The organism is Ensifer sp. VA4 (assembly GCF_055710065.1).
Genome location: NZ_JBVQPO010000027.1, coordinates 1 through 45,101 on the forward strand (window position 1 = coordinate 1; position 45,101 = coordinate 45,101).

Consider the following 45,101-nt stretch of genomic DNA (forward strand, 5'->3'; position numbering starts at 1 on the left):
TGCATGTGCTGGTTGCTGGTGCCGGCGCCAAGACGGCGGCCGAACAGGCCGCCAAGCTTGCCGGCGTCTCGAAGGTGCTCGTCGCCGACGACGCCTCGCTTGCCAACAACCTCGCCGAGCCCTTAGCGGCGCTGATCGTCTCGCTCGCCGGCAGTTACGACACGATCGTTGCCGCCGCGACCTCGGTCGGCAAGAACGTCATGCCGCGCGTTGCCGCGCTGCTCGACGTCGCCCAGGTCTCGGAAATCATCGAGGTCGTCTCTTCCGACACCTTCAAGCGCCCGATCTATGCCGGCAACGCCATCCAGACGGTGCAGACGACGGAAGCCAAGCGCGTCATCACCGTGCGCACCGCCGCCTTCGCCTCCGCTGCCGAAGACGGTTCGGCTGCGATCGAAACTGTTTCGGCGGCTGCCAACCCGGGTGTTTCCTCGTTCGTCGCCGACGCGCTGTCGTCGTCCGACCGTCCGGAACTGACCTCGGCGAAGATCATCATCTCCGGTGGCCGCGCGCTCGGCTCCTCGGAGAAGTTCCAGGAAGTGATCCTGCCGGTGGCCGACAAGCTCGGTGCCGCCGTCGGTGCTTCGCGCGCCGCCGTCGATGCCGGTTATGCCCCGAACGACTGGCAGGTCGGCCAGACCGGCAAGGTGGTCGCGCCCGATCTCTACATCGCCTGCGGCATCTCCGGGGCGATCCAGCATCTCGCCGGCATGAAGGACTCCAAGGTCATCGTCGCGATCAACAAGGACGAGGAGGCGCCGATCTTCCAGGTCGCCGACTACGGCCTCGTCGCCGATCTCTTCGACGCTCTGCCAGAGTTGCAGAAGGCGATTTGAAACGCCTGCGATTGTATAAGCCATAGACAGGGGCTTATGAGCATGCTTGATATCTCCACCCCAGGGGCGAACACAAACTGCGACCCGTCACCGGAAGGCAGGGCGCCGATTGCAATATGGGGACAACGTCCTCTCCCCCTGCAGCAGGTTATCAACATTGCCGGGAATGTATTGCTCGGCCATGACGTCAGCTCGATGGCACGTTATACGGCCGGCAAGATCTTCCATGCCCTGTCTAAGCCGAGTTCCATGTTCAGCATCGGTGGACACACCCTGCCGGCATCCGGATACCTCACTGACGCCCTGCACACCGCGGATCGAGGTGGCGGCCCAATGGCCGATCTGGCGAGGGCGATTGGTGTCATCGCACCGGACCTTCGTTGGTATCGATCGAGAACCGGTCCGTTCGCCAGCATCAACTTTGTTCGCGGTCACGCCCACGCCTTGATGGTCGGACCAGGAGGCATGGAGGAGCGGGACGATGTCCACATCGGTGCGACAATTATGGCGCCCTATAGCCGCTTCCCCGATCATCGCCGTAAACACCCAACGGTGTTCCTGGCATTGTCGCGGGCGGAAGTTCGATTGAACGACGACGATTGGATTGTCCGGTCGCCTGGGGGCATCTTCTTCAGCGATGAGGGCAACGAACTGGCTTTGCGTTGCACCGGCAATCCTCTTCTTTTGGTCTGGTGCCAGCGCGTGCCCAACCGCGCCCAGAACAGATAAGATCAAGGATCTGACTTTATGACCGAGCAAGATCTGCCCGAACGCGAGAGCATGGAGTTCGACGTCGTGATCGTCGGCGCGGGGCCGGCCGGTCTCGCGGCGGCGATCCGGCTGAAGCAGGTCAATCCGGAGCTTTCGGTGGTGGTGCTCGAGAAGGGCGCCGAGGTCGGCGCGCACATCCTGTCGGGTGCGGTCGTCGATCCGATCGGCATCGACCGGCTGCTGCCGGGCTGGCGCGAGGACGCCGATCATCCGTTCAAGACCGAAGTCAAGGACGACCATTTCCTGTTCCTGGGCCCGGCGGGCTCGGTCCGCCTGCCGAATTTCCTGATGCCGCCGCTGATGAACAATCACGGCAACTACATCGTCTCGCTCGGCAATGTCTGTCGCTGGCTGGCCGCCAAGGCGGAGGAACTCGGCGTCGAGATCTATCCGGGCTTTGCCGCGACCGAAGTGCTCTACAACGACGAAGGCGCCGTCATCGGTGTCGCCACCGGCGACATGGGCATCGAGCGCAATGGCGAGCCGGGCCCGAACTTCGCCCGCGGCATGGCGCTCTTGGGCAAATACACGCTGATCGGCGAGGGCGTGCGCGGCTCGCTCGCCAAGCAGCTGATCGCCAAGTTCAAGCTCGACGAAGGTCGTGACGTCCAGAAATTCGGCATCGGATTGAAGGAGCTCTGGCAGGTGAAGCCCGAGAACCATCGGCCGGGCCTGGTGCAGCACTCCTTCGGCTGGCCGCTCGGCATGAAGACCGGCGGCGGTTCGTTCCTCTACCATCTCGAAGACAACCTGGTGGCCGTCGGCTTCGTCGTGCACTTGAACTACAAGAACCCCTATCTCTACCCGTTCGAGGAGTTCCAGCGCTTCAAGACCCATCCGGCGATCCGCGGCACCTTCGAGGGCGGCAAGCGGCTCTCCTATGGGGCGCGCGCGATCACCGAGGGCGGCTACCAGTCGGTGCCGAAGCTTTCCTTCCCGGGTGGCGCACTGATCGGCTGTTCGGCTGGCTTCGTCAACGTGCCACGCATCAAGGGCAGCCACAACGCCGTCCTGTCGGGCATTCTCGCGGCCGAGAAGCTGGCGGCGGCGATCGCCAACGGTCGCGCCAATGACGAGCCGATCGAGATCGAACGTGGCTGGCGCGACAGCGCCATCGGCCAGGACCTGAAACGGGTGAGGAACGTCAAGCCGCTGTGGTCGAAGTTCGGCACGGCGGTGGGCGTCGCACTCGGCGGCTTGGACATGTGGACCAACCAGCTCTTCGGCTTCTCCTTCTTCGGCACGTTGAAGCACGGCAAGACCGATGCGCAGTCGCTCGAGCCGGCATCGCAGCATCAGAAGATCGACTATCCGAAGCCGGATGGCGTCTTGACCTTCGACCGGCTGTCCTCGGTGTTCCTGTCGAACACCAACCACGAGGAGGACCAGCCGATCCACCTGCAGGTCAAGGACATGGAGCTGCAGAAGCGCTCCGAGTACGACATCTATGCCGGTCCGTCGACGCGCTACTGTCCAGCCGGGGTTTACGAGTGGGTGGAGAAGGACGGCAAGCCGACCTTCGTCATCAACGCGCAGAATTGCGTGCATTGCAAGACCTGCGACATCAAGGACCCGAACCAGAACATCAACTGGGTGCCGCCGCAGGGTGGCGAAGGTCCGGTCTATCCGAACATGTGAGGAGCGGGGGGCGGGCCGAACGGACCTCCGTGAGAAATGTTGGCGAAGGCCCGGTCTATTCCGAATGGTACCGCTCACCGTCAGCGTCTGACCAAACTCAAAGGAAGAGCCCAGAAACAACGGCCGCATCGGCTTCTCGATGACGGCATTTTCTCGGAACATAGACCGGGTGCAACTTTACACTTCGCTTTTGAGGGTCTCCTTTTGCGTAATTAGCCGCGCCGAATGGTGGCCGGAAATGAACACCCAAAGCCAGCTCAGGGCGACCGCCATACGGCTGCGGGTTCCGATAAGAAAGTAGATATGCGCAAGTCCCCAAATCCACCAGGCAAGCCAGCCCTTCAACCGCAGGAAACCGAAGTCGATTACGGCCGCGCTGGGCCCAATCGTCGCCAAGTCACCTAGATGTTTGTAGCGGAACGCGGGCAACGCTTTCTTCTGCGACAGCCGGGCCGCGATTACCGCGGCGACGTATTTCCCCTGTTGCTTCGCCGCCGGTGCTATCCCGGGAACCGGCTTACCATCTTCCGAACGTACAGCTGCCGTATCGCCTATCACGAAAACCTCAGGTCGTCCGGGTACCGTCAGGTTCGGGTTGACCAGAACTCGACCGGCGCGATCGCTCGGAGCCCCGAGCCATTGGGCAGCCTTTGACGCTTCAACACCGGCAGCCCAGACAACAGTGTTGCAGGGAATCTGCTCGTTCCCGATCCTCACGCCGTGCTCATCGCATGCAACGACTGGACTGTTGGTCAATACAGTCACTCCCATCTTGGTGAGGGCGTCCGTTGCGTATGAGGACAATTCAGGCGGAAACACTGGCAAAATACGCGGCCCCGCTTCGATCAGCAGGATTCGCGCGCTCTTTGTGTCTATGCTGCGAAACTCTTTGGCCAAGGTAGTCCGCGCAAGCTGCGCGATGATTCCAGCGAGCTCAACTCCCGTTGGTCCAGCCCCTATGATGCTAAATGTGAGCAGAGCCTGACGGGCAGCCTGCGATTGCTCGAGCTCGGCTCGTTCAAAGGCAAGGAGGAGACGTCGCCGGATCGTTGTCGCGTCTTCCAGAGCTTTGAGGCCGGGCGCAAACGGTTCCCACTCGTCGTGTCCGAAATAGGCATGTCGAGCTCCGGTCGCGACGACGAGCGTGTCATAGGGGATAGGCGGGCCGTTCTTGAGCAGAACAAGCTTCTGGCCAGCGTCGATTCCGACGACGTCGCCCAGCAGTGTTTGGACATTTTGGCGACCCCGAAAGAGAGCCCTTATGGGCCATGCGATGTCGGAGGTCGCAAGGACGGTCGTAGCAACCTGGTACAAGAGCGGTTGAAATAGATGATGGTTCCTACGATCGACGATGGTGATTGAGACGGCTGGATGCGTCAGATCCCTCGCAAGCTGCAGTCCGGCAAAGCCAGCGCCAACAATCACGACCCGGTGTTTACTCATCGCGAGTGCTCCTGTTTCCTGAAAGAAGCCAGTTGCCTTCTCGGTCTGGGACTGTCCCGGGGCAACGTTGGCGTTGCGTTCAGCAGTCGCACTGCTTCATACGCGTCTCCAAATTGTTGCCAGAAATCAAATCCAGGAAAGCAAGCAATGCTTTTATTAGGCAAGGATAAGTGATTCTGCGGGGCAGCCCCTTTACCTCCTATCGTGCGGCCGCGAGCAGGCTACGATAGCGGCTTAGACTGTCGCTCAGATGTGTCGACAGAGCTTGTTGCGCAGCTTTTTCATCGCCCTGTGTGATCGCAGACAGGATCATCGCATGATCTTTCTTGATCTTGGCGACGAAACTCGCGCGCGAGGGACCAGACTGCCTGAACTTCATTAGGAGTTCAGAGCTGATTTCTCCCATGAGGGCTTCCAGTAGACGAGGAAAGTGCGGATTTCGGGTAGCGCGTGCGATAGCCATGTGGAAGGCGAAATCCGCCTCTGCTTCGGCTTCGATATCGTCGGTTTCAAGTCCGTTCAAGATGTCGTAGGCGCGCGCAATGTCGGCAAGCGCCTCAGGGGTCCGCCGCGCTGCGGCGAGGGCAACCGACTGCATTTCCACGCCGAGACGCAGCTCAAGGATCTCAAGGGCCGACCGAATGTCGTCAATACGGCCCGCCTCGAATTGAATGGGGCGACTGTCGCGCTCTGTCACGAAGACACCGGAGCCTTGGCGGGCCACGACACGGCCAGCGCTCTTCAGGGAGGCAAGAGCCTCTCTCATGACTGTACGAGAAACACCGAACTCTTTACAGAGTTCGGCACTCGACGGCATCCTCTCACCGGGCAGATAGGTGCCGTTCTCAAGTCGGTCCGTCAGCTTTTCGACGACGAGCTGCGCGAGATTGCCGCGCCGGGGGATAATGGACATGTAACGTTACGCCTCAGGTATCTGATGCCAGTTATCATATATGTGGATCCATCGCCCTCGCCAAATTGGTTTCAGATCTCATCGCTGCCCATTATGGCATTGAGTACAGAAATTGGATGGGGCACAGCCTTCCTGTCGATCTCTTTCACTTGAGAGCGACAGGAATAGCCCGTCGCCATAACGACTCGGCCTTCTGTCTGGTCTATGTGGTCTTTCCAGCTCATTCCGTAAAGCTTTTCGGAGATTGCCCGGTTGCGTACTTCATGGCCGAACGTCCCCGCCATCCCGCAACAGCCCACATCGGCTATTTCAAGGTCAGCACCAGCCGCGCTGAAGACCATACGCCAATCAGCAAGGCTTGCCGTGGCATTCGTGCGTTCTGTGCAGTGGGGCAAGAGTATCAAGCGCTCCGGGATGAGAGGATTGTCGATTTTTAGAGAATGGAGGTGATTGCGAAGCCACTCCTGAGGCAGGAGAACTCGCGCCTTCGTCCGGGTTTCGGGCGAGGCAGCATATTCGCTTCGAAAGGTCAGAGTCATCGACGGGTCGAGACCGACAAGGGCCACCCCCAGTTCTGAAAGGTTGTCAAAATAGCTTGAAGTCCGCGAAGCCCTCCTTCTAAAGGCTCGCAGGTATCCGTGGACGTGGAGCGCCTTGCCGTTGTGGTGGGAGGCCGCGAGGTAGGGTGTAAGGCCCAACTTCTTAGCAAGCCGTAATGCTGAAACGATGACCGCCGGATCGAAATTGGCGGTGAAGGCGTCTGGCACAAATATGACGGACTTTGCCCGTGCCTCGACCGACAGTTCGGCAATACGCTCGACCGAGGCAACCATTACCCCCATCGCCTTTGCCTGCTTTTCTAGAGAGAGTGGAGGCATGGCGGGGAGGGCAGTTAGGCCGACAAGGCGCGAGATAGTGCGACCTGTTCCTGACCCGACAAAGGTGTTGTACAGCGGCCTCGCCTTCGCCATCAGTGGCAGGAGCGTTTCGATCATCGCTACGATCGGGTCCTTAATCGGCCGTAGATATCGGGTGTGGTAGAGTTCAAGAAACTTCGAACGGAAAGCCGGGACGCTGACCTTCACGGGGCATTGACCGGTGCAGGCCTTGCAGGCGAGGCAGGTATCCATCGCGGCACGCACTTCGTGGGAAAAATCCTTGCGATTTGCGGGATTGATGGTGTTCCAGGCGCGAATAGGGAGCTTTAGAAGGCTGCCGATCTGGTTCTGTCGCTCGGCTTGCTCGCGAGGATCGATCTTTTTCTCCGACAGGAGGCGCAACCATTCGCGTACCAATGACGCCCGTCCCTTAGGGGAGTAGCGACGGTCGCGCGTCGCCTTGTAGGACGGACACATGGGGCTGGTTGCCTCGAAATCGAAGCACGCGCCGTTACCGTTGCAATATGCGGCGTTGTCAAAAGCGGCGCGAATGTCATCGCCTATCGATCGGTCAAACGTGCCACGCAGGGGCACATCATCAATCTTCAGCAGCTTGGCATGGCTTGGCGTCGCGATCTTTCCCGAATTGAGGCGGTTATCCGGATCGAAGGCGGCCTTGATTGCTTGTAAAGCTGGATACAGAGGGCCGAAATATTCCGGCACATATTCCGACCGCACACCCTTCCCATGCTCTCCCCATAACACTCCGCCATATTTTTTAGTCAACGCAACCACGGCATCGCTGATCCTGCGGACCTTATGCTGGTGATCGGTGCGAGTGAGATCGAGAGCAGGCCGGACATGCAAGACCCCCGCGTCCACATGACCGAACATCCCATAGGAGAGATCTTCGTTGTCTAGAAGAGACCGGAATTCGCGAATGTAGGCGGCAAGGTTTTCTGGCGGAACTGCCGTATCCTCGACAAAGGCGACGGGCCTCACTGAGCCCTCGACATTTCCAAGCAAGCCGACCGCGCGCTTTCGCATCAACCATATCGCTTCCACATCGCGCTTTTCCGTCGCAATGCTGTAGCCCATATGGCGCAAGGCGGCATTGCCCAGGGCCTTCTCAATAATGGCTATCTTGCCTTTCAAATCGGCGTCGTCGTCGCCGAGGACTTCAACGATGTTGATGCCGTTGGAGGAAGAAGCGGCGTCATCGGGGAAGAAGCGGGCGATTTCGTTCCAAATGATGTCCCCTTTGGCAAGGCCGAGCACCTTTTCGTCGACCGTTTCGACCGAGGCCACTCCAAGTGTGGCCAGTTCGCGAGCATCTTCGAGCGCACTGTTGAAGTTGTCGTATCGGATGTTGAAAAGTGCCGAGCGCGCGGGGATCGGCAGAAGGTTGAGTTCCGCTTCGGCGATTATCGCAAGCGTCCCCTCGGATCCACAAAGAATGGCGTTGAGATCGAAGCTCCCATCCGCCCGCCTGACGTGCGCAAGATCGTAGCCCGTCATATAGCGGTTCAGTTCAGGGAATACTCTTTCAATCTCCGCACGTTGTTCACGAGTGATCCGGTCAACGGTGCGGTAGATTTCACCGAGGCGATCGGTGCGTGCACAAACTTCGGAAAGGGCCGAATTTCCAAGGGGCCTGGTCCACACGTCCGTGCCGTCCATCAGGATTACGCGTAGCCCGAGAACGTGGTTGCTTGTCTTGCCGTAGAGGCAGGATCCCTGGCCGCATGCATCGGTTGATATCATGCCGCCGATAGTCGCTCGATTGGATGTTGACAGCTCGGGCGCGAAGAAAAGACCGTGCTTCTCCAGCTCGCGATTGAGTTGGTCCTTGACCACGCCAGCCTCTACACGCGCCACGCGGCGGACGGGATCGATCTCGAGGATACGGTTCATGTGCCGAGAACAATCGACGGCGACCCCCGAGGTTAGCGACTGCCCGTTGGTGCCGGTACCGCCTCCTCGCGGTGCGATAGTGATCTCTCGAAAACGAGGCAGAACTTTCGAAAGCGCGCGAAGATCACTTGCGCCCTTGGGAAAGACCACCGCCCGTGGGGCTAGCTGATAAATCGAGTTGTCAGTTGCCGATACGATCCGCGCGGCGGCGGACGCATCAATATCGCCCGTAAATCCGGCTTCAATCAGACTTTCAAAGAAAGTCGGTTCCGCATCGTCGAAGGCAAGAGGCGATGTAAGGCGGGGGATCATGCAGCAACCACCGAAAGTCCAAAGTTAGCGCGCCACGCACCGCCTGGCGCGAGCGATGTGCTTCGTGCCGGGCGACAAGCGGTACATTTTTCTTCCAACAAGGCGATTGCGCTCTAAAGTTTGGCGATCGAACGTGAGGCTTTGAAATCGTCTTGTTCAGATAGAAGTTATCATATAACTTATAGCATACATATTCCAAAAAACGAGGGTGAGCATGAACAACCAATCTGTTGTGATCGTGGGTGGGGCCGCAGGGCTCGGGCTTACGACGGCGAAATTGATGATCGCGCACGGTGCATCCAAGATCGGCCTGATCGATCGCAATGAGGCGCAACTCGCCTCTTCCGCCGCCGAACTGACTGCACTTGGCGCCGAGGTCGCGACGGCTGTTGCGGACATTTCGCGCTCCGAGACCGCTCACCGTGGTTTCGAAACGATTGTCGACAAGCTCGGTCGGATCCATGCGCTGGTTAACAGCGCAGCGATTTATCCGCGCAAACCTATCTTGGAAATTACAGACGAGGATTGGGATCTGGAAAACGCTGTCAATGTGAAAGGTACTTATCACATGATGGTTGCGGCCGTTCGTCATATGCGACAGTTCGTTAACGCACCGGAGGTGACCGGCCGCATAGTCAACGTCACGTCAGTCGATGCCTTTAAGGCGCATCCTCAAAACGCGCACTATGCTGCTACCAAGGCTGCCGTGGTAAGCCTGACGAAGTCGTTCGCCCAGGAGTGTGCAAAAGACCAGATCCTTGTGAACTCGGTGGCTCCCGCAGGTTTTGCAACGGATCGAGCCAAGGAACTTGGTTTCCTGCCGGAGCTTGCCAAGGCGAGCGCACTTGGACGCGCAGCTGAGCCCTCAGAAATGGCGGAATGGATCGTGATGATGGCTTCTAGTCGAAACACGTATGCCACCGGCGAAAACGTCGTGGTCAGTGGGGGCTACATCTATGTCTAAGGCTTACCGTGTAGCCGTCGTCACGGGTGCCACCAGTGGCATCGGTAAGGCGATTGTGCCCAAGTTGCGAGCCCAAGGGCTTACGGTCTACGCCGTGGGCCGAAATGAAGGGCAACTTGCAGCGCTGTCTGCGGCAAGTGGTGCTATTCCAGTGCACGCTGACGTGCGCGACACGGCGCGGATCGCAAAAGCGCTTGCAGGCGTCGAGGTTGACATTCTCATCAACAACGCTGGGATCCTGTCTACCCGAGCCTCGTTCCAGGACATCGACCCAAGCGAGATCGATGCGATGATCGATGTCAACCTCAAGGCGCCTCTTCATTTGACGAGAGCCTTCCTCCCCGGCATGGTGGCGCGAAAGCGCGGTCACCTCATCTACATAGGTTCAAGCGGCGGGCAGGCACCATATCCGAACATGGGTGCCTATGGTGCTTCCAAAGCTGGACTCAGCCTGTTCTGCGATAATCTGCGCTGCGACTTGCTTGGGACGTCCGTCAGGGTCAGCGAAATTGTCCCAGGCCGAGTACAAACGGATCTCTACCGGTCCTCAATTCCCGATAATCAGGCAAACGCGGTGCTCTATGAAGGCTACCGACCGATCCAGCCGGAACACATTGCTCGCATTGTCGACGACGTGATCTCGCTCCCCGTGTACGTCGATGTTGCGCGTGTAGAAGTCTTTCCGACGGACCAGGCAACGGGTGGCGGTACGATGGTGAAGTTCGAACCGGGAAAGGACGCGTAGTTGTCGAGTGACCGGCCAAAGAAAAACATCATAGACGCATCTGATCTTATCCAATTCTATCGACCGATTGCGACCCGATCGGTTATAGCTGCTCAAGCCATGATGCCCCGCCCGTGCTCTCAATCGAGCCGAGAACGCTCGGCGACCGTACCCACGGATCTCCCAATCGATTTCCGTTCGGTGTCTGAGGATTGAGCGCTTCTGGGCGGTCCGGCCGTATTTGACGCTTGACCCATTACAGCCGTGATGCGAGGTTCGGCGCTCTCATCCGGAACCGTTTGTTTGTCGACATGAGGGCGGCGGGTTCCATCCTTGGGACGTTCATTGGCGAACGTCTGTAAGGCCACGATCTCCATATGTTCCGGTTTTGTGCGTTTAAGATCGCATAATGTATCGTTGGGAACTGGGAGGCCCTGTTCGCGCGCTTCTGGTCGGTCAGAAGTAGTTGCGCGGTGAATGGGGGCGCGGCTCGGTTGCCTCACCATCACTCGTCACTGATCTCGCCCGACCGTCAGGCGTTTAGGACAATCGCTTCCATGGTGGCTGCAAGTAGCATGCGCGCGCCTGTTACGGAGTGCTCAGGCTCGACATATTCGGCCTCGTTGTGGCTAAGCCCATCGCGGCAAGGCACGAAGATCATGGCGGCCGGCGCAACACGACTGACGAACAAGGCATCGTGGAAGGCGCCGGAAAGCATGCGCTTTGTCTTCAATCCGAGTGTCGCGGCGGCGCGATCGAGGCAGGCCAGCAGGTCTTCCGAAAAGACAGCCGGTGGCATGTCGAAGATCTGTGTCAATTCGCTCCGGCAGCCGGCGGCTGCGGCAGCGTTATCGCAGGCGCGCCGGATCTGGTTTTCCAACGCGTCGATGACCGTAGTTTCCGGATGCCTGAGGTCTATGGTGAACGTCACCAAGCCCGGGATGGCATTCACCGAACCCGGCTCGACCGCAAACCGGCCGACAGTGAAACGGACGCCCGGATCGCGCGGCATCATGCTGCTGTAGAGCGGTTCGAGCGCGGCTATGGCGGCCGCCATGGGATCGCGACGGAACTCGAGTGCCGTCGTGCCGGCATGCGCTGCCTGGCCCCTGATCGTTACCTCCAGCCACCGCGTACCCTGGATGCCGTAGACGATGCCGATCGGGGTGTTTTCCTGTTCGAGCGACGGACCCTGCTCGATATGAAGCTCGATATAGCCGGAGATCGGGAAACCGAGGGGGCGCATTTCGGCCGCTGGCAAGGCTTCGAGCGTCGCTTTCAGTTCCTCGAGGAATGGTGCGCCGTCGCGACCACGAAGATCTGACCACGCATCAGGGATCGCGCCCGCGGCAAAGGCCATGGACCCCATTGTGCCCGGGGCAAACCGGCTACCCTCTTCGTTGGTCCAGGCGACGACTTCAAGTGGCACATCGGCCTTGATCCCGACGTCCTCGAGGCTTTCCATGACCTCGAAGGCGGCGAGCGTGCCCAGCGCGCCATCGAAGCGCCCGCCGGTCGGCTGGCTGTCGAGGTGGCTGCCGATCATAAACGGCGCCCTTCGAGGAAAACGACCCTCCCGCCGAATGAACAGGTTTGCCATCGGATCCTGAAAGATCCGAAAACCGCGAGCAAGCGCGAGTTCCGCCAGCAGGCGGCGCGAGGCCTGATCTTCAGCCGACAAGGCCTGCCGGTTGACTCCGCCGGCCGGCGTCGCTCCGATCTTTGCGAAATCATCGAGACGCTGCAGCAGGCGCTTGCCGTCAATATTGATGCGAGGGGTCATGGTCGTTCCCACACGTCGCCTTGATCAGCCATAGGCTGCATCATGAAAGGCGATTTCCAGTTGCTGTGCTTGCCCGAAAATGGTGCTCAGACGCTTGCGCTCGGAAGCGTCGAGCGTTTCGCCGGCGGCGTCGAGCTCTTGTTTCAGCCACTTCGCCTGCGCCGCAAAATCGTCGTGGGCATGCATTTCGACCCATTCTTTCAGATGCGGATCGGCAATGTTTGCTTGCGCAGCCCTTTTCGACCAGGTCCAGTACATCCATTCCGCGGCGAACATAGCGGCGATGGTTTCGAGGAACCCGCCGTTGCGGGCGATGTCCAGCATGCCGGCTCGAAAAGCCTCGACCTCGACAACATCGAGATCGTAAGCGCCGGGATCGATGCTGCGCTCGGCAAAAATCCTATCGAAATAGGCGATCTGCTGGTTGGCGAGCGCATCGAGAACGGCAATCAGCCAGCGCTTCTGTTCGATCGTCTCGGCCTTTGCCGTCGCAAAGGCGAAGATCGAGATCGCGGTTTCCACGAAGGCGCCCTCATAGACGAGATAGCGTTCGAAAACCTTGGGGGACAGGCGCCCCATCACGATGTCCTCGATGAAGCGATGGTTCACCATCGCTTCGAAGACAGCAGCGTTTTCCCGCAGCATCTGTTCCGACAGCGTTTCGGTCGGCATCGTCACGCCTCCAGCGCGGGCGCTGCAGCGGCGCGGAAGGCTTTGACGCGCTCGATATCGACCGGGTTCCACCAGACCCCGCCCTGCTTCAGCGACGAGGCAACGATTACGCCGTTGGTGCGCTTGAGGATTTCGACGATGTTGTCCTTGGTCGCGCCCGAGCCGACGAGCAGCGGCAGGTGCGTCGCCGAACCGATCTCCTCGATTTCCTCGATGGTTGCCGTGTTGCCGGTGCGCTGACCGGTGGCGATCACGCCGTCGGCATCGAAGAAGGCGAGGTCGCGCGTCAGTTCCTGGATCGACCGGTCGGCGACGATCGCGTGAGCCCCATGCTTCACGTGGCTGTCGGCAAAGACCTTGATGTGCTCGGCGCGCAGCAGCGAACGATATCGCATTGCTTCTGCCGCACGGCCCTCCATGAAGCCTTCATTGGCGACATAGGCATTGGCCCACTGGTTCACGCGGATGAACCTGGCGCCGCCGGCCATGGCGATCGCAAAGGCCGGGATCGGCGCATTGGCAAGGACGTTGATGCCGAGCGGCACACCGGTGGCCCGCGCGATCCGGTCGGTGACGACGGACATGAAGGCTGCCGTTTCATGGCCGATATCTTCCGGTTTGGAGAACGGCACGTCGCCGTGGTTTTCGATCATCAGGCCATGAAGGCCACCCTCGACCAGCGCCTCTGCGTCGCGCATGCAGGCATCGTAGATGGTCGACATATCGGCGCCACGATAGCGCGGCGCGCCTGGGAAGGCGGGGCAATGGATCATGCCGATCAGAACCTTGTCAGTCCCGAATATTTCCCTTATGGCGCTTGAGGACTTGTCAGAAATTTCCTGCATTTCTCTCCCTTTCGAAGGTATGTTCATGCACGCTTACGTAATCGGTAATGTGACGGTGGACGAGACCATCGCCGTGTCGGAAATGCCGGCCGCGGGCGCCTCGATCCATGGCAGACAGCGCTCGCGCGACCTCGGGGGCAAGGGCGCGAACCAGGCTGTCGTCATGGCCCGCACGGGCCTCCCGACAAGCCTCGTAGCTGCCTTTGGCGGCGGCTTTCGCGCCGACATGATCCGCCAGCATCTGGCGAGCGAACCGGTGGTGAGTCAGCTTGTGCTGGTACCCGGCAAGTCCACCGACTTCTCGATCGTGCTGACCACGCCGGATGGCGAAAACGTCAACATCACCACCACCGACTCCGCCCAGAACCTCGCGCTTGCCGATGCCATCGCGCCTCTGGCCGACGCCGCTCCCGGGGACCTTGCGGTGCTCCAGGGAAACCTCTCGGACGAAACGACGCGCGGCGTCCTTGAAGCTGCGCGCGCTCGCCGAATGATCACCGCCTTCAATCCGTCTCCCCTGCGTCCCTACTTCAGCACCCTGTGGCCCTTGATCGACATCGCCTTCCTCAACCAGGGCGAGGCACAGGCATTGACCGGGACCAGCGGTGAAGATGCTGCCCGCAAGCTGCTTGCGGCCGGCGTTCGCGAAGTCGTTCTGACTTTCGGCGGCGACGGAGCCATGCTCGTCACTGCCGAGAGCAGTGTCCGGATTGCGGCCGTCGCATGCGATGTCGTCGACACCACGGGCGCCGGCGACACGTTCATGGCAGTGGCGCTTGCATCGGCGGCGCTTCGCGGCAACCGTCTCGATTGCACGGCAATCGAACATGCGACACGGGCCGCCGCCATCACCGTCAGTCGTCCCGGCACCCGCTCGGCGTTTCCGTCGATCGAGCAGCTCAAAGCGATCCTCGCCGCGCGCTGAGTTTTTGCCCAGCGCGCAACGTCGGCTTCTTAGCGCGCCGTCTCGGTCATCCAGCCAAGGATGTTCTTCCACAGACGGCCGTAGCCCTCCCATTCGCAGAATGCCGGTGACAGCCAATGCGGCCCGATATCGGACGTCCAGGCGGCGGTGCGGCCCTTGCCAAAGCCACCGAGGACAAGCAGCGGGTGACCGCCCTGGTCTGCTGGAAGGCGGGCGATAACTTCGGCTCCCGGACGCACCTCGACTTCGTTGACACCGAGAAGAAGCGGCCAGTTGCCGGAAAGGCCGGCCATCGTCGGGTGGTCCGGCTTGACGACGTCGGCGACCGCACCCTCAGGAATTTCGACGCGGTCGTCATAGGGAAGGCATGTGACCGGAAGCGTGTCTTCGACGGCCGTGCGGCGCCAGCGCGCCTTGCCGTCGATGCCCTGGAAGGAGAAATAGCCGCCGACCATCAGCAGCGCACCGCCCTTTTCCACCCACGCCTTGATCAGCTTGAGGCGGTTCGGAACGGTCCGCGAGTGCAGCCAGACTGCCGGCGGCAGCAACAGCGAGTTGGCGCCGATATCCGAAAGAATGATCGCATCATACGCGTCGAGGCCGGCCATCTCAAAGGGGAACTGCTCCACGGCGTCATGCGCGGTCATGTAGGTCAGCTCGAACTCGCTGTCCTTCAGCACCTTGACGAGCGGTTCTGCGCCGAGATGGAAGGTGACGCTGCCGAACTGGTCGAAGCCCTTGTAGTGGGTGGCGGAACTTACCCAGCTTTCGCCGACGAGAAGTACTTTCTTGGTCATGGTCTATCCGTAGGTCGTGAATTGCGTTTGGAGCCGGATGTCAGGCCCCGGTTTGAAACACCGAGCGGGGATTGCCCCGCATCATCAGGTCGAGCGCCTTGTCGTCCAGTCCGTGTCGTTTGAGGCGCGGCAGAAAGTGGCGCAGCACATAGGCGTAGCCGTTGCCGCCGTAGTGACTGAGCATCATCTTCAGGAACACGTCGTGCGAAAGCAGGATGCGGTCGATGTGACCGGCTTGCACCAACCTTGCAATCGCCCGCGCGGCCTCCTCGTCGCTCGGGCATTGGACCTGCTGATCGGCATAGAAGAAGTCCATGCCGATCATGTCGTACTCGATGAAGGCGCCGCGTGCGGCGAGTTCGCTCTGATACGCGAAGTCGTCGTGCGACGGGTTCATGTGGCAGAGCACGGTATGGCGGAGATCAGCGCCTTCCTCGGCGACAACATCGAGCACGCGATGGCCGAGCCGGAACCAACCCGGCAGATGCACCATCAGCGGCAAACCGGTCCGAACTTGCGCTCGGGCCGCCCCGCGCAGCGACTTTTCCTCCGCTGACGTGAAATCGGAGGAGACGCCGATCTCGCCGATCAGCCCGATTTTCACATCCGTGCCGTCGACGCCTTCGATCGCTTCGCGAACGATACCGTCGGCGATCTGGTCGGCGCTCATGCCGGCGACCTCGGCCGGATGCGATGAGGCAAGATAGTATCCCGCGCCCATCACGATATTGAGACCGGTCGCCTTGGAAATCCGCCTGAGTGCCAGCGGGTTTCTGCCGATACCGTTGCAGGTGGGCTCGACGACCGTGTGCCCCCCTTCGGCGGCGAAGGCTCTCAACTCGGCGATCGCCAGCGGTTCGTCATCCAGCGTGATGTTGTGCTTGTTGACGAAGGGGTCCTGGCGCAGTTCGCCGAGGATCTCCATGCAGACGAAGCCTTCGGCGAGATACTGACGCTCCCTTGTTTTCGGCGCGTGCCACCAGCAGCGACAATCGTTGAGGATATGCTCGTGCATCAGGGTGACGCCGAGCTCGCCTGCGTCGATCGCCCCGGTGACGGTCATAACTTTGCCGGAGCGCACATGCGCTTCTGACAGTTCCTTGCTCATGGCGGTCATCTCTTCTTGCCGCCGAAGCGAAAGTTGGCGGTGAAGATCCGGGTGTTGAGCCAGATGGCGACGAGGATGATCGCGCCCGTGACGATCTGCGTGAAGAACGGCGAGATATGCATCAGGATCAGACCGTTGCCGATGACGGCGATCGTCATCGTGCCGAGCACGGTGCCAAGGATCGTGCCGCGGCCGCCCATCAGTGACGTTCCGCCCAGTACCACGGCAGCGATGACCTGCAGTTCGAAGCCGACCGCCGCATTCGACGAACCGGAACCGAGGCGTGCTGCGATCAAAAGGCCGGCAAGTGCACAGGCAACGCCGGCGATCATATAGACCGAGGCGATCACCCATTTTGCCGGCATGCCGACGCGACGGGCGGCTTCCATATTGGAGCCGACAGCGACGACCTGGCGGCCGTATCTGGTCGAGGATATGACCACATAGCCGGCAACCGCGACGGCAACCGCGATCAGAGCAGGTACGGGAATGCCGAGCAACTCGCCGCGGCCAAGCATGAAGAAGCCCGGTGCGTCCTTGATCGGGATCGAGTAGCCCTGTGTCAGATAGAGCGCGAGCCCGCGCAGGATCGACAGGCCGGCAAGCGTGACAATGAAGGCCGGGATGCCCTGATAGGCCGTGAACCAGCCTTGCACCAAGCCAAGGAAGGCGCCGAAGAAGAGCATGGCGATTACGACGAGGGGCCAGGGATAGCCCACCGCCAGCACAATGGCCGCAACCGCATTGACCAGCGCGACCTGGGAGCCGACCGAGAGGTCGATGCCGCCGGTGATGATGACGAGCGTCATGGCAACCGCGACGATAAGGATCGGCGCCGCTTGGCGGATGACGTTCAGGATGTTGCCGAGCGTCATGAAGGTGTCGGTCGTTGCGGCGAAGAAGACGACGCAGGCCAGGAAGAAGAAGGCGATCGACAGGACCTGGGCGTTTTCCGAGAGGAAGTCTGCCGCCGGCGAGCCTTTTGCGCGTTCGGTATAGGCCGTCATTGTTTGGCTCCTTCCCCGACGATCAGCTTGACGAGGTCTTCCAGGTTGGTCTTGCCGATTTCGCGCTCGGCAACCTTGGTGCCTTCGTACATGACCGCAATGCGGTCGCAGACACGGAAGAGGTCCTGCAGGCGATGGGTGATCAGGATCACCGATACACCCTTGGCCTTGACGCGGTTGATGAGCGCGAGCACGGCCTCGACCTCCGCCACGGCGAGCGCCGAGGTCGGCTCATCCATGATCAACACCTTCGGATTGAAGGATGCAGCGCGGGCAATGGCGATCGCCTGACGCTGGCCGCCCGAGAGCTGGGCGACCTTGCCGGTGAGTCTCGGAATACGGATTTCCAGCGCGTCGAGCATCTTGCGGGCTTCGGCGAGCATGGTTTTCGTATCGAGGAATGGCCCTTTGCTGATTTCCCGGCCGAGAAAGAGGTTGCCGACGACATCGATGTGGTCGCAAAGGCTCAGGTCCTGGAAGACCATTTCGATGTTGCGGTTGCGCGCGTCTGCAGGCCCGGAGAACCGAACCTCTTCGCCTTCCAAGGTAATGGTCCCACCATCGGGAATGTAGGTTCCTGAGATGACCTTCGTCAGCGTCGATTTGCCGGCGGCGTTGTCGCCGACGAGGCCAAGGCATTCGCCGGGGTAGATGTCGAGGTCAATGCCACGCAGCGCCTGGTGCGATCCGAACGTCTTGACGATCCCCTTGAGGGACACGCGGGGACTGACACCGGCGCGGGAGGGCAGAGCCCCCCCGACACCGGCGACAGCGGGAGGATGCTGTCTTTCAGTCGTCATCATTTGAAGATCGCCCGGTATGGCTCGACGTTGTCCTTGGTGACGATCGTTACCGGCACGGCGATGTTCTTCTCGACGCTGCCGCCTTCGGAGACCTTTTTCAGGGCGTCCACGGCGGCAGCACCCATGGCGGACGGATCCTGCTGGATGACGGCGGCGACGTAGCCGGCATCAATGCCTGCGATCGCCTGGGCCGTCAGGTCCCAGCCGAACACCTTGACGCTATCCTGCTTGCTCTGGCTTTCGACAGCGGCGATTGCGCCCATCAAAGCCGGTTCGCCGGTCGCATAGATCGCGGTCAGGTCAGGATTGCCGGTGATCAGGTTTTCGGCGGCAGCAAGCGCGTTGTCCTGCACGTTCTGCCCGTCGACGACGCCGGCGGATGTGATGCCGTCGACATCCTTGATCGTCTTTTCAAAGCCTTCCTGGCGAACGTTCTGGATGAACGAGTTCAGTGCGCCGACGACGCCAATCTTGGCTTTGCCATCGGCATTAGCCTTGATGTAGTCGAGGAAGTACTTGCCCATGTCGGCGCCCGCCTTGGCGTTGTCGACACCAATCTGCGCCTTTTGCGGGCCTTCCGGAAGGATCGCGTCGATGGCAACGACGGGGATGTCGGCTTCGGCGGCCTGGTTGACGGCCGGCATGATGCCGTTGACGTCGATGGCGACGACTGCGATGCCGTCAACCTTCTGCTGGATATAGGTCTCGATCGCGCTGTTCTGTGCGGCCGGATCGTTGTTGGCATTGAAGATGACGAGCTTCGCGCCGGCAGCATCGGCCGCCTTCTGCGCACCCTCGTTCATCTGGTTGAAGAAAAGCGCCTGCTGGTTGATCTGCACGAGTGCAAAGGTCTTTTCGGCGGCAAGGGCCGGCGAGAGGGCCGCGCCGAGGGACGTCAATGCCGTGAACCCAAGCGTGGCAACTAAAGTCCTGCGTTTCAAAGTCCAGTTCATGTTCTCATCCTCTGTTGGTTCTCCATTGCGTGATTTATCGTTTCGCAGGCGGAGCAACGGATTTCCGCACGACGATTTCGACTGGCAGGAGCTCCTCGACGGGAGCCTGCTTGTCCTGCCAGTTTGTTTCGAGAAGAAGGGATAGGGCGCGCGCACCGATCGCGCGGACCGGCTGGCGAATGGCGGTCATGGGCGGACCGAAAAGGTGCAGCGGACCGACATCGTCGAAGCCGACAACCGACACATCTTCGGGGATGGACACCCCCTGGTCGTGAAAGACCTCGATCATCCCGATGGCGATTTCGTCCGAGCTCGCAAAGATCGCCGTCGCGGGACGGTTTTCCTCAATGAAACGCTTCGCCGCCTGCCGGCCGAAACCAACGGTGTAGTCTCCGGCATACTTCGAAGCCTGAGAATTTTCGCCGAAAGCTTCGCGCAGGCCACGCTCAAGTCCGTTCAGACGCCGGCGTGAGCTGATCATTTCCTCCGGGCCACCGACGAACAGCACCTCCTTGTGTCCGAACTCGGCGAGATGCCGGCCCGCCAGATAACCGCCGAGCTCATTATCGCAGAACAGCTTCGGAGCCCGGGCGCCCGGCACGTCTTCGTCGGCGATCACCACTTTGCCGGTGCGGTTGATCAGCGTGGCGAGTTGCCCGTCGTCCGGGTGGTTGGTGACGAAGATCAGGCCGTCGACGTGATTGCGTTCGATCAGCTGGAGATAGGCGACCTCGCGGCCAGCGCGGTTCAGCGTCGCGTAGAGGGATACGGCAAGGCCGCGGCTATCCGCTTCCTCTTCGACCGCGGCCACGAGTGTCGCGAAGAAGGGGTTGGCGATATCCGGAACGACGAGGCCGATCGTGTCGGAGCGGCCGCGGCTAAGTCGGCGGGCGTGCGGGTTGGGCTGGTAATTGAGGTCGCGGATCGCGTCTGAGATCCGCTTCTTCGTCTCGTGCGGCAGGTCGAGCGATCCGTTCAGAAGGCGCGAGACCGTCGTCACGGAAACACCGGCAGCACGGGCTACATCCTTCAGACTTGTCACGGGTCGTGTGGTCACGTTGGCCTCTGCTTTTGTAAACCGATTTACTAAACCGCTTTACAATAAGATTTCGACTTTCGTGTTCTGTCAACATAATTTCTCTGCTCTGGCGAGATATGTCCCGGCACGGTGGCGTTGTGAACGCCCAGACAAGGATGCGTAGCGGGCGTGCCTGTTATGAAAGCAGGCTCGGCCAAACGATTAGATCGGTCGATAGGTTTTGCCTTCACCGTTCTTGTTTGGGGCCTTTCGTTGGGCCCCTTGGTGTATCATTATCTCTAGCGCCGATAGTCGTGAGCGTGTGTTCCGCCCATGTCACATTTGTGCATCTAGCTGACTTGCTGGGTGATGCCATGCTGAATGAGCTTCAGCTCGACCCACATGCCGTTCGCCTTATCGTCTGGGCCTCGCCTGATGTTTGTGGGCTCTCATGCGTTGACGTCGGTCGATGATGGAGACCAAAAGATGCTCGAAGTTCTCACCCGGATATGCGCGACTGCGGGCGTTTCTCCAGAACTGGCGATCAGACCGCCAGCGACGGTCACGCGCCACATCGTGAACTTTGCGCCGTTCGTGGCAATCCTTGTGTTCGCGATCGCTCTTCCAGTGCTAATCGCCCGGCTGTTAGGGCAGCGTGGCCCCGGAAAGGGAAACGCCTCTGCCTCAAGTGGGGCTTCCTTCCCGGGGCGCCTGAAAGATCCTGTGGCGCGCGGCGAATTAGACAAGGGCGAGCGCGATCAGCGGTCTCAACCGCCTCCGGGCTGATCGTCTCGCGATTGGGGAAATGATCACCGGCGAAGAGTTTCGCCGCCGCACGCTCGGCACGGCTACCGTGCGCTCGAGTACAAGGACAGTCCACGCACGCCATCCTTAGGGCTACATACGAGCGAGATACCAAATAATGCTAGCCAGGACCTGCCCGAGCCCAAGAGCGCAGACTGCCGCAATCCCGATCCATTGGACAGTTTGTGGTCTGAACGCCGCTTTTTCATGGTTGGACAATTACGACCGTTTGTTTTCCTGGTCGGCGATCTTTTCTGTTGCGGAGTAACTCTCCAGCCCACTGCACCGCCGCCCAACGCTATGTCAAGCAGAGATCGCTGAACAACGTGCCGCCAATGGCGTAGGTAAAGGGTGCAATAATAACGACGCACGCCCCTTATCGCGTGTTGCGCGGTGGATGACCCGATGTCTACTCCGGGATCACAAACGACCCGGGGAGGCCCACTGATCCCTGTCGCTGCACGCCTTTAACGTCGACCTATCTCGCCCGCTATCGGTATTGAAGAAACATGCAGGAAATCTGCTTCCTTCCAAGCACCCATTCGGATGAAAGCCAAGCATCTGCACAATTGCGCAAGCTTGGATGGAACAAGCGTCGCAAGACGAAGTTGGAAAGGTAAAGGAGCGGGCGATGATTTTGATCCCACCTTCGTCAGAATGTCGCGGGGCGCATGGCGTGGACGTCAAGAGCCTGATCTCGTCTGTTAAGACCACCCTGCTTGCCGAAGGGGCAAAGGAGACGGAGAGCCTGTGTTTCCGGGCTCTTGGCGATCTTGTCGTTATTGAAGGAACGGTCAACTCCCGAGCAGACGTCGAGCGTATTCGACGTATCGCCGAACGTATTGTGGGTGCGGACCATCTCGTCCTGTGGATCAGCTGCCTTGTTTCCTCTTGAGCATTCAGAGTCGCTGCCACTGCCATCCTCAGTGCCTGGCGTTCGTTCTGGCAATAGTCAGTTGTGTGGTTCGAAAGGAAGGTCATCTTGTGATATACTTTTGCAGCGGCGCGATGACCGGCAGGCATACCTCAATTGGGTGTCGGTCTTCTGCGGGACTTGGGAATGAGCGCGCCGATGATGAACAATACGTTATCTCAGGGAGGCTGCCGTGAAACACCAATCTCGTGAAGGACTTGTGAGGATTGCTGGCGTGCGCAGAGACATGCAGGAGCATGCTCTGACGCGGGAAGAGCGACTTGAACGGTGGGCAGAACTTCTCGACCAGACGCCTGACCGGCGGCTGAATACTCTGTTCGAGACCGAATTTCAGCCGCTTTCAGTGCGCGATTCGATGCGACGCGAAGGCTCTCCGCTCGGTGTAGCCTTCGACGATGTCCTGCTTCGAAAGGAAGGTCTGAAAAACGACACCTATGGTGAAGCAAAACGATTCTTCGGGTTGAGCGATCTGGAAATGCATCAGTTGGTGTGCAGCTGTCACACCGGTGAAACCGTTCGGTCGGGGAGCGTCGCGGAATGTGTACGCGCCGTGGCTGAACCAGGGCCGAGCCCTTGGTCGATGTTCTTGAACGCCTTTTTCATCTTCCGCCGGCCTTGATTTGGCGCAAGTCGAGCCCGCTGCCGCGGTGGCGTGACGGCGAGATGTCCATAGCCGAGACTTTGCAGGGGTAATCTTGCGCATAGGTATTCACGTTTATGGGACGCGCGACGACGTCGAGCCCTACATCGCATTGGCCAAGAAGCTGCTCCTCCTGGGTCATTCGGTCCAGGTTGCCGGGCCGCGCCGCTTTGCCCCGCTGGCGTATCGACATGGCGTGCTCTATGAGCCATTGCCGGACGATTTGTTGGAACGTTGTGAGACGCCCGACGGCCGCGGCGCACTGGCCGGCGGGATCTTGCCAAAGCGCGGTCTTGCAAATCACATTCATGCGCTCAGCCACGAGCTGCTGCAGAGTGAGTGGCTGGCCGCCCATGCTTTTTGGCCCGATCTGATTGTCTATCACCCGAGTTCGATAGCATCGCCCCATATGGTGGAGCGTATCGGCTGTCGTTCGATCATGGCGTCGCCTCTTCCTATCCTTACCCCGACATCGGCATTTCCGACACCGATCGTGCCGTGGCGAACGCTCGGTCCCTTCAACAGGTTCAGCCACACGGTGGCCGACCGGCACTTCACGCGTCTGTTTCGCAACCCGATCCTGAAATGGCGGCGAAAGATGCTCGGGCTGCCAGAACACCCGCGCTTGCGCCATGCTCCCGATCGAAAGCTCTACGCCTATAGCCGGCATCTGGTGCCTGTTCCCAAAGATTGGGGCCGGCACATCCACGTCACCGGCGCGTGGTGGCTTGAGGAGCCTCATTGCAGGCTCTCTGCTGAACTGGAAACATTCCTGACGAACGGCCCGCCGCCGGTCTATGTGGCGCTCGCCGGCCTGCCTGAAAGACTCGCACACGACCTGGCGCACACGGCGGTGAGGGCGGCGAGAATGCTTGGCAAGCGGGTGCTCCTTGCAACGGGAGGCAGACCGGTTCGTGGTGTGGTGTCATCGTCCGATGTGCTTATCTATGCTGATGCGGGGCGAAATGAGCTTCTGACAAGGACCGATATGATCTTTCATCATGGGGGAGCCGCAACAACAGCCGCGGCGCTGCGCGCCGGCAAGCCGAGCGCGATCTATCCAGCCTTTAGCGAGGGGTATTTTTGGGCAAGGCGCGTTCACGATCTGGGCGCTGGGCCTCCTCCTGTTAAGGTGAAGCGTCTGTCGGTTGAGGGGATCGCGGTTTTAATGCACGCGATGGACACCCCTTTTGTGCGGGAGAAGGTCCGTCAGCTGAGCTCTGAATTGCGCGACGAGGGCGGGATTGACGACGCCGTCCGTGCCATTGAGCAGCTTGAACGACTGAGAGGCTGACCGAATAATGGCGAGGAAACAGGGCGAATGAGAATTGATCGGCCCGAATTTCGTACTCATGATTGTCGTGCAGGCGGTGCTTTCCCAGCGATCGGCTGATGCAACGCGCCTCATTCATCACTTCTGGTCGAAGAGTCGTCATGTCACCGCAATACTATAGGTCAGCAATCCATATATCTGCGATATTTGGGTTCTATTTGTCCTGCACAATGCTGGTTCCGGCGTTTGCAGACTTTTACAGCGATCACCGAGACTGGATCGTGTTTGCACGCGCCAGCGTCTTTTGCGGCACCTTCTTCGCTGCCGCTGCCCTGGCGACCCGGGATGCGCCGCCGCAGCTCAATCGAAAAATGGGCTTTTTGCTGGTGAATCTGCTTTGGGTGGTCTTCTCGCTCGTCGGCGCAGTTCCTCTTTGGCTGTCGTCAAAGGACATGAACCTGATGCAAGCGATTTTCGAATCCGTGTCCGCCGTCACGACGACCGGTTCGACGGTCATGGTCGGATTGGATCACACGGCGCCCGGCGTGCTCCTCTGGCGGTCGATGCTCCAGTGGTTTGGCGGCATTGGCATTGTCGCGCTTGGCCTCTTCGTAATGCCCTTCTTACGAGTGGGGGAATATCATTCCTTCGGATGGAATCGTCCGATACGAACGAGAAGGTCTTTGCAAGGATTGCAACGTTCATGCGGGCGTTCGTGGTGATCTATGTGGTGATCACCTTGGCGTGCTCTCTTGCCTACCATCAGTTCGGGATGACGCAGTTTGATGCGCTGAACCACGCACTGACGACCGTCGCGACCGGTGGGTTTTCGACGCATGATGCCTCGTTTGGATACTACGACAGCGTGCCACTTCTGTGGGCATCAACCTTCTTCATGACCTTGTGCAGTCTGCCATTTTCCGTGCTGATCCTCTTTGTGGTCAAACGCAGCACAACGGCATTGTGGGATCCGCAAATCCTAGTGTTTCTTGGCTACCTTTCAGTCATGGCCATGACGCTGGCGGCTTATCATCGCGTTTACAATGGCGTGCCGTTCGCAATGGCCTTATCCCATTCATTCTTCAATCTGGCGTCGATATTGTCGACGTCGGGGTATGCAAGCGAAGATTATACCTTATGGGGTCCTTTTGCCGTCGCTCTGGCATTTTTCGCGACGTTTGCCGGCGGCTGTTCCGGCTCGACCGCAGGCGGGATCAAAGCCTACAGGTTCGTCATTCTTTTAGGCGCGTTCAGACCCCTGATCACGCAGATCCTGTACCCGAACAGTGTCACGCCTGTGCGGTACGGAGGAGCGACCGTGGATCCCGAGCTGCAACGAGCGGTCTTCCTTTTCTTTGCCGTCTTCATCGCGCTTTGGGCCTTCGGAACATTGGCACTTGGAGCGCTCGGATACGATCTCATGACCGCGGCGTCTTCGGTCATCACGGCGCTGTCCAACGTCGGACCTGGAGTGGGGCCTGTCGTTGGACCAGCTGGAAATTTCTCCACGCTGTCCGATCCTGCACTGGCTATCTTATCCGTTCTCATGATCATGGGACGCCTGGAGGTGATGACTGTCCTGGTATTGGTCTCACCATTTTTCTGGAGAAGTTGATCGCCGCGAGGACCCGTTCGGTCTTCGGATTGCGATAACAAGAAACGGGCTCATCGCCGGATATCGTTTCTCGCGGCGACGAACAGCCTGTGGCCGAAAGGCCCGACGGGCGTTAGACGAGACGCAAAGCGGTTCCGTTCATTCCGTGCTTTCAGTGTATCGACGCGCTCGCGGCGCGGCGTTCATCCTTGTCGTGAAGGGCAAAGCGGTCAATCATCTCGACGCTCGCCTCGTTGAAACCCAGAACCTCGACGTGGATTCCGGACCTTCGGTACTTCATCACGATCTTGTCGAGCGCGCCGACCGCTGTGATGTCCCAAAGATGAGCCCGATTGAGGTCGATCGCAATTCTGGAACCCTGCTCAGCGAAGTCGAAAGCACGCACGAATTGCTCCGCGGAGGCGAAGAAGACCTGGCCCTCGACCAGGTAGGTGACGTCTTTGGATGAGGCGTCCTGCTGGCGCGTCACGCGGAACAACCGTGAGACCTTTCCGGCAAAGAATATTCCCGAAAGCAGCACGCCGACGATCACACCCTTTGCAAGATCGTGCGTGGCAACAACAGTGACAACCGTTGCCAGCATCACGACCGATGAAGGCAAAGGATGACGCTTCAGCTCGACGAGCGATCGCCAGGAGAACGTCCCGATAGAGACCATGATCATCACGGCAACCAGAGCTGCCATCGGAATGATGCGTACGAGATCATCAAGCCCGACGATCAGGAACAGCAGGAAGGCGCCGGCAACGAAAGTCGAGAGCCGCCCGCGACCGCCCGATGACACATTGATGACCGACTGTCCAATCATCGCGCATCCACCCATACCGCCAATTAAGGCGGAGGCGATGTTGCCGGCTCCCTGGCCCACGCATTCCTGGCTCTTGTTGCTTGGCGTGTCGGTCATGTCATCGATGATCTGCGCGGTCAGGAGCGATTCAAGAAGGCCGACAGCTGCAAGTGTCACCGAATAGGGAAGGATGATCCGCAACGTTTCCAAGGTGAACGGCACATCCGGAAAGCTGAAGACCGGCAGTGCCTCGGGAAGCTCGCCGAGATCGTCTACGGTCCGCAGATCCATCCCTGTGGACCAGGCAACGCAGGTGAGGACCGCAATTGCAACGAGTGGCGACGGGACTGCATTGGTGATGCGCGGAAACAGGTAGATGATCGCAAGTCCCCCGGCAATCATGAAGTATGTCTCGATTGAGACGCCGACCAATTCCGGCAGTTGCGCCATGAAGATCAGGATCGCAAGAGCGTTCACGAAGCCCGTGATGACCGATCTCGAGACAAAGCGCATGACGCGGCCAACCCTTAGGAAGCCGGCGACGATCTGGATCAAGCCCATCAAGAGAGTGGCGGCAAAAAGGTATTGCAGCCCATGCTCCTTGACGAGTGTGACCATCACGACCGCCGTTGCCGCCGTTGCCGCGGAGATCATGCCCGGCCGCCCACCGACAATGGCCGCCACGCACGCAATGGCGAAAGAGGCATACAGACCCACTTTGGGATCGACGCCCGCGATAACCGAAAAGCCGATTGCTTCGGGGATAAGAGCGAGGGCGACGACGATGCCGGAAAGCACGTCGCCACGGATGTTGGAGAGCCACTCCCGGCGGTAGTTTGAAAGCGTATTCATTCGGTGAAACGGATCACAATCGAAAGCAGCAAGCCGGTCGCGATAGGTCAGGCTTTTAGCTGCGTTCATGTGTTGTCTGGCGGATCGGCGGCCAGAAGAGCCACCCGGATTCTCACCGGGTCCTTGTGAATGATGCTTGTTACCCCACACGATGTTGCAATGCAATGCCGAGACCGGAGGCGGATCACGCATGTCGGCAAAAACGATTTGGTGGCTGTTTTATATCATGGTATGATATATTTTCATTTGAAAGGAGGATGCTATGACCGAAGGGAACAATGGAACGTGGTCCGAGTATCACCCCAGCAAGAAAGTCTGGTTTTGGTCGACCGTTGGTGCTTCGCTGCTCACGATGATTGTGGGCTTTACCTTTGGCGGCTGGATGACCGCGGGCGGAGCGTCCGTCATGGCTGACCAAGCGGTCAGGATGGCCCGTGCGGAGTTGATCTCGAACATATGCGTTCACAACTTCGTCTCTGCCGCCAATGCGGTTGAAAATCTGAAGGAACTCAAATCCAAATCCAGTTGGGAGCGGGACGATTTTATTACAAATGGTGGTTGGGCTTCTGTCGATGGTCTCGTCTCGCCGGTTCCCAATGCCGCCGATACCTGCGCGAAGGCGCTGATCGACCTCAAGGAACTGCCTATCATTGTCGAAGTACCGGCGAGCAGTTCACTCTGATCTATCTCCGTCTCAACCCGCTGGAGTGGGCCGCTGTCTGAGGCCCGCCACGCGCGCTCGTATCAAGCGACTATCAGCGCGATAAGTCCTGACTGTTGTCGCGAGCATCGAAGTCTCGCCGCGGACGATGCGGTCGTGGCGGGCTCCAAACGATGCGTGCGCCAAATAGTTCCGCGGAATCATGGATATAAGCAGATTTTGCGGGAGGCTTGATCATTTCTTGTCTTTATCAGCCGCCTCTCGCAGGTCTCTCGATCGCCACCGGTGCAAAGGCGCCACTGCCATGCTGCAATTGTCGGTGGGTTGATGTCGCAAAAAGGACACTGCGACACCTCAATTCCGCGGAGCGGCTAGGCAAGCGTCACAACATGCTTCACTATGGTGCTAATTTAGGCAGAACTGCGAATGGCTGTCATGCTTCCGGGCGAGCTGCTCTTCGGTAGATTGAGGGGCGTGCAGCGTACTTACAAGGAGGATTTATTGAACTGGCAGAAGCGGTTCGGTGAAATGCGGTCACAATTGACCCCAGTGTCGTCAATGCGCGGTTTTTGGGGGCTCATGGGTGCGTATTGGCTCTCCGAGAGGTGGAAGGAGGCCTGGGGGCTGGCCGCCATAATCGTGGTACTGACCGCGTTATCGGCCATGGCGAGCGTTTGGTTCGCCGAAGCGTCCGGGGATCTCATCAGTGCAATCGCATTCCTCCATCACCCGCAAAACCCCTCAACCCTTCCCGCGCTGCTCAGCAGTGCCGCTACACTGGTTGCGATTGTCGTCCTCAAGGAAATCGGGTTCATCGCGGTCCGCCACTACTTCTCGACAACACTGCATCGCAAGTGGCGAGCCTGGCTCGACGAGCGCTTCAATAGCGCGATCCTGGACTGCAATCATACGCATTTCCACCTCCAGAACGGCGCCGCAGAAGAGACCCCTTCCGCGGCGGCGGTGCCGGACAACCTTGATCAGCGTATTCAGGAGTCCATCAAGGGCCTTACCGGGGGCGCCATCGGTCTTGCAATGGGGATCGCCGGCGTCACGCTTTCCCTGTACTTTGTCGGCGGAAAGCTCATCGCGAACTCCACCGAAATCACGGGGCTCGAGTTCCTGGGGACCTATGCCAGCGCTTGCCTGACATTTGCAGCGGTACTGGCCTACGTGCCGCTTAACACGTTTCTTGCAGTCAAACTCGGAGCGATCTTGCAGCGGCTGGACGTCAGAATGCAGTGGGCAGAAGGAAGTTATCGGCGTGAGCTCGCGGCGCTCTTGAACCGAAGCTTCCACGTCGCGGCAAATCAAGCCGAAGGCGTGCAAAACCGCATCAACAGGAAACGATATGCTCAGATCGACCATACATGGGCCGGCCTGAATTTCCTCACCGCGGGCTATATGGGATTTGAGCTCGTCTACAATTTCTTCTCCTCGCGCATCATCGCTTATGCACCGGGACTCCTTCCTTATGCTGAAAGCAGGATTAGTCTCCAAGGCTATGTTACGGGAGCCGAGCTTGCGAATGCGGTCATTAACGATTGCTCCTGGTTTATTCACGTCATGCCCGACATCGCGAGACTGCGAGCGAACGCAAGACGGGTGACAGAACTTGCGGAGGCGATCGAAGAAGCCCAATGTCCAAAGGAATTCTACGCGCACACCGGGTGCTCGCAGTTGCACTACCAGACCCAGGAGCCTCGTCTAGGCCTGGCCATTCAGGACGTGGAACTTATGCATCCGGGCGCCGCCGAGCCTTTTGTTTCGACGGATCGGCTGCGGGTAGAGCGGGGCGAATGGGTGCTGCTTTTGGGAGAGTCCGGCAGCGGCAAGTCGTCCTTGCTCAAAGCAATAAGTCGTCTGTGGCCGCATGGACGGGGCACGATCATTCTGCCGAGAAACGTGCGCACGCTCTATGCCGCGCAAGACGTCTATCTGCCGTCGACGTCGCTAAAGGAGCTGATTTGCCTGCCCGATCCCATGCAGTCGTACGATGATGCGGACGTTGCAACGATATTGGAGGAAGTCGGGTTATCCGATTTTGTAGATGACCTTGCCAATGAGGGCCGAGCCAATCAGACCTGGGATCAGCTCTTGTCCGGGGGGCAAAAGCAAAAGCTCATTCTCGCGCGCATTCTGCTGCTACGGCCCGGTCTTCTGCTGCTCGACGAGCCGACCAGCGCTTTGGATCTTAAGGCTAAGAACTCGTTTCACGCCACTATTCGAACCAAGTGTCCTGGTACGTCGGTGATTAGTGTTATGCACACCTCCTCGGCGCCGAAATCTTCAGAAGGCGACGAATTGTTCGACAGCGTGCTTTCGATCGCGCAACGAACGGTCACGAAGGGGCCGGTGACCGATCTGACACTTCGGCCACGGGTCTTGGGGCGCGGGCAGACCTATCTTGAAAAATCTCCCGCCGAATGATGGCGATCATCTGTGGCCGGGAACGAGTTCGTTGACGGATTGGCGCTCGCCTATCGGCCCCAGTTCAACCTCGCGAGTTTTCCGCGAAGGTATGTTGTTGCTTCGAAGGCGACGGCCCCGTCGCTGTCGACCATGGCTTCCCAGACCCGATTGCCGAGGCGGCACTGCACGCGGTTAAGGTCCTGGTGTTCTCCACAACCGCATTCGACGGTAACGTTGATCAGGCCGAGGTTGCGGTACCGCTCGAAATCTCCGGCCGAAAGGCCAAGCTGGTCGGCAATATAGGATGGCTCGATGAAGAGATCCTTCGAGGGAGGTAGCGTCAGGTCTCGCCATCTCTTGCGCGTCATAGGGCTATCTCTCCCAAACGTAATTTGGCGCCGGGGAATGGTCACCTTCACGCATGGGGATTGGGCCGCCCTCGCAGATCCATCCCCAAGGTCACTTGCGGTAAGCTTGTTCAATTGTGCCCTCGCGATGACACGATTGAAAATTAACAATCGCGAGCGCGGCATGTTATGGCGTCCACCGAAGCTCGCGAAGCTCCCCCACGGAGTTGCGGCGACTATATATCATGTCATGACATAAATAAAGGATGCGTTCGATGCCGTCCGGTGTTCGTGTAAAACCTGCGGTTTCAATCCCCGAGGCCTCTTTGGAGGAGGCGCTTGACCCTGAAGTGTTCAAAGGGCTTGCGGGGGTAAGGCTCGCCATGCGGCGCTTCCTTACCAGTAGCGAGATTGAGTTGTCGCGGGCGGGCATCACCTCACAGCAGTATCAAGCGCTGTTGGTTATCAAGGCCGCTCCACAGAACCGGATCAGAATGAGAGGGCTCGCCGAAGAGATGCTGATGCAGCACAACGGCGCCGTTCAGCTCGTCGACCGGCTTGAGACGGCCGGCCTCGTGCACCGAGCGCCATCGCCGGTTGACAAGCGAAGTGTCCTTGTCGGCTTGACCGCGTTGGGCGAGGCGGTTCTTGACGCGCTGGCAAGAAGGCACCTGGTCGCCATGCTCGCAAACGAGCCGCTGCTGGCTGAATCGCTAACTCGGCTTCGCGAGCTTGCGCAGAAGCGTTAGATCGGCGCCAACTGATCGCAAAATGACCTAGGTGCATCGGGTACGTGCGGCGGGTTGCGACCGTCGCGCCCGACACGACCGTCATTTCACTTCTGGCGCCTGACCTGCCTTCTGCGCGGCACGCCGCGCCCTGATGGCGGCGGCCACGAAGACGCGCGACAGGCCGTGGTAGAGTGGATCGCGCGACAGAGTTCGCGACGTGATATAACCGATCATTGAAACGGCCATGATCGGCATGACCGCCTGGTGGGCGCCGGTCATTTCAAGGATGATGACGAAGGCTGTCATCGGCGCCTGCACAACCCCTGCAAAGTAGCCGGCCATGCCGAGAATCGATCCAAGACCGATGCTCGTGCCCAGGACCAGGCCGGCCGTGCTTCCGAAACCGGCTCCGACCGAGAGCGATGGCGCGAAAATGCCGCCGGGTATCGTGGAAATCATCGAGAGGAAGCTCGCGACCAGCTTTTGAATGAAAAAGAGCGGTGGCGCCGTATTGCCTTCGATCGCATGCCGTGCCTGATCGTACCCCGTCCCGTATGTGGCGCCGCCCGAGGTGATGCCGATCACCGCGACACCCAGTCCGCAAAGGCTGGCCAGAACCATCGTGCGCTTCATCTGGTCCGGCTGGGTCCAGCGTCGAATGCGCTGCCCCACGTGAAGAGCAAGACCACTGAACCCGGCCCCGAGCGCTCCTCCGCCAATGCCGCATACTAAAATCAAACCCCAGTCGCGCAAATGCGCCGGGGCAACGCTTGAAACCCCAAAGTAGGTGTAGCTGCCCGAAAGACCGAGCGCGGCCAGTCCCGACAGGATCACCGCACTCAGCACCACCCCATTGGAACGGGACTCGTAAGCGCGGCTCATTTCCTCAATCGCAAACACGATTCCTGCCAACGGTGTGTTGAAGGCCGCCGCAATTCCGGCCGCGGAGCCCGCGAGAATGAGGCCGCGTGCATGCGGGAGTTCACCGAAACGAGCGGCGGCAAGCATGATTGACGCGCCGACTTGAACCGTCGGTCCCTCCCGTCCGATCGAGGCTCCGCAAAACAGACCCAGGATGGTGAGAACGATCTTTCCGAATGCGATCCGCAGCGACAAAAGGGAAGGCCGCTCCGTCTCATCCAAATGGCGCGCCGCGATCGCCTGGGGGATCCCGCTTCCTTGAGAATTGGGAAAGTACCTGATTGCGAGATACGCAGACAGGATGAAGCCGAAGGGTGTCACGACGAGAGGCGTCAAATATGCCCGTTCGCTCGATGAAGTGAAGCTGGCAAACGCCGCCTGCGCGAGGTCTGCAAGTTCGGCGAAGCCGACACTGACAACTCCAATCGCCATGGCCCCCGACCAAAAAACAAGCCTTGTGCGCCACTGGCCGCGCGAACCCAAAACGACCTTGGAACGGCGCAGGATTCTGAGTTTACGCTTGGAATCGGGCATGGATCGTTTCCGGCTTGGTTTGCGCGGCAAGATGCTGAGGCTTGTCGGCAGGGTCTGTTAATCGGAGGGAGGGATGGATGCTTGACCGCATGACGCGCAGTCATGCTCGGTAGTGCGGCCTTGGACCGTTCAACTGTCAGATGACCCGTTTCCACCAAGGCTCCTTAAAGCTTCGTAGAGGACCGTTCCTTGACCGTCGGTCACCGCTTCAAATAGCCGTCTTCCCAGACGCACTCTTATATGTCGCAGGCCGAAATGCGGGTGCGGGTCCTTTTTCACGCTCACCGAAACCAAACCCAAATGGTGATAACGTTCAAAATCGTCCAACGATATCCCGAGTTGATCGGCAATGTACTCGCTCTTCACGTTGATGTCGTCCGGCAGCGGAGCGCAGAGCCTGCGACGCCTCCTGCTTGTCATGAATGAACCTTTGAATGTCGGGAAATGCACTGCGCGTCGCTCGCCGTCGGCGCTGCATCCATTGAAGGCGCGCAATCGCCTAGCCGAACCTTTCCCTCATTGGGGGTCCGTTCGTCTTGATTCAAGTTCGGCAAGCCTTCGTCTCGCGCCTCGGTTTTGGCCTTCGGCGTCGCGAGCGTGATGACCTAGTGGCATGTTTCGGCCATCGCGCTCGCGAACCTCCTCCCTCCGGAGTATATTGTTCATATATCATGCTATGATATAAACGTCGAGGTGGCAATTCGCTCAATTTCCGCCGGGTGGAAAGGGGCATGTGTAGATCGATCGTGAACGGAGTTGATTGAACCCTCAAGAACCCGAGCTTGTTCTTGAAATATGGCCGTTCAAGATCGATTGGCTTTTTCTTGTAAAGGCGTAACGCACACCATCAGGCTGTCCTTGTGCATGGGAGGAACTGACACATGGAAGCCGGTAAGGAGGGGTAATGCAGATCGATGATTTTCACTGGCAGCGGGAGTTGATCATCAAAGCACCATGTCTCGATAGACGGTCGGCGCTTCATACGATCGCTGAAGATCTGTCGGAGCGGACCGGCATCGAGGTGCGGGACCTGTTTGAGTCCCTTGAGGCTCGGGAAGCCCTCGGCTCGACGGGCTTCGGCGGAGGATTTGCTCTGCCGCATGCACTGGTGCCGGCCTTGCGTTCGCCCGCCAAAGTGCTCATGACGCTGCGCAGCGGCATCGACTTTGCATCTCCCGACGATAGGCCCGTCGACGTATTCTTGGCGGTGCTTTGGCCGAAGGACGAGCACCAAAGCTTCCTTCCCGCGCTCGCCAAACTTTGCCGGCCGTTCAGGTCCGCGCGCGTTCTGGACGGCTTGAGAGGCGCACAGTCGAAGACTGAGGCCATGATGGTCCTGCAGATGTTTACCTCGGAACGTTTGCCAACCCTCAACCGAAAGGTCGTGGGTGTGAATGCGGCTTAAGGAGCGGCATGGGGCCCGGCGGTGTCCCACAGCGTTTCATTCAGCAGCCATGCCCTTTACGGGCCGTTAACCGGGTCTCGAGGTTCACAATCCCGTGAGAATGTGGCGATTCAGGGTGGGATTCGTGGTATTTTTATGGCTAATATACGGCTGTGCACGAAATAATATACTGCATAAGGCATATTCTAGAAATGAAAATTTAGAGATTTCCGGATCTTCGGCCCGTCGTGTTCTGCGGCGGGTCATTTTTCGTTGGTCAAGGCTGCGGTCCGGTGTGCCGCGATTTTGGGCGCGCTGTTCAATTCGGAACAATCAGGGCGACTGGGGATCCGTGGTCATGAGACGCCCTCGTTGTCGATCAGTAGCAGTCCATGGCGAATGGCGATGAGCTGTTTCCGCCGAGAAGCCGTCGGCGAATCCAGCCAAGCTCCAGGAGCTGATCGACGTGCTGCGCGACGATCATGCGCGCGAGGCCGTCCTCGATGACCTGCAGAAAGTCGCCCGCGGTCGGGCCGACGAAGGGGTTGAAGATACAGCGCCTCGCGGCGATAATAGCGGCAGCAAGTGCTGCGAGATTTGAACGGCGCCACCCACGGACAGAGTGGCGCCGTTTATCTGCTTCAAATAAACAGCAGAAAGAAGAACGGGAGCGTTTCTGCAACGGCTTCGCCGGTTGCAGCGGCGGCCGTGTCTGCCGCGATCTCCGTCACCATCCCTGTCGTCGTAGCCGTGGTTTCGGCTATCTCGCTTCCCGTCGAGACGGAAATGCTGGCCTCGATACCGCCGGCATCTCCCTCAGTCGACGATACCAGCGAGGACGAATTCGAGACCGCCGCATCATTGACGCTGTTTTGGGAGGCTGTCGCGACGGTTGGCAGTTCCAGATTGTTTGAGGAGTTCGCACCAAGCTCCGTCTCGCCGATTGCCTCGCTGGTCGACTGGCTTGGCGCGGCGAGCGGATCACTTGTCGTGCCCGAACCGTTGCCGGTCTCGCCACTGCCGTTTCCGCCCCCGTCTCTCGGTCCGCCATCAAGGCCGTCGTTGTCATCTTCTTCGTCGCTGCTCTCTGACGAAGAGTTGCTTGACGAGGGTTGATCACTACCGTCTTCGCTCTGGCTGTCATCGTCCATTCGTTGTGGTGGTTGTTGGACGCCGTCGTGCGCTGCAATCTGGTCCATTTCGACGTCGCCGTTGTTTGCGACGTTGCCGTCAGGTGGGCCGTTGTTCTGACCACCGCCATCCTGACCGCCCTGGTTTCCACCATCGTTGCCGCCATTGTTCTGGCCGGCCACGCGTGCCCGATAGTACTTCAGGCAGGCGGATGCGCCGGCGCTCGCGGCAAAGATGCCGCCGACGGTGGTCGTCGCGCCTACACCCACGGCCGAAAGCACGTTGTTCTGTTTTGCGCCATCGACGGTCTGCGAGATGCCGGCGGCAGTGCCGAAGACGCCACCACCAAGACCGATGATGCAGGCGGGCAGTCCGTGGCCGCTCGGATCGAAGCCCCAGGCCGGATTGTTCAGCATGAAGGCGTACCGGTTCGCGCTGTCGTGCCGGTAGATACTCGCCGAATAGAGAGTGTCTGGCCTCGTAAATCTTGCAAGCGCCGGCTGATAGTAGCGCTGGTTGAAATAATAAAGCCCGGTATCGGCATCAAAGGGTTGCCCCATGAACCCGTAGTCGGGCGATCCTGCCGCGCGTTCGAGCGGAAGGCCGTAGGCGTTATAGAGGAACCAGTCGGTTGGCGAACCGGCAGTGTCCGTCGTGAAGGTCAAGCTATGGCGGGCATCCCCGTGGAGGTAGCTTTCATTTGCCGTGCTGCCGGTCGCCTTGCGAGTGTAGGCGGGGCCGAGGCCGCCATGCAGCACTACCTCGGACGTCGTTGATCCATTGGCCGTGATCTGGTGGAATTGCGGCGACAGATAGAGATAGTTGCTGCCGCTCGTATCCTTGCGCCAGACACGATTGCCGGCGTGATCGTAAGCGTATTGAGCAGCACTGTCATCGCTGCCGGCCTTGAAGCTTTCAAGGCGGTTTCGGCCGTCATAGCTCGCTTTAAATGTTAGGCTCGATGCCGATGTCGACAGAAGGTTGCCCATGTTGTCATAGCTAGGGTTGAGGGACTGGCCATCGATCGTGCTTGACGGGTCGAGCAGATAACCCTTGCTCACCAACGAGAGATTGGTTGACGATTTCAGGTTGCCGGCGCCGTCGTACTGGTAGGTCTCGCCGCCGCCGGCGATCCTGCTGTCCGTGACCGATCCGAGGCGCGCAGTCTCGAAATTCGACGTCCTCGTATAGTTCGACCATTTTGCCGACGCGCCGTTGACGCTCAGCGGATAGCCGTAGGGGTCGAGTTGGTAGGTTTCGCTGAACAGGTTCTGGCCCGCTGCCGTGACACCAAGTTTCGAGATCCCGAAATCCGGTGTGTATTCCAGTGTGGTGGTGACCCCGTTTGCGTACTGGATGGTTTGCGGTTGCCCCATCGCGGTGAAGTCGGAGAGCGTTATCTTCGGAACGCCGGCAATGGATTGGCTCGCGAGGTGATCCAAAATGTATGTAAGGCCGATGACCGTGCCATCGGACATCTCAATTTTCGTGGGCCGTTTCTGCGGATCGAACTGCGCGTTTAGTGAAAGGGTCTCGGCTGGGTTTCCAACCTCAAGCGTGCTATCTGCGACCGAGCCATAAGCGTCGTATGCGAAGGAGCGCGAGACATCGACCGCCTGGCCGCTGACGGTGGCCGACGTCAGTTGGCCAAGACCATTCGCCACGCTGTCGCCGTCATACTCGTATTCAACCGAGATGCCGGCAGGATAGGTCACTGTGGTTTGGCGCCCGGCGCTGTCATAGGAATAGGCGAACGTGCCGTTGCCCTGGGTCTTCTTTGCGAGGTACCCGTTGGCACCATACTCGAAGGTTGAGGCGCCGAGTGCAGGCAGCGTCTTTGCCGAAACGCGACCGAGGCTGTCATAGGTGTACTTCGCGGTGGTGGAGCCTCCATCTTGTGGGGGCTCGACCACGGTGACGCGGCCGATGACGTCGCGCTCGTAGTTTGTCTTGACACTCGGCAATCCAGGCGATCGCAGATCCTGGAATGTCTGCGTCTGCGCTTTCGCCTTGTTGGCGTAGTAGGAACGGTCCTCGACAAGGGTTGCGCTATAGGCGGTATCGCTTGCCATGGTGCGCGTTACCGTTTGTCCGGTCCCCGTCATCTCGTAGCTGGTCTGTGAGGCGATTGCTTGGACCTCGTCGCCGTTCAGCCACGGGAACGTGGTCTCGCTCGTCCTGTCGAGAGGGTCGTAGGCTGTCGTTTCGTAGAGCGCTTCATCCCCCGTCAGGTAGGGAAGGGCACTTTGAAGAACCTTGTTGGTGGCACTGAACGTCATGTCTTCCATGACACGATCGACCGCACCGCCCTCGCTCGATTGCGTCAGCATCTGGTACCGGCGTTCGAGCCCGTCGAAGAGGTAGGTCACCGATTGCACCGAAGGCGTGCTGCCCTCAGCCGGCCACTGGGTCAGGTTCGTGCGCGTGACCGAAGGCACGCCGCTCGACCAGCCATGGGTGAAGGTCGAAAGTGTCGCGAGCTTGGCGGGAACGAGGCCGGCCGGAGCCGTTACCGATGTCGAGAGGCAGGTTGCAGCCAGCGCGCTTGTGTCGGTTCCCTCAGGCGCCGGACCCTGGATGGTCTGCCGTCTTCCAAAACTGTCATAGCAGGTGGTGAACTGATTGCCGTTGGCATCGACCTTCAATGTCTGTTTGCCGAAACGCGCATCGTATCCATATTGCGTCAGCAACACTGTGTCGCCCGCCCCGGTCGGCTGGGACATCTTCTGGACATAGGTGTTGAACGCCGGCTCGATCGCATAGGTTGTCGTCGCCAAACCGGGCTTGGTCATCGTTATGCGGTTGCCGAAACTGTCGTAGGAATAGGTCGTTTCGAGATACGCCTGCCGCGCCTCATCCCAGGAACCGCGCGTGGTCACGTTCATAGTGTCATCATAGGCCCAGCTATCCAGTGAAATGTCTTCAGCCGGCTGGAACGACTGAACATCGGAAAGCGACGGATTGCGCGTCGTCTTTGCAAACTGCCTGAAGCCGAAGCGCCAGTTCGCCGGGTCGTTCTGATAGGCGATGTTGCGGTAGACATTGTCCGATGGATCAAGATCGTTGCCTGACCGGTCGACAAGGTTGAGCTTGGCAGACTGCGTGCGATTTCCATAGGTGTCGTACAGAAAGACCTGGCCAAGCGAATGCTGATACTTGCCCCCCTGGTATTTGTCCGATCGCGTCGACGAGGGTCGCACGAGCGTTGCCTTATAGCCGGTCTCCTTCGATACCTCGGTCGTCGTCGACTTGTACTGGTAACTGTCGACAGACAGGACGTCTCCCGCCGAGCAAAGGCCCTCCTGTGCCGTGGCGCAGATCACAGTGCTCGATTGCGGACGACCGATGAGCGGGAAAGCCTGGTTGTAGGCAACGGTCGTCGTTCGGCCGATCGAGACGTTGGTGTGCGTGCTTGCGGCAAAACCCAGCCAGCCACGTCCCGTGTCGCTGACCTGTCCGTCCTCATAGAAGTGCGTCGTCGTATAGCTGTAGGGGTTGGTGGTGATGGCCGGATTGTTACTGTCCGTCGTGCTCGCCACCACATAGTAGCGACCGGTCAGGTTGGAACTCGACCGATATTGCGGCAATGCCTCGTTCTGGACGAGCGGCGGGTATCGCTGGTAGGTCGCCAGTGCTCCGGTGCCTGCAGTTTCGGAATAGACCGTGGGATCTGAAATCGGCTTGTAGGTGATCGCGACCGTCCCGAGTGACGAGCGCTCAATCCCGGTCATGAGGTCTGGAATGGCCCCTGCCGTCAGCCCCACCTCGACGCTCTCTTGCGTGAACGCGACGACATCCAGAAGCCCGTCGGCATTGATATCGGCCACCAGCCGGTTCGTCTGACTCGCCGAGCCGCCCTGATTGAGCCCGAGGCCGTTCAATGATCCCTGGTTCCAGGAGCCAGGGACGAAGGCGGATCCCGTCGAAAGCGCAATGGATGTTCCACCCGCATTGAAGCCGACGATATCTCCCCTTCCGTCGCCATTCACATCGGTCATCATCCTTGGCGTCTGGCTGGACCAGTCTGGCGCGTTAAACGACGAAGACCAGATGGCCGGCGGTTCGAAGCCGGCGCCATTCGACAAGCCGACACTGACTTGCGTGCTGAACCCGACGAGATCGGAAAGACCGTCACCATTGACGTCGGACATCATGCGAGGATTGTCCGCATTCCACTGGCTGCTGTCGGCGAAGTTGGCATAATTCTGGTTCCAACCTTCTTCAGAAAAGCTGGTGCCAGTCGATAACGCCACGTTGACCGAGCGCGTTTGCTGGTTCATCGCAATGACGTCACTCTTGCCGTCGCCATTCACGTCGGCCATCAAAAGGTCGTCGCCCTCCCAACCTTGTTTGATGCCGATATCGGCAAACCAGGTTTGCGGGGCTTCAAATCCACCAGTCCCGTCGGCAAGTGCCACCTGGGCGCCATCGTTGAAACCGACGATGTCGGCAGCCCCGTCGCCGTTCACATCGGCAAGATAACGCGGCGCGTCCGCACTCCAGCCGGTATTGGGAGCAAAATACGGAAAGGTGCTCGACACTTTGACGAAGGTCGATGTGGACGCATCTGCGAGCGCCATTTCAACCCCGTCATCGGAAAACCCGACAATGTCGGCAAGGCCATCGCCGTTAATATCGGTTAGGTAGCGCGGCTCGTCGCCGGACCAGTTGTATTCCGGAGAAAAGGCGTTGAGCCAGGTTGTCGGGGCAGCGAAGCCTGCCGGCTTGGCGAGCGCGACCTGCACTCCATTCTTGAACCCGACGATATCGACCAAGCCGTCGCCGTTGACGTCTGCGAGCGTCACCGGGTTAGCGGTCTGGTCCCAACCGTTTGCGGGCGTAAAGGCTCCCTGCAGCCAGGTCTGACTGCCCGCGAAGGCGTTGGCGCCGGTTTGATACATGAAACGGGAAGGTGAGAGACCTTTGGCGCTGGCATCCTCGCTGTCGAAGAGCTGTATGCTTGTCAGGCGCGAGGCGCCAGTCGAGGGCGAAGTTTCGTAACCGAGCCGGTAATTGCCGACGAGGTCATCGGCGAGATAGCTGCTGACGGCGCTCAGGCGAAGTGTCGTTTCCGCCAACGCGCCGCCCGTATAATTTCCGATCGGATCTGGCCGGTCCTCGTAGGTCAAACGCACGAAACGATTGGCCGGCGTCGCTGGTTGCGTGCTGACGTTGCCGCCGTAGGCGATTTCGATCGGGTAGGCCTGAGTGCCCGCTTGACCTATGCCGATCGGATCGGTGCTGTAGGTAAAGGTGACCTGATTGCCGTTCCGGTCAGTTTGCGACGACAGCAGCCATTCGCGAACAGTCTCCTGGCCCGAGGTGACGAGAACGCGGCTATCGTCAGTGCCGCCGAAGACGAGTGTCTCGCCGTTCGGTTGCTGCACAACGAAGGATTGGGGGCCGGTACCGCTCGTCCCCTTTGCCGTAACCTGGTCCCAATTGTCTATCTCTGTGCGATATACGCTCCGATCGCTGCCGTAGGCTCCCGTCATCACCAGAAGACGTTTGCCATTGAAAGCGAAGCGGTCTTCACTGGTATAGGTGATGTCGCCATCAATGCCGTCGATCGCGATGATCTTGCGCACGCGGCTTATCTTCGAAAAACCGCTCAGGTTCCATCCAATTCCCAGCAGACCATTCTGGCTCGTGCTGTTGTAGCCGAATGAAAGCGCCGGCTGATAACCCTGAACGCCGGGAGGGATCTGAACTTTGATCGTGTAGATCGCGCTACCGGACGATGTGACACTGAACCGACCCTTGTCGGATCCTGCCTCGTCGTCGGCTGCCGCGAGTGCCGCGCGCACGGTTCCATTCGGCGGGCCGGCGAGAACAAGTGCAAGTGCCAGGGTCATTCTGCAGAACGTCGCGAGGCGGGTCATGACTTCCCCCTATGGAAAGAACGGGTGTTAGGTTGCAGGATTTCGTTGATGTGAATGCGGGCCTTCGGCCGGCTCCGGCCGGCAAGTCCGCTTGCTCCAGGTCGTCCCGGTGTGCCAGGAGCAGCCGTGGCGGTCGCCGTCATGCCATTCCCGGGCATGCCGCCGCGTCCCCCAGCGCCGCCTTGCCCGGGAAAGCCGCCCTGGCTATCGACGGCCTTGATCGCGATTAGATGGGCCCGGTTCGGCGGGCACGAAATGAAAACGTTCGATGAAATGCCGCCGTTTCCGCCGTTCCCACCTCGTCCGCCATTTCCGCCGTTTCCTCCGGCGCCGGCATTGCCGAACTGACTGTCATGAAAGCTCGCGTCGCCGCGGCCCGCATTCCCGCCCTGGCCGCCGTCCCCACCCTTGCCGCCTGCGCCGCCGCGGCCACCTTGCCCGGCCTGACAAAAGATGGTGAGGGGACGGCTGGAAGCGGCAAACGAGCGAATTGAGATTTCAGCCGTTTTGCACATGCCTCCGGTGCGTCCGCGCCGCCCGGTCTGCCCGTCCAGTCCGTTCGCGCCGCCGCTGCCGTCGCGGTCGATGATTGCAACGGTATTTGCGGCCGCAGGACCGAAGACCGAGGCACGGAACTGCAGCGATTTTCCGTCGCGCCCCGGCTGGCCATCGCTGCCGGCCGATCCGGAAGGTCCATCGAGTGGTCCGGAGAGGCGGCTGTCGACGGGATGAGGCGTTGGGAGGATACCGATATGGTGGTTGTCCTGCCCGATCTCTCTCGCCCCGCTTTCACGGACGTCGAGGTGCTGAACCACCATGGAAAAGACGTTGCCTCTGACGATCACCCGCGCGCCGGGGCCGATCGTCAAAGTGCCAACGTTGAAGAGCGTGTAGAGTTCTTCGCGGGTGCCGACTTCCCAATCCTCAGCGGTCGCACTGACATCGAGCACGGCGCCTGCCGCAAGTTCGATGTTCCTTGCAGACACGACCTTCAGCCGGGCGGGGAAGTGCTCGCCCATCCGTTCGACGTCGCGCTCTTCAAGCGGTTCTCCGGCAAATATGTAGGCTTCGCCGCGATCGTGCACGCCCTGCCAAAGCCGCGCCCGGCCGCCGAAATGGTCGAAGCTTTGCAGGCGTTTCGCGCGTGCCGTTTCAGCCGCATGCGACATCCACCAGCGCAAGCTGTGGATGTCGCCAACGCGCAGATAGGCTGTTGCAAGATGTCCGGCTTCCAGTTCCGACATATCGTGACCTGCCGCAGTCGCGATCCTCTCGAATTCCGCCAAGGGCGACTGTGCGGTGCCAATTTCCGCCAGGAAGCCGGGACCCATCGCCTTAGCCTACGTTCGAGACGGAGATCGTGCCGGGATTGCCGGTATAGGTGCCGGCGGCGCCGACCGTGCCGTTGGCGCCAGGCGTGCCTGCCGTTCCAGCGGTGCCGGCCGAGCGGTGCTTGCCGCTGCCTGAGCCGCCGGCACCCCCGGCACCTCCGGTGCCGCCGCTGCCCGCAGCTCCTCCGGTGCCGGCCGCCGCAATCAGCCCACCGCTCTGAACCATCGCCGGATTGACGCCGGTTGCAAGCGTCACGTTGATCTGGTGTCCGTCAACGCCGTTTCCTCCCGGGCCGCCATTGCCGCCGGCACCACCCGCACCGCCATTGCCACCATTGGCGCTCTGTGTCCCTTCGCATCCTGACTGGCATCCGTCGCCGCCGACTCCGCCGGTGCCACCTGCGCCGCCGTTGCCACCGGATCCACCCTGGCCGCCGGCGCCCGACTGGGTCAGGAAATAGATCGGGTTTTGCGTAATCGCGTTGAACGTGAAGTTTGCGGTGAGGTTCGGTGTGCCGTCAGCACCGCGCTGGCCGTCAGTGCCGGCAGCTCCATTGGAGCCGGCCGTTCCCGGTGTCGGATCCTTAGCGCCGGTGCAAACACCCGGCGAAGGTGTACCGGAACTGCTGCCATTTTGACCGCTCGCCGCCTGCGGTTGGTTGGTACCAGCAGTGCCCACAGCACCGGCCGCGCCGAAAATACCGATCGTGTAGTTCGCGCCGCTGCTTCCGCCGCTGGCATTGTTGACGACTGTCTGCGCCACGAAGGTGACGCTCGTCGCGTAGGCGTTGATATAGCCGCCCTGGTTAATCGTCAGCGTCCCGATGTTGATCGATACAGGCGTGCTTTCGTCCCCGAGCGTCCATTCGGACGAGATGGTCTTGTCATTCGCGGATACGAGCCGCACGGTCGTCGGAAAAACGTGTTTGAGCGCAAGGGCGTCGTCGTGCGACAAGGGCCGGTCGGCGTGGACGGCAGCTTCAGCGCGAAGATAAAGTGCCTCCATGCTGCCGTTGGATTCATCCATGAGTTTGGGATGGTCCTTTTCGTACTGCCGCGCGCGAGCTTGCCGGATCTCCGGGCTCGAGCCGTCATGAAGTAGGTCTCGCAGTTCTTCGATCGAATGCACCTTGCGGGTGGTTTCGATTTCGTCTCCCGCCTTCAGCGCTTCAAGACTGTGTCCGAACTTCACTGCGCGTTCATTGAATGACAGCATGGCGTTCTCCTTCGTTGCCAGGTCTGCGGAAAATTCGGCGAAAAACGATCGTGTCCCCGTGCCTTGAGGTCAGCGGCCTGAGACTGGTGGCGGCGTCTGCCGACGCGGCGCGCACCACTCCCACGCCGCCAAAAGGCGGAGTTGACGGTCAAAATAAGCAGAAGTGCATTGAAACTAGGAGTAGAGTAGACCCACGAAATGCGCGGTATCTACCCTCAGATTTAAAGGCTTTTCAGATACGCGTAAAAGAAGGTGTAAGATTTCATAACGCAATCCAGAATTGGGAAATCCGAGCGCCAGATCGGAACGAGGCGATGAACGTCGATGGCCGCCTCGCGTCAGTGCGGGGGAAAAGACTGTGGACGCTTGCACCGTTGAAGGCTCGCAGGTGCACGCTGGGAAGCCGGTTCTCTGGTTGTTCCTCCCCCGTCCGGGCTAGCACTATTCAGATCTGCCGGAAATGAGCCATATATGTACTGGTTCCGTTCCGGCAAATTTAGGTTCGGCTGAAATCACAGCCAGGGTGTCGGGAAGGAAACGCCGTCGCCATTAAAGAGGACCATGCAGGGGCGCTGTCGTTTTGCACTTAACTGGGTTCTTCCTCAATTTCTGTGGTTAACAGAGTGTTAGCGCCTCGACTGCTATCTGCGGGGATGCGGGCGCAATTGAAATGGTCACCCGGCCCAGGGGTCAAGGTTCTGGGTATTACCCTTCAAGAAGAAGAAAACTGGGTTGTTTCTGCCGCTGCGAAACCTGTCGGTATCTGCCCGGATTGTGGAACGCAAAGCCGGCATCGGCACGGCTGGCACAACCGCCGCCTCCAGGATTTGCCTGTTCAAGGTCAAGTTGTGAAAATCGAGCTCGCACTGAACCGGTGGCAGTGTAGACACTGGAAATGCGGGCGACGAACCTTCACCGACAGGGTGCCTGAGATTGCTTCACCCTACATGCGACGCACTGAGCGGATGGCTGAAATTGTGGACTTGGTTGGCCACAGGATGGGCGGTCGTCCGGGAGAGCACTTGATGCATCGGCTCGGCATGCCGGTCAGCGACGACCCGATCTTGCGGCAATTGACGCGCGATAATCCGGCGTCCACACGAAAAGATACTGTTCGGGTCGTGGGCATTGATGATTGGAGCTGGCGGCATTCCTCGCGGTACGGGACGATCATGGTCGATCTTGAGCGTCATTCGGTCGTCGATGTTTTGGAGAACCGCAGCGTCGAGAGTGCAAAAACTTGGTTGCAAGAGCGTCCGACGATCGAGGTCGTGAGCCGAGATCGCTGTGGTTTGTATGCTCAGGCAGCCCGAGAGGGCGCCCCGCAGGCCCGCCAGGTGGC

The 45,101-nt window shown here is 59.7% G+C and carries 34 protein-coding genes, 1 pseudogene and 1 other annotated feature; of the genes and pseudogenes, 15 read left to right on the forward strand and 20 right to left on the reverse strand.

Going from position 1 to position 45,101, the window contains the following annotated elements:
• The 3 genes from AC0C6X_RS29055 to AC0C6X_RS29065 form a co-directional block, all read left to right on the forward strand.
• A partial coding sequence (locus AC0C6X_RS29055; RefSeq protein ID WP_472956461.1) for an electron transfer flavoprotein subunit alpha/FixB family protein occupies positions 1-836 on the forward strand: 836 nt, incomplete at its 5' end.
• A 42-nt stretch (positions 837-878) separates the two neighbouring features.
• A complete protein-coding gene (locus AC0C6X_RS29060; protein ID WP_472956463.1) occupies positions 879-1,565 on the forward strand; it encodes a dimethylsulfonioproprionate lyase family protein in 687 nt (228 codons plus the stop codon).
• Between the two features lie 18 nt (positions 1,566-1,583).
• Positions 1,584-3,245: an electron transfer flavoprotein-ubiquinone oxidoreductase gene (locus AC0C6X_RS29065; protein ID WP_472956465.1), complete on the forward strand. Its 1,662-nt coding sequence runs from the start codon at positions 1,584-1,586 to the stop codon at positions 3,243-3,245.
• 177 nt (positions 3,246-3,422) lie between these two features.
• Here AC0C6X_RS29065 and AC0C6X_RS29070 read toward each other — a convergent pair whose 3' ends face one another.
• The 3 genes from AC0C6X_RS29070 to ydiJ all read right to left on the reverse strand — a co-directional run bounded on the left by AC0C6X_RS29070 (position 3,423) and on the right by ydiJ (position 8,705).
• A complete protein-coding gene (locus tag AC0C6X_RS29070) occupies positions 3,423-4,688 on the reverse strand; it encodes an NAD(P)/FAD-dependent oxidoreductase (RefSeq protein ID WP_472956466.1) in 1,266 nt (421 codons plus the stop codon).
• Between the two features lie 199 nt (positions 4,689-4,887).
• Positions 4,888-5,601 (reverse strand): FadR/GntR family transcriptional regulator, encoded by a 714-nt coding sequence (locus tag AC0C6X_RS29075; RefSeq protein ID WP_472956467.1) that lies wholly within the window; start codon positions 5,599-5,601, stop codon positions 4,888-4,890.
• Positions 5,602-5,672: 71 nt separating this feature from the next.
• Complete coding sequence (gene ydiJ / locus AC0C6X_RS29080) at positions 5,673-8,705, reverse strand: D-2-hydroxyglutarate dehydrogenase YdiJ (RefSeq protein ID WP_472956469.1); 3,033 nt, start codon at positions 8,703-8,705, stop codon at positions 5,673-5,675.
• 214 nt (positions 8,706-8,919) lie between these two features.
• Between ydiJ and AC0C6X_RS29085 the strand changes: the two genes are divergently transcribed.
• Positions 8,920-9,669 carry an SDR family NAD(P)-dependent oxidoreductase gene (locus tag AC0C6X_RS29085; RefSeq protein WP_472956471.1) on the forward strand — a complete coding sequence of 250 codons (750 nt, stop codon included), beginning with the start codon at positions 8,920-8,922 and terminating at the stop codon, positions 9,667-9,669.
• Positions 9,662-10,414, forward strand: a complete 753-nt coding sequence (locus tag AC0C6X_RS29090) for an SDR family oxidoreductase (protein WP_472956473.1) — start codon at positions 9,662-9,664, stop codon at positions 10,412-10,414. Before AC0C6X_RS29085 ends, AC0C6X_RS29090 begins: the two co-directional genes overlap by 8 nt.
• Positions 10,415-10,925: 511 nt before the next feature.
• Here AC0C6X_RS29090 and AC0C6X_RS29095 read toward each other — a convergent pair.
• The 3 genes from AC0C6X_RS29095 to AC0C6X_RS29105 are packed head-to-tail and all read right to left on the reverse strand — an operon-like array spanning position 10,926 to position 13,693.
• Positions 10,926-12,176: a Zn-dependent hydrolase gene (locus tag AC0C6X_RS29095; RefSeq protein ID WP_472956474.1), complete on the reverse strand. Its 1,251-nt coding sequence runs from the start codon at positions 12,174-12,176 to the stop codon at positions 10,926-10,928.
• A 24-nt stretch (positions 12,177-12,200) separates the two neighbouring features.
• Positions 12,201-12,848, reverse strand: a complete 648-nt coding sequence (locus tag AC0C6X_RS29100; protein ID WP_472956476.1) for a TenA family protein — start codon at positions 12,846-12,848, stop codon at positions 12,201-12,203.
• A gap of 2 nt (positions 12,849-12,850) precedes the next feature.
• The gene (locus AC0C6X_RS29105; protein WP_472956477.1) at positions 12,851-13,693 is read right to left on the reverse strand and encodes a BtpA/SgcQ family protein; all 843 of its coding nucleotides are present in this window, start codon (positions 13,691-13,693) and stop codon (positions 12,851-12,853) included.
• 25 nt (positions 13,694-13,718) lie between these two features.
• On the opposite strand from AC0C6X_RS29105, the gene AC0C6X_RS29110 reads away from it, so the two are divergent.
• On the forward strand, positions 13,719-14,618 hold the full coding sequence (locus AC0C6X_RS29110) for a ribokinase (protein WP_472956478.1): 900 nt from the start codon (positions 13,719-13,721) through the stop codon (positions 14,616-14,618).
• Between the two features lie 29 nt (positions 14,619-14,647).
• Here the strand turns inward: AC0C6X_RS29110 and AC0C6X_RS29115 are convergent, their stop codons facing one another.
• From AC0C6X_RS29115 to AC0C6X_RS29140, 6 genes are read right to left on the reverse strand one after another with little or no spacing between them, the layout of a single operon-like run.
• Positions 14,648-15,415, reverse strand: coding sequence for a glutamine amidotransferase (locus AC0C6X_RS29115; RefSeq protein ID WP_472956479.1), 768 nt, complete (start codon positions 15,413-15,415; stop codon positions 14,648-14,650).
• Positions 15,416-15,455: 40 nt separating this feature from the next.
• Positions 15,456-16,523, reverse strand: coding sequence for a phosphotriesterase family protein (locus tag AC0C6X_RS29120; protein ID WP_472956481.1), 1,068 nt, complete (start codon positions 16,521-16,523; stop codon positions 15,456-15,458).
• A 5-nt stretch (positions 16,524-16,528) separates the two neighbouring features.
• Entirely contained in the window at positions 16,529-17,530 is a 1,002-nt protein-coding gene (locus tag AC0C6X_RS29125) for an ABC transporter permease (RefSeq protein ID WP_472956483.1), read from the reverse strand.
• The gene (locus AC0C6X_RS29130; RefSeq protein WP_472956485.1) at positions 17,527-18,330 is read right to left on the reverse strand and encodes an ATP-binding cassette domain-containing protein; all 804 of its coding nucleotides are present in this window, start codon (positions 18,328-18,330) and stop codon (positions 17,527-17,529) included. The genes AC0C6X_RS29125 and AC0C6X_RS29130 overlap by 4 nt, the downstream gene beginning before the upstream one ends.
• On the reverse strand, positions 18,330-19,286 hold the full coding sequence (locus tag AC0C6X_RS29135; protein WP_472956487.1) for a substrate-binding domain-containing protein: 957 nt from the start codon (positions 19,284-19,286) through the stop codon (positions 18,330-18,332). The genes AC0C6X_RS29130 and AC0C6X_RS29135 overlap by 1 nt, the downstream gene beginning before the upstream one ends.
• Before the next feature lie 34 nt (positions 19,287-19,320).
• Positions 19,321-20,343: a LacI family DNA-binding transcriptional regulator gene (locus AC0C6X_RS29140; RefSeq protein ID WP_472956489.1), complete on the reverse strand. Its 1,023-nt coding sequence runs from the start codon at positions 20,341-20,343 to the stop codon at positions 19,321-19,323.
• A gap of 1,348 nt (positions 20,344-21,691) precedes the next feature.
• On the opposite strand from AC0C6X_RS29140, the gene AC0C6X_RS29145 reads away from it, so the two are divergent.
• The 4 genes and pseudogenes from AC0C6X_RS29145 (at position 21,692) to AC0C6X_RS29160 (ending at position 25,570) form a co-directional block, all read left to right on the forward strand.
• Positions 21,692-22,003, forward strand: coding sequence for a hypothetical protein (locus tag AC0C6X_RS29145; protein WP_472956490.1), 312 nt, complete (start codon positions 21,692-21,694; stop codon positions 22,001-22,003).
• 211 nt (positions 22,004-22,214) lie between these two features.
• A complete protein-coding gene (locus tag AC0C6X_RS29150; protein WP_472956492.1) occupies positions 22,215-22,661 on the forward strand; it encodes a hypothetical protein in 447 nt (148 codons plus the stop codon).
• A 76-nt stretch (positions 22,662-22,737) separates the two neighbouring features.
• Positions 22,738-23,976: a glycosyltransferase family protein gene (locus tag AC0C6X_RS29155; protein ID WP_472956494.1), complete on the forward strand. Its 1,239-nt coding sequence runs from the start codon at positions 22,738-22,740 to the stop codon at positions 23,974-23,976.
• A gap of 140 nt (positions 23,977-24,116) precedes the next feature.
• Positions 24,117-25,570, forward strand: a pseudogene (locus tag AC0C6X_RS29160) (TrkH family potassium uptake protein).
• Between the two features lie 151 nt (positions 25,571-25,721).
• Here the strand turns inward: AC0C6X_RS29160 and AC0C6X_RS29165 are convergent.
• Positions 25,722-27,209: a SulP family inorganic anion transporter gene (locus AC0C6X_RS29165; RefSeq protein WP_472956519.1), complete on the reverse strand. Its 1,488-nt coding sequence runs from the start codon at positions 27,207-27,209 to the stop codon at positions 25,722-25,724.
• Between the two features lie 70 nt (positions 27,210-27,279).
• Positions 27,280-27,335, reverse strand: a sequence feature (sul1 is cis-regulatory element that is thought to sense ions involved in sulfur or methionine metabolism; They are found in Alphaproteobacteria).
• A gap of 136 nt (positions 27,336-27,471) precedes the next feature.
• On the opposite strand from AC0C6X_RS29165, the gene AC0C6X_RS29170 reads away from it, so the two are divergent.
• Positions 27,472-27,891, forward strand: coding sequence for a hypothetical protein (locus AC0C6X_RS29170; protein WP_472956496.1), 420 nt, complete (start codon positions 27,472-27,474; stop codon positions 27,889-27,891).
• A 405-nt stretch (positions 27,892-28,296) separates the two neighbouring features.
• On the forward strand, positions 28,297-30,300 hold the full coding sequence (locus AC0C6X_RS29175) for an ABC transporter ATP-binding protein/permease (RefSeq protein WP_472956497.1): 2,004 nt from the start codon (positions 28,297-28,299) through the stop codon (positions 30,298-30,300).
• Between the two features lie 50 nt (positions 30,301-30,350).
• Here AC0C6X_RS29175 and AC0C6X_RS29180 read toward each other — a convergent pair whose 3' ends face one another.
• Complete coding sequence (locus AC0C6X_RS29180; protein ID WP_472956499.1) at positions 30,351-30,650, reverse strand: hypothetical protein; 300 nt, start codon at positions 30,648-30,650, stop codon at positions 30,351-30,353.
• A 254-nt stretch (positions 30,651-30,904) separates the two neighbouring features.
• Here AC0C6X_RS29180 and AC0C6X_RS29185 point away from each other — a divergent pair, with 254 nt between their 5' ends.
• Entirely contained in the window at positions 30,905-31,378 is a 474-nt protein-coding gene (locus tag AC0C6X_RS29185; protein WP_472956501.1) for a MarR family winged helix-turn-helix transcriptional regulator, read from the forward strand.
• Between the two features lie 81 nt (positions 31,379-31,459).
• On the opposite strand, the gene AC0C6X_RS29190 is transcribed toward AC0C6X_RS29185, so the two are convergent.
• Entirely contained in the window at positions 31,460-32,815 is a 1,356-nt protein-coding gene (locus AC0C6X_RS29190; RefSeq protein ID WP_472956503.1) for a chloride channel protein, read from the reverse strand.
• Positions 32,816-32,944: 129 nt separating this feature from the next.
• Positions 32,945-33,310 (reverse strand): hypothetical protein, encoded by a 366-nt coding sequence (locus AC0C6X_RS29195; protein ID WP_472956505.1) that lies wholly within the window; start codon positions 33,308-33,310, stop codon positions 32,945-32,947.
• A 409-nt stretch (positions 33,311-33,719) separates the two neighbouring features.
• On the opposite strand from AC0C6X_RS29195, the gene AC0C6X_RS29200 reads away from it, so the two are divergent.
• Positions 33,720-34,220, forward strand: coding sequence for a PTS sugar transporter subunit IIA (locus AC0C6X_RS29200; protein ID WP_472956507.1), 501 nt, complete (start codon positions 33,720-33,722; stop codon positions 34,218-34,220).
• 358 nt (positions 34,221-34,578) lie between these two features.
• Here AC0C6X_RS29200 and AC0C6X_RS29205 read toward each other — a convergent pair whose 3' ends face one another.
• From AC0C6X_RS29205 to AC0C6X_RS29220, 4 genes are read right to left on the reverse strand one after another with little or no spacing between them, the layout of a single operon-like run.
• Positions 34,579-34,881 carry a hypothetical protein gene (locus AC0C6X_RS29205; protein ID WP_472956509.1) on the reverse strand — a complete coding sequence of 101 codons (303 nt, stop codon included), beginning with the start codon at positions 34,879-34,881 and terminating at the stop codon, positions 34,579-34,581.
• Positions 34,841-41,212: an FG-GAP-like repeat-containing protein gene (locus AC0C6X_RS29210; RefSeq protein WP_472956511.1), complete on the reverse strand. Its 6,372-nt coding sequence runs from the start codon at positions 41,210-41,212 to the stop codon at positions 34,841-34,843. The genes AC0C6X_RS29205 and AC0C6X_RS29210 overlap by 41 nt, the downstream gene beginning before the upstream one ends.
• Positions 41,209-42,543 (reverse strand): hypothetical protein, encoded by a 1,335-nt coding sequence (locus tag AC0C6X_RS29215; protein ID WP_472956513.1) that lies wholly within the window; start codon positions 42,541-42,543, stop codon positions 41,209-41,211. The genes AC0C6X_RS29210 and AC0C6X_RS29215 overlap by 4 nt, the downstream gene beginning before the upstream one ends.
• Positions 42,544-42,547: 4 nt before the next feature.
• Complete coding sequence (locus AC0C6X_RS29220; protein ID WP_472956515.1) at positions 42,548-43,759, reverse strand: hypothetical protein; 1,212 nt, start codon at positions 43,757-43,759, stop codon at positions 42,548-42,550.
• A gap of 653 nt (positions 43,760-44,412) precedes the next feature.
• On the opposite strand from AC0C6X_RS29220, the gene AC0C6X_RS29225 reads away from it, so the two are divergent.
• Positions 44,413-45,101 (forward strand): ISL3 family transposase (locus tag AC0C6X_RS29225; protein ID WP_472956517.1); only part of this gene is annotated, 689 nt, incomplete at its 3' end.

Bases quoted from the DNA above. Each gene is read 5' to 3' on its own strand.
- AC0C6X_RS29060 (WP_472956463.1), top strand. From the start codon at position 879: ATGCTTGATATCTCCACCCCAGGGGCGAACACAAACTGCGACCCGTCA.
- AC0C6X_RS29065 (WP_472956465.1), top strand. From the start codon at position 1,584: ATGACCGAGCAAGATCTGCCCGAACGCGAGAGCATGGAGTTCGACGTC.
- AC0C6X_RS29070 (WP_472956466.1), bottom strand. From the start codon at position 4,688: ATGAGTAAACACCGGGTCGTGATTGTTGGCGCTGGCTTTGCCGGACTG.
- AC0C6X_RS29075 (WP_472956467.1), bottom strand. From the start codon at position 5,601: ATGTCCATTATCCCCCGGCGCGGCAATCTCGCGCAGCTCGTCGTCGAA.
- ydiJ (WP_472956469.1), bottom strand. From the start codon at position 8,705: ATGATCCCCCGCCTTACATCGCCTCTTGCCTTCGACGATGCGGAACCG.
- AC0C6X_RS29085 (WP_472956471.1), top strand. From the start codon at position 8,920: ATGAACAACCAATCTGTTGTGATCGTGGGTGGGGCCGCAGGGCTCGGG.
- AC0C6X_RS29090 (WP_472956473.1), top strand. From the start codon at position 9,662: ATGTCTAAGGCTTACCGTGTAGCCGTCGTCACGGGTGCCACCAGTGGC.
- AC0C6X_RS29095 (WP_472956474.1), bottom strand. From the start codon at position 12,176: ATGACCCCTCGCATCAATATTGACGGCAAGCGCCTGCTGCAGCGTCTC.
- AC0C6X_RS29100 (WP_472956476.1), bottom strand. From the start codon at position 12,848: ATGCCGACCGAAACGCTGTCGGAACAGATGCTGCGGGAAAACGCTGCT.
- AC0C6X_RS29105 (WP_472956477.1), bottom strand. From the start codon at position 13,693: ATGCAGGAAATTTCTGACAAGTCCTCAAGCGCCATAAGGGAAATATTC.
- AC0C6X_RS29110 (WP_472956478.1), top strand. From the start codon at position 13,719: ATGCACGCTTACGTAATCGGTAATGTGACGGTGGACGAGACCATCGCC.
- AC0C6X_RS29115 (WP_472956479.1), bottom strand. From the start codon at position 15,415: ATGACCAAGAAAGTACTTCTCGTCGGCGAAAGCTGGGTAAGTTCCGCC.
- AC0C6X_RS29120 (WP_472956481.1), bottom strand. From the start codon at position 16,523: ATGAGCAAGGAACTGTCAGAAGCGCATGTGCGCTCCGGCAAAGTTATG.
- AC0C6X_RS29125 (WP_472956483.1), bottom strand. From the start codon at position 17,530: ATGACGGCCTATACCGAACGCGCAAAAGGCTCGCCGGCGGCAGACTTC.
- AC0C6X_RS29130 (WP_472956485.1), bottom strand. From the start codon at position 18,330: ATGACGACTGAAAGACAGCATCCTCCCGCTGTCGCCGGTGTCGGGGGG.
- AC0C6X_RS29135 (WP_472956487.1), bottom strand. From the start codon at position 19,286: ATGAACTGGACTTTGAAACGCAGGACTTTAGTTGCCACGCTTGGGTTC.
- AC0C6X_RS29145 (WP_472956490.1), top strand. From the start codon at position 21,692: ATGGAACAAGCGTCGCAAGACGAAGTTGGAAAGGTAAAGGAGCGGGCG.
- AC0C6X_RS29165 (WP_472956519.1), bottom strand. From the start codon at position 27,209: ATGAATACGCTTTCAAACTACCGCCGGGAGTGGCTCTCCAACATCCGT.
- AC0C6X_RS29170 (WP_472956496.1), top strand. From the start codon at position 27,472: ATGACCGAAGGGAACAATGGAACGTGGTCCGAGTATCACCCCAGCAAG.
- AC0C6X_RS29175 (WP_472956497.1), top strand. From the start codon at position 28,297: ATGGCTGTCATGCTTCCGGGCGAGCTGCTCTTCGGTAGATTGAGGGGC.
- AC0C6X_RS29180 (WP_472956499.1), bottom strand. From the start codon at position 30,650: ATGACGCGCAAGAGATGGCGAGACCTGACGCTACCTCCCTCGAAGGAT.
- AC0C6X_RS29185 (WP_472956501.1), top strand. From the start codon at position 30,905: ATGCCGTCCGGTGTTCGTGTAAAACCTGCGGTTTCAATCCCCGAGGCC.
- AC0C6X_RS29190 (WP_472956503.1), bottom strand. From the start codon at position 32,815: ATGCCCGATTCCAAGCGTAAACTCAGAATCCTGCGCCGTTCCAAGGTC.
- AC0C6X_RS29200 (WP_472956507.1), top strand. From the start codon at position 33,720: ATGCAGATCGATGATTTTCACTGGCAGCGGGAGTTGATCATCAAAGCA.
- AC0C6X_RS29210 (WP_472956511.1), bottom strand. From the start codon at position 41,212: ATGACCCGCCTCGCGACGTTCTGCAGAATGACCCTGGCACTTGCACTT.
- AC0C6X_RS29215 (WP_472956513.1), bottom strand. From the start codon at position 42,543: ATGGGTCCCGGCTTCCTGGCGGAAATTGGCACCGCACAGTCGCCCTTG.
- AC0C6X_RS29220 (WP_472956515.1), bottom strand. From the start codon at position 43,759: ATGCTGTCATTCAATGAACGCGCAGTGAAGTTCGGACACAGTCTTGAA.